The organism is Micromonospora sp. B9E7 (assembly GCF_039871815.1).
In the GTDB taxonomy this organism is placed as follows: domain Bacteria; phylum Actinomycetota; class Actinomycetes; order Mycobacteriales; family Micromonosporaceae; genus Micromonospora.
Window position 1 is genome coordinate 56,317 of record NZ_JBDPLX010000026.1, and the last position, 55,705, is coordinate 112,021.

Here is a 55,705-nt window from a genome sequence, read left to right on the forward strand (position 1 = left end):
CGCGTTGGTCGAGCCGGCCCGGTCCGCGCGGAACAGCGACGGCATCCGGCCGAACACCTCGCCCAGGACCTTGTCGCGCAGGTCACCGGACATCATCTGGGCGATCTTGTCATCCGGGGTGGACTTGACCAGCTGGGCGAACTCCTTGGGGCCGACGTTGGCGAAGGTGGCCGGGTCGAAGTCAGTCATCAGGTGCGCCTTCCGGAAGAATTGGCTACTGGCGCGTAACCCTACGCACGAGTAGGTATGCTCGCAAGGTGTCCACCCCTCCCGCCTTCAAGCGCCTGCCACGCGCCGTGCGCGAGCAACAGATGCTCGACGCGGCCGTGAAGGTCTTCTCCCGGCGCGGCTTCCACGCCGCCAGCATGGACGAGATCGCGGAGGACGCCGGCATCTCCAAGCCCATGGTGTACGCGTACCTCGGCACCAAGGAGGAGCTCTTCGTCGCCTGCCTGCACCGGGAGGGCACCCGGATGATGCAGGCTATCGCCGGGGCCGCAGCCCCCGACCTGCCCGCCGACGAGCGACTCTGGCGGGGGCTGAGGGCCTTCTTCGGCTTCGTCGGCGCACACCGGGACGGCTGGGCGGTGCTCTACCGGCAGGCCCGGGGCGAGCAGCCGTTCGCCGGTGAGTTGGCCACCATGCGCGCCCGGCTGGTCGAGGTGGTCGCCGGGATGCTCGACCACGCGCTCCGCGCCGAGGGCCGGGAGATCGCGCCCACCGACCTGGAGGTCGTCGCGTACGCCCTGGTCGGCGCGACGGAGTCACTGGCCGACTGGCTCGCGGACCACCCGGAGGCCGACCCGGAGAAGACGGCCACCCGGATGATGAACGTGGCGTGGCTCGGTGCCGCCCAGCTCCTGCACGGCGTCACCTGGTGTCCGCCGGCCGACTGACATCACCCCACAGGCGTCCGGTCCACCGGATCAGCCGTCGCCGTCGGCTGGGCTGACCGACGGCGGTTGCCGAGCCAGCGGGCCACCTCGACGACCACCGTCACCGTCAGGGCGAGGCCCAGACCGAGCAGGAGACCACGCAGGGGATCCTGCTCGAACGCCAGCCCGCCGACGTAGCCGACCAGCGCCGAGTAGAGCCCCCACGAGCCGGCGGCGAGCGCGTCGAAGGCCAGGAACCGCCGCCGGGGAAAATGCACCGCGCCCATGGTGAGGGTGACCGCAGTCCGGCCGCCCGGCACGTAGCGGGCCACAGTCAGGATCAGGCCACCGCGCGTCGCGATCCCTCGACGGGCCCAGTCGATGGCCCTGCGGCGCCGGCCGTCGGGCGGCAGCCGGTCGAGCAGTCGCGCTCCACCGCCCCGACCGATGGCGTACGAGATGTGATCGCCGACGAGTGCCCCGGCGGCGGCCACCAGGATGACCGCGGGCAGGTACGGCGCTCCCGAGGCGGCGAACACCCCGGCAGTGATCACTGCCGTCTCGCTCGGCACCACCGGAAAGAAGCCGTCGAGCACCGCGATGGCGAAGATCGCCAGGTACACCCAGGGCGAGGACATCGTGTCGTGCAGCAGGTCCAGCAGATCCATGGTCCCGATGCTGGTGCGCCCGGCGGCTTCCGCCATCGGCCAGTGGTCAGGTGGGCGGCACTACTTAGGTAGTGACCGGCCCGGACGACGGATAGGGGTCTTCCCCCACCACACCCCGGTCTGAGGGCGCGGGGCGACCGGGTTCGTCCGTGGAGCCCTACGCTCGCGGTGTGGTCTCCAGCAGCACCGCTCCTCGGCGGGTCGTCCAGCGCTACGGGCTGCTGCTGCTCGCCGTCGCGGTCGCCGCCGCCGTCTGGGCCAGCGCGACCGGTGACATCGGTGTCCGCTCGCCGCTGCCCGGGGCGGCCGTGCTGTTGCTCGCGGTGTTCTCGGGTTGGGCCGCCAGCACGATCCGGACCCGCCGCTGGCCCCTGTTCCTGGCTGCGGCGTTCGGCTGGCTGGTGCTCGCCGCCGCGGCGGCCGGGGTGATCGCCTCCTATCAGGCGGGTCTGCGGCTGCGCGGTCGGTGGCTCGCCACCTATCTCGCCGGTGCCGCCGCGGTGCTCGCCGGTGGGGTCCTGGTCGGGCTGCAGGTGGGCGGCGTACGCCGGATGACCACCGCCAGCACCGGCAACGTGCTGCTGCTCGCGGCCTGTCTGGTCGGACTCCCGTTGGTCTTCGGCCTCTGGGTGCGGGCGCGCCGGGACACCCTCGCCGCTCTGCGGGACCGGGCCGAACGGTTGGAACGCGAGCAGGAGGCCCGCGCCGACCGGGTCCGCGCCGAGGAGCGGACCAGGATCGCCCGGGAGATGCACGACGTGGTGGCGCACCGGGTCTCGTTGATGGTGGTGCACGCCGGTGCCCTGGAGGTGACCGCCGCGGACCCGGCAACCGTCGAGGCCGCCGCGCTGATCCGGACGACCGGCCGGCAGGCGCTCACCGACCTGCGTGAGGTGCTGGGTGTGCTGCGACAGGCCGAGGCGGCCGTGGTGCCGGAGCGAGGGCTCGACGCGCTCGACGAGCTGATCGGGGAGTCCCGTACCGCCGGTCTGCGGGTGTCCCGGCAGGACGAGGGTGTGCCGACCGCGCTGCCGACGACGCTGGGTCGCACCGCGTACCGGGTGGTCCGCGAGGCGTTGACAAACGTGCGCAAGCACGCGGCCGACGCCGAGACGGTCGTTGGTCTGCGCTACCTCCCCGACGGGCTGGAGGTGGTGGTGCGCAACGGTCCGTCGGTGGGCGGGCCGGAGCTGCCCGGTGCCGGGCAGGGGTTGCTCGGGCTGCGCGAGCGGGTGGAGCTGCTCGGCGGGCGGCTGGAGGCGACGCCCCTGGACGGCGGTTTCCTGGTCCGGGCACTGATCCCGCTGGCGGGCGTGGCGTGATCCGGGTGCTGGTGGTCGACGACGAGCAGCTCGTCCGTGCCGGGCTGCGGCTGATCCTGGAGGCGGCCGAGGACATCACAGTGGTCGGCGAGGCGGCGGACGGAGTCGACGCGCTGGAGCAGACCCACCGGTTACGCCCCGACGTGGTGCTGCTCGACGTGCGGATGCCGGGCGTCGACGGGCTGACCGTCGCGCCGGAGTTGGTCGCCGCCGGCCCGAAGGTGATCATGCTGACCACCTTCGACCTCGACGAGTACGTGCACCGGGCGCTGCGGGCCGGGGCGGTTGGCTTCCTGCTCAAGGACACCCCGCCCCGCGAGTTGGCCGCCGCCGTTCGGACGGTGGCGGCCGGGCACGCGATGCTCGCCCCGGCGGTGACCCGGCGGCTGATCAGCTCGTTCGCCGATCGTGGCCCCGCCCGACGGGACGCGGCTCGCCAGCGGCTCGTACCGCTCACCGCACGGGAGTTGGACATCGTGCGGGAGGTGGCGCGCGGGCACGGCAACGCGGAGATCGCCCGGCGGCTGACGATGAGCGAGGCCACCGTGAAGGCACATGTCAGCCGGGCGCTGGCGAAACTGCACGCGGGCAACCGGGTGCAACTGGCGATCCTGGTGCACGACGCCGACCTGCTGTGACGGGTGCGGCCGTCAGCGGCGGGAGGCGGCGTGTCGGTGGGCCCGGCGGCGCACCCAGCGGATCCCCTCCAGGCCGAAGGTGACGACCAGCGAGACCCCCACACCGACCAGAACGCCCTTTACGGGATCACGCTCGAAGGCCAGCCCGCCGAAGTAGCCGAGCAGCCCGCAGTACAGCGCCCAGGTGACCGCCGCGATGCTGTCGTACAGCAGAAATGACCGGCGGGGATAGCGCACCGCGCCCATGGTGAGGGTGACCGCGGTCCGGCCGCCCGGCACGTACCGGCTGGTCGTCAGGATGATGCCACCGCGCCGGTCCACGGCCCGGCGGGCCCATTCGGAGCCGGCCCGCCGCCGGCTGCCGTTGGGCAGACGGGCCAGTCGGTGTGCGCCGCCGCCCCGGCCGATGGCGTAGGAGATGTGGTCGCCGACCAGCGCGCCGATCGCGGCGCTGACGATCACCAGGGTCAGGCTGGGGTGACCGGCGCTGGCGGACAGCACCCCTGCGGTGATCACCGCCGCCTCGCCCGGCACCGCCGGGAAGAACGCGTCGATCGCGGTGAGCCCGAAGATCACCAGGTACACCCACGGCGATGTGACCGTCCCACGGAGGAGGTCGAGCAGGGCGTCCATGCCCCCATGCTCGCGGGGGACGAGCCGCCCGGTGGCCGAGTCGCCGGATCACCCGCCTTCGGCACCGGGGTCAGGCCGAGCGGGCCACGGCCGGTGCGCAGAGCAGAGCGCCGTGCGGGGTCTTGTCGTCGGCGGTGGGACCGTGCGAGGTCAGCACCACGGGCGTGCCCAGCTCCGCGCCGACCGCCTCCGCCCAGTCCGTCGGCGGGTCGTCGTAGAGCGGGCGGGAGCGCAGCAGACGGGCGGTGAGCGCGGCCTGTCTGTCCAGGTCACCGGGTGGGCCGGGGGTGAGGTGGTCGGTGGTGTCGTAGCGGCGGCAGATCCGCAGGTCGGGGCCGGCCAGGTCGAGGTGGGTCAACGCCAGGCCGTCGACCCCGCCGGCCGCGGTGAGGGCGTACCGGTGGGCGACCGCGTCGAAGTGGCCGAACCGGAACCGGCCCTGCCACGGGTTCGTCGGGTTGTGCGGATCGGCCAGTGGCAGGCTCGGGTCCTCGGTGACCAGCGGGCCGGCCCCGTGCCGGGTGGTCACCACCCGGAGCACGCCGATCCGGGTCGCGCCGCCGGGCAGACCCGCCTCGGCGAGCAGGCTGTCGGCGTTGGCGAACGTCGTGGTGCTCCACGTGGTGTACGGGTGGAAGCCGTGCCACTCGTCGAGCAGTACGCCCTGCGCGCCCTCGAAGACGCAGGTCCCGGAGCGCAGCGCCCCGGCGAGCCAGCTCCGGTCGACGATCGCGACCCGCCCGGCGAACCCGGTGTACGCGGGCAGGCAGTCCGCGACCGGCGGCGCGTCCAGCGGGCCGAGCTCGGCGGTCAACCGGTCCCGTAGGACGGTCAGCCGGTGGCGCAGCAGCGCTGGGCTGCGGCAGTCGGCGACCCGGGGCGCGTCGTCCGGGTGGGCGAGACCGTACGCGACGGCCTCGCCCACCCCGAGCCCGCAGGAGCCGTGCCGGTCGGCTCCCCGGGCGATCTCCCGGACCCGGTTGGCGGCCCGGTGGTACGGGGTGGCGAGCAGCGCCTCCCCGTCGACGGTCAGTCGGTCGAGCGCGTCGGTCACCCCCACCGTGGCGAGATGGTCGGCCTCGGCGGCCAGGGCCAGCGGGTCCACCACCACGTGCCGCGACAGGTGCGTACCGACACCGGGGTGGAACGTGCCGGCGCCGAACTGCGCGAACGTGTGGTGCCGCCCGTCGCGCAGCACGACGTTGTGTGCCGCCTGCGCGCCCCCGTTGAAGCGGACCACCGTGTGCACGGGACGGGTGGCGCAGAGCCAGTCCACCACCGTGCCCTTGCCGGCGTCGCCGTAGCCCAGGTCGACCACCGCCACGTGGTTCACAGCCGGGTCACCCCGCCAGCGGTGTCGCGGAACGTCGGGAGCGTCGACACCTCGGCCCGCCGCCCCTGGCCGAGGCGGGCCAGTGCCTTCGACACGGTGCCGGTGGCGTTGGAGCCGCTACGGTCCAGGTCCCGCAGGCCCTCGTCCAGGTCGATGGCCTGCTCACCGAGGCCGATGGTGAGTGCGATGGTCTCGCACACCGCGTCCAGGTCGTCGAGCACGACGGCGTTCTGCCCGAGCAGGTCCCGCCAGAAGTCGAGCACCGTGGCGTTGCCGGCGTAGTGGCTGCCGGCGGGGAGCAGGTAGTAGGTGTCCCAGCGGCGGGTCACCTCGTCCACGATCTGCCGCAGCGGCACGTCCTCGGCCAGGTCGTCGCCGATCAGCCGGGCCACCTCCCGGGCCTTCACCTGCTGGTACGCCAGCTCGTCGCCGATGATGAACAGGTAACCGCGCCGGCCGCGCTTGTCCCAGCTGTCGGTGCTGGTGTGCCGGGCCATGAAGTACATGGCCAGCTCGTACGACTCGGACATCTGCCCGCCGCCACCGCCCTCGAGGACGATCCGGCCGAGGTCGTCGTCCATCCGGTTGTCCGACTCGAACTGGCCGACCTGCAACGGCACCCCGTCGCAGGTGGCGTCGCCGATCGCGCCGAACATGATCTGCGGATCGCTGGCGTAGCCCTGCCGTTGCAGCAGTCCGAGCAGTTGCGGCAGCTTGGTCTGCAGGACGCGCGGCACCGTACGCATCGAGCCGGTCACGTCGAAGAGCACCGCGACGGGCGTCGACCGGGGGTGCTCGTCGGAGTCGCGGCTCTCGCGGGTCGCGTCGCGGGGGTCGAGCGCGGGGTGCACGGTGCGCGCCCCGCTGTCGCTGTAGGAGAAGGCGCTCTTGCCGGTGGACCGGCGGTAGCGGTCGGCGGCGTCGTACACGTCGGTGGACCAGATTCCACTGCCCATGACAGCTCCTTAGGGAGTGAGGGTGAAGGGTCGGAAGGTGCGGGGTCCGTAGAGCCGGTCCAGCACCTGGTCGAGTTCGCGCAACAGGCGCCAGGCGTCGTCGGGCCGCTTGGCCAGGGACCGTTGTCGGCAGCCCTGCGCGAAGGCGTGCAGCTCGCGGGGTGCGCGTGGCCCCATCAGCCAGCTCATACAGTGGCTGGCCATCGCGATGTCGGTGCCCGGCCCGCAGGGCTGCTTTCGGAGGACCTCCTCCGGGTCCCAGCCGTGGCTGGGCACGATCGCCGGGATGGTGCCTCCGACGGGAGCGGAGAAGCACCAGTCGACGAGCACCACGCCGTGGGCGTCCGGTTCGATCAGCACGTGTCGCGGCAGGACCGCGCCGTGCACCACGCCGGCCCGGTGGGCCAGGCCGAGCACCACCAGCAGCCGCCGCCACATCCAGGCCACGTCCCGGGCGTCCAACCCGTCCGGGTACCCGCGCCGCACCTCGTCGAGGTTGTGCAGCCCCGACGCGGTGGCGAGCACGTTGATCCGACGTTCCGCGCCGGTCGCGGTGTCGCGGTGCCGGAACTCGTCGACGAGCCGGGGCACGTACGGCAGGTAGCGTGGGTCGCCGCGCTCGGCGATGGTGCGCAGGGCGTGTGCCTCGCGGGCCATCAGGTCGTTGTCGGTGGGCTGCCGGGGGAGCTTGAGCAGCCGATCGTCACCGACGTCGTAGAGGTCGGCCAGGTCACCCGAGTAGGCCAGCTCGCCGAGTCGGTGGTCGCCGAGGACGGTGACCTGCCGGGCCCGCCAGCGGGTGGTGACGTGGATGAACGCCTCGGTGGCTTCGGCGCGTACCCCCGGGTCGGCCGGCAGGCGGTCGGGGTGCAGGGCCGCGACCAGCTCGCGGTAACGCCGGGCTGGTTGGTCCGCGCCGAACAGGTCGGCGTCGGTGCGGGCCGCCGCGACCAGGCCGATGGCCTCCGCCGTCCTCATCGCACCGTCTCCTCGCGGGCCGGGCGCAGCAGCGCCGGGTGCAGCAGGCGGGCGTCGCCGGCCCGGTAGAGCCGGGCGCGGGGGCCGCCCCGGCTGCCACCGCGCTCGGTGCTGGCGCCGGTGCTCTCCACGAAGCCCGGCACGGAGAGCACCTTGCGGTGGAAGTTGCCGGCGTGCAGCGGGTGACCCCAGACCGTCTCGTAGACGGCGCGCAGCTCGCTGATGGTGAACTCGGCGGGGAGGAAGCGCGTGGCGAGCGGGGTGTACTCCAGCTTGGACCGGGCCCGTTCCAGCGCGTCGTCGATGATCCGGCCGTGGTCGAAGGCGAGCTGCCTGCTGCTCAGCGCGGTCACCGGCAGCCAGATCGCCTCGTCGGCGTCGGTGCCGGCGGCCGGGTCCGGCAGGTCGGGGGCGAACGCGAGGTGGGCGATCGAGACGACGCGCATCCGCGGGTCGCGGTCGGGAGCGCCGTAACTGCCCAACTGCTCCAGGTGTACGCGGCGCAGCCCTTCGCCGCCGAGCCCGGTCTCCTCGGCCAGCTCGCGTCGGGCGCCGGCGGTCAGGTCCTCGTCGGGGTGGACGAAGCCGCCGGGCAGCGCCCAGTGCCCCTCGAAGGGTGCCTGACCGCGCCGGATCAGCAGCAGGTGCAGCGCGTCGTCGCGGATGGTCAGCGCGACCACGTCGACGGTCACCGCGACCGCGGGATAGGCCCGGGGGTCGTACGCGTCCAGGAAATCCTGCTCGTCCACGGCGTCTCTCTCACTGTGAGAACATCTCTATGTGAGAACAACTTAGCGCACGAGCGCGCCCCTGCCAAGCCCGAACTGCTCGGCGGGGGCGAGTCAGCGCACGAGACCTGCCAGGTGCGGTCGGCCGCGCGAGTCGTGCAGGGCGAACCCGCCGTCCGGCAGCAGCGCGAAGTTCACCGTGCTGGGAAGCGGCACCGGCAGCTTGAAGGCGACCTCGACGGCGTAGGAGTCCGGCAGGCGGTTCTCCACTGCAGCCAGGCAGCGCGCCTTGCTCCACATGCCGTGCGCGATCGGCCGCGGGAAGCCGAACAGCCGCGCACCGAGCCGGGAGGTGTGGATCGGGTTGTGGTCCCCGGACACCCGCGCGTACTCCGTGCCGACGCGAGGGTCCACCCGCCAGCGGGCCGTGCCGGTCGGCGCGTCGGGGCGCCCACTCCGGTCGCCTCCGCCAGGCTTGCGTTCCCGACCCAGGTACGTCGAGACACCCTCCCAGACCTTCTCGCCGTCGACCGATCCGACCAGCACCACGTCCACCTGTCGCCCCCGGTCGTGCGGACGCAGGTTCTCGGCGTACGCCGTGAAGTCGAGGGTCTCGTCGGCGGTGATCGGGCGGTGCACGATGATCCGGTTGCCGACGTGCACCAAGCCGGTGAGGGGGATCGGGAACGCCGGCAGGGTCATCAGCCGCAGGGCCAGCGGGAAGCCCATGACGTGCGGGAAGGTCCCCGGCAGTCGATCGCTGAGCCGGAACCCGCAGACCCGGTCGTAGTCGGCCAGGCGGGCCCGGTCGACGGTCACCCCGCTGACGGCCAGCTCGACCGTCGGCAGGCCCGGCCCGCGCCGCCCGCGACCGAGGCCCGGTAACGCGCCGAGCAACGCCCGCCGGTTCAGCGCCGCGACCGCTGGCATTCGAGGCAGGTCGATCCGGGTGCGGCTGCCCGGCACCGGTTCGAGAGCCGCGGCCAGGGTCTCCGCCGTCAGCGCCTCGGTTGGCCCGTCGATCAGCTCGTGCAGGGAAAGGTCGTCGTCCGGCTCCCGCTGTCCTCGCATCACGCCCCCAGCAGGCTCTGGCCGCAGACCCGGACCACGTTTCCGCTGACCGCGCCGCTGGCCGGCCAGGCCAACCAGCCGATCGTCTCGGCCACGTCCACCGGCAGCCCGCCCTGGGCCAGGCTGTTCATCCGTCGGCCCGCCTCACGGACCACCAGCGGGATGCGCGCGGTCAGCCGGGTCTCGATGAAGCCGGGGGCCACCGCGTTGACGCTGATGCCCCGCTCCCGCAGCGTCGGGGCGAGCGCGTCGACCAGCCCGATCACTCCGGCCTTGCTGGTGGCGTAGTTGGTCTGGCCCCGGTTGCCGGCGATCCCGGCGATCGAGGAGACCGACACGATCCGCCCGCCGGTCGGGATCAGCCCCCGATCCAGCAGCACGTCGTTGATCCGTTCCTGGCTGGACAGGTTGACGTCGAGCACCTGGTCCCACCGGTCGGCGTCCATCCGGCCGAGCGTCTTGTCCCGGGTGATGCCGGCGTTGTGCACCACCACGTCGACCCGGCCGTGCCGGCTGGCCAGGTGGTCGGCGAGCCGGGTCGGCGCGTCCGGCGCGGTCAGGTCGAGCTGGACGGCGGTGCCGCCGATGTCGTTCGCCACCGCCGCGAGCGCGTCCCCGGCGGCGGGGATGTCCAGGGCGACCACCCGTGCGCCGTCGCGGGCGAGCACCTTCGTCAGCGCCGCGCCGATTCCCCGAGCGGCGCCGGTGACAAGCACCACCTGCCCGTCCAGTGGGCGCTCCCAGTCGGCCGGGACGCTCGCCTCGCCGGCGCCGACCCGGATCACCTGACCCGAGACGTACGCGGACCGCCCGGAGAGAAGGAAGCGGAGGGTCGACTCAAGGCTGGTGCGGACGCCGTCCTCGGCCCGGGTCACGTAGACGAGCTGGGCGGTGGTGCCCCGACCGAACTCCTTGCCGATGCTGCGGACCAGCCCTTCCAGGGCGCGCTGGGCGGTCGCCTCGCGGGGCGTCGGGCACTCCTGCGGCGGGGTGCCCAGCACGATCACCCGGCCACTGGGGAGCACGGCCCGGGCGTGCGGGTGGAAGAAGTCGTAGAGCTGGCGGAGCTGGGTGGAGTCGGTGATGCCGCTGGCGTCGTACACCAGGGCTCCGAAGCGGTCCTCGGGCCCGGCGCTGGCGGCATCGCGCAGTTCGACCCCGGCGGCGGTCAGGATCGTGCCGACCGGCTCGGCGAGCCGGCCGCCGGTGGCCGCGCCGAGCAGGGCCGGCCCGGGCAGCAGCGGGTCGCCGAGGTGATGCCGGCGCAGTCGAGGCGGGTCGGGGAGCCCGAGGCGCTTGACCAGCGCGCGGCCGGCGGCCGATTGGACGAAGCTCGCGTACCTGTCGGTCATGGGCGTAGCCTACTGGCGAGTAGGGTTCGAGCAACACTTTGCGAGGAGGCGGATCGTGCAGAGCATCCGGAGGGTCGCGGTCATCGGGGGCAACCGCATCCCCTTCGCCCGGTCCAACTCCCGCTACGCGGACGCGTCCAACGCCGACCTGCTCGGCGCCGCGCTGGACGGCCTGATCGCCCGGTACGGGCTGGCCGGGCAGCGGGTCGGCGAGGTCGTGACCGGGGCGGTGCTCAAGCACTCCCGCGACTTCAACCTCACCCGCGAGGTCGTCCTCGGCTCCCAACTCGACCCGCACACCCCCGCGTACGACATCCAGCAGGCCTGCGGCACCGGCCTGGAAGCGGCGATCCTCGTCGCCAACAAGATCGCCCTTGGTCAACTCGACGTGGGCATCGCCGGGGGCGTCGACACCACCTCCGACGCGCCGCTCGCGGTCAACGAGGAGATGCGACGCACACTGCTCAAGCTCAACTCCGCCCGCACCCTCGGCGAGCGGTTGAAGATCGCCGCCCGGCTGCGCCCGCTCCAGCCGTTCAAGCCCGACATCCCGCGCAACGCCGAACCACGCACCGGCCTGTCGATGGGTGACCACGCCGCCCGCACCGCGCTGCGCTGGCAGGTCGACAGGCGATCCCAGGACGAGCTGGCGCTGCGCTCGCACCAACGGCTCGCCGCCGCCTACGACCGCGGCTTCTTCGACGACCTCATGACGCCCTACCTGGGGTTGACCCGCGATGCGAACCTGCGCCCGGACACCAGCCTGGAGAAGCTCGGCTCGCTCAGGCCGGTCTTCGGCACCCGTGGCCCGGACGCCGAGCAGGCCACCATGACCGCCGGCAACTCGTCACCGCTCACCGACGGGGCATCCACCGTGCTGCTGGCCAGCGAGGAGTGGGCGGCCGCGCACAACCTGCCGGTGCTGGCCTGGTTCAGCTGGTCGGAGACGGCGGCGGTGGACTTCGTGCACGGCGACGAGGGGCTGCTGATGGCCCCCGCGTACGCGGTGCCCCGGATGCTGGCCCGGGCCGGGCTCACCTTGCAGGATTTCGACTACTACGAGATCCACGAGGCGTTCGCCTCGCAGGTGCTGGCCACCCTCGCCGCCTGGGAGTCGCCGGAGTTCTGCACGGACCGGCTCGGCCTGGACGCACCACTCGGCACGATCGACCCCGACCGGCTCAACGTGAACGGCTCGTCGCTGGCCGCCGGGCACCCGTTCGCCGCCACCGGCGGGCGGATCGTGGCGACCCTGGCCAAGCTGCTGGCCGAGAAGGGCAGCGGACGCGGGTTGATCTCCATCTGCGCGGCTGGCGGTCAGGGCGTGACCGCGATCCTGGAGCGCTGAGCCCTCCGGCGCTCACGGCGTCTCTGTCTTGGGCACGGAGCTGCGGTAGCTGCCGCGACCTCCTTCGCGGGCCGCGCGTCCGGTAGGAGAGAATGAGGTACGTGACGACGATCCCCAACGTGCTGGCCAACCGGTACGCCTCGCCCGAACTGGTCGCCCTCTGGTCCCCGGAGGAGAAGGTCCGGATGGAGCGGCGGCTCTGGCTCGCCGTGCTCCGCGCTCAGCGCGACCTGGGCGTCGCGGTGCCGGACGGCGTGGTCGAGGCGTACGAGCGGGTGCTCGACCAGGTCGACCTCGCCTCGATCGCGGAGCGGGAGCGGGTCACCCGGCACGACGTGAAGGCCCGGATCGAGGAGTTCAGCGCGCTCGCCGGGCACGAGCACGTGCACAAGGGCATGACCTCGCGGGATCTCACCGAGAACGTCGAGCAGCTCCAGGTGCGGGCCTCGCTGGAGCTGATCCGGGACCGCGTGGTCGCCACCCTGGCCCGCCTCGCCTTCCTGGCGTACGAGCACTCCGAGCTGGTCATGACCGGCCGCTCGCACAACGTTGCGGCGCAGGCCACCACGCTGGGCAAGCGCTTCGCGTCGGCGGCCGAGGAGTTGCTGATCGCGTACGAGCGGCTGGAGGAGCTGATCGCCCGGTACCCGTTGCGGGGGATCAAGGGCCCGGTCGGCACGGCAGCCGACCAGCTCGACCTCTTCGACGGGGACGCCGACAAGGTGGCCGAGTTGGAGCGGCGGGTCGCCGAGCACCTGGGCTTCTCCCGGGTGCTGGACAGTGTCGGGCAGGTCTACCCGCGCTCGCTCGACTTCGACGTGCTGGCGGCGCTGGCCCAGACCGCCGCGGCACCGTCGTCGTTGGCCACCACGATCCGACTGATGGTCGGCCAGGAGTTGGCGACCGAGGGCTTCAAGCCGGGTCAGGTCGGTTCCAGCGCGATGCCGCACAAGATGAACACGCGCTCGTCGGAGCGGGTGAACGGCTTCGCGGTGATCATCCGGGGTTACCTGTCGATGGTCGGCGAGTTGGCCGGCGACCAGTGGAACGAGGGGGACGTGTCCTGCTCGGTGGTCCGCCGGGTCGCCCTGCCGGACGCGTTCTTCGCCGCCGACGGGTTGTTCCAGACGTTCCTCACCGTGCTCGACGAGTTCGGCGCGTACCCGGCGGTGATCAACCGGGAGTTGGAGCGGTTCCTGCCGTTCCTGGCCACCACCAAGATCCTGGTGGCGGCGGTACGGCGTGGCGTCGGCCGGGAGGTCGCCCACGAGGTGATCAAGGAGCACGCGGTCGCGGTGGCCCTGGCGATGCGCGAGAAGGGCTCCCCGGAGAACGACCTGTTCGACCGGTTGGCGGCGGACGGTCGGCTCGGCCTGTCCCGCGCCGACATCGACACCCTGGTCGCCGACCGCAGCGCCTTCGTCGGCGCCGCCCAGGCCCAGGTGGCGGCGGTGACGAAGCGGATCACCGCAGTGGCAACGGCCCACCCCGAGGCCGCCACCTACAGCCCACCCCCCATCCTCTAACGCACCCCACCCCACCCCACCCCGCCCCTTCGCGGTGATCAAGAGGTTTGCGTCATCTTCGATCTCCCTGGTGACCGAAACCTCTTGATCAACAGGGGGATCGCGGGGGTTACTCGCCGGTGGGGGTTTCGGCGGCGGTTCTGAGGTTGGGCGCGCTGGCTGGTTCGGCGATGCCGCCGAGGGACTCGGCGAAGGCCGGGTCGGTGGCGGTCTCCGCGGCGATCGCCGGCTGGTCGGCCGGCATGACCTCGGGCATGACGGGTACGGCGACCACGGCCGTTCCGTACGCGCAGATCTCCATCCACATCTCACCGCAGTCCCGGCTGTCGAACCGCATGCCGATCACGGCGTTCGCGCCGAGGCGCAGGGCCTCCTCGCCGAGCCGGGACACCGAGTCGGTGCGCCACCGGGTCAGGTTGTCCGGTGCCATCGGGTCGTACGCGCCACCGCGCAGGTTCTTGACCCCCTCGCGGTACGGGTTGCGCGTCCTGGCCATCGATGACACCACCTCACCGAGAATCTGGCGGATCTCGTAGCCGGGCAGTTGCTCCGTCGTCACGACCAGCACGTTTCCGATGCTGTCAGGAGCGGCCCGACCCGATCGGGCGCATTGTTCACCTGATCGGATGCTGCAAAACAGCGCGGCGCGGACGGCCGGCACGGGGCCGACCATCCGCGACGCTCCGGGTGGTAACCGTCAGACACCGGCCACCGAGGTGATCCAGGCCCGGTTGTACGCAACACTGCCGTAGTTCTGGATGCTCTGCCCGTCGGCCGTGGAGGCGACGCCGACCTGCTGGCCGTTGTAGAACTGGGGGCCGCCCGAGTCGCCCCGCCAGGCGTTGCCGCTGATCTCGGTGCTGCGGATCGCCTGCCCGCCGTACGCGTCGGTGACGCTGTTACTGGTCACCCGGACGGTGGCGGTCTTCAGCTGGGTCGACGCCGAGCAGCCGCTGTAGCAGGTCATGCCCCACCCGTAGATCGAGTTCGTCGAGTTGATCGGCGGGTTGCTGCTGGCCAGCGTCACCGTCGAGGTGCTGACGGCGCTGGAGAGCCGCATGAGGGCCAGGTCGCTGCGGGTGTAGGTGGCGCTGACCGTGCGGGTGACTCCGCCGGAGGTGCGATTCACGCTGCCGATCCGAACGGACATGGTGCCGTTGATGCAGTGCCGGGCGGTGAGCACCCACTGTGAGGCGATGACGCTGCCGGAACAGGTGAACGAGCCGTTGCTGAGCACCGCGGCGGCCCAGGGCGCCGACGAGACGGTGGTGCCACCGATGATGGGTTGCGGGCCGGGCGGGGCGGCGGACGCGCCGGACGCGGCGCCGAGGGCGCCGACCAACGCGATGCTGACGACGGCGAGCAGGGGGCGGATGCGCATCGGGTGGACTCCTTGGGCGGGGCGGACCCGGGGTCGCCGGGTGCGGATGGGCGGCGGCGGGAGGTCCCCGCCAGCGCCTCAATCGACTTACGTCGATGTACAGTAGGGCCCGAGCCGATCATTATCAAGGATTTGATCGAGCTTACTCAATGTAACGATTCGGCCTCCCGCTGCGCCGTATATGCCCTGCTGAAGCCACCTGCCCCGCCTGTCGGGCCGCCCTGAGCGTCGGCAATGTCGATCACTGCTTGAACTGCACCCGGCCGGTGCGTCCGCGGCCGTATCTGCCAGGTACGCTGGCTGCGCTCGCCCCATGTGGGTCGGCACCCAACTGCGTACACAGTCAGGAGTGCCCAGTGCCTCGCGTCGTCGTCGACGTCATGCTCAAGCCCGAGATCCTCGATCCGCAGGGCCAGGCCGTCGCAAACGCGCTGCCCCGGCTCGGCGTCGGTGACGTCGCCTCGGTCCGGATCGGCAGGCGGATCGAGATCGAGTTCACCGGTGAACCGGACCTGGACCGCGCTCGGGAGATTGCCGACAAATTGCTCGCCAACCCGGTCATCGAGGACTTCACCGTCCGCCTGGTCGAGGCCGACGAGACCGCGGACGCCCGCTCGTGACCGCCCGGGTCGGTGTGGTCACCTTCCCTGGCTCGCTCGACGACGGGGACGCGGCCCGGGCCGTCCGGATCGCCGGCGCCGAGCCGGTCCGGCTCTGGCACGGCGACGCGGACCTGCACGGGGTGGACGCTGTCGTGCTGCCCGGTGGCTTCTCCTACGGTGACTACCTGCGGTGCGGTGCCATCGCCCGGTTCGCACCGGTGATGGAGACGATCGTGGACGCCGCCCAGGGTGGTCTGCCCGTGCTCGGCATCTGCAACGGCTTCCAGATCCTGTGCGAGGCGCACCTGCTCCCCGGCGCGCTCACCCGCAACCAGCACCTGCACTTCCGCAACCGGGACCAGGTCCTGCGCATCGAGTCGGCCGGCACCGCGTGGACCAACGCGTTCCAGCCCGGCCAGGAGGTGCTCATCCCGGTCAAGAACGGCGAGGGCTGCTACGTCGCGGACACCGCGACCCTGGACCAGCTCGAAGCCGAGGGCCGGGTGGTCGCCCGCTACGTCGGCGGCAACCCGAACGGGTCGATGCGGGACATCGCCGCGATCACCAACGCCGCCGGCAACGTGGTCGGCATCATGCCGCACCCCGAGCACGCGGTGGAGGCGCTGACCGGCCCTTCGCTGGACGGCCTCGGCTTCTTCACGTCAGTCCTCAAGCACCTGGTCGGGGCGCCCGCGTGAGTGCGAGGAGCGCCGCGGTGACCGGCGTCACGATCATCGGTCTGCTCAACCGCCGGTCTGGCGGGCACGAGCGCAGCGAGGAGAGGTCATGACCACCCATCCGGACCCGGTACGGGACACCCCGGAGGCGTACTCCGCCCCGGCGCAGCCGACCGAGCCGAGCGCGGCGCAGCCCGTCGCTCCGGCGGCCGCTCCCGCCCAGCCGGCCGCCGCCGTCTGGGCCGAGGGCGTGGACACCGTGCCGCGTGCCGGTGGCACCCCGGGCGAACTCCAGCCGTTCACCGAGCTGGGTCTGCGTGACGACGAGTACGACCGGATCCGGCAGATCCTCGGCCGCCGGCCCACGCAGTCCGAGCTGGCGATGTATTCGATCATGTGGAGCGAGCACTGCTCCTACAAGTCGAGCAAGGTGCACCTGCGTCAGTTCGGTGAGAAGGCCCCGCACAGCGACCGGATGCTCGCCGGCATCGGCGAGAACGCCGGCGTCGTGCAGATCTCCGACGAGTTGGCGGTGACCTTCAAGGTCGAGTCGCACAACCACCCGAGCTTCGTCGAGCCGTACCAGGGCGCGGCGACCGGCGTCGGCGGCATCGTCCGGGACATCCTCGCCATGGGCGCCCGCCCGGTCGCGGTGATGGACCCGCTGCGCTTCGGTGCCGCGGACCACCCGGACACCGCCCGGGTGCTCACCGGCGTGGTCGCCGGCGTCGGCGGCTACGGCAACTGCCTGGGCCTGCCCAACATCGGTGGCGAGCTGGTCTTCGACCCCTCCTACCAGGGCAACCCGCTGCTCAACGCGCTCTGCCTGGGCGTGCTCCCGGTCAGCCGGCTGCAGAACAAGGCCGCCGCCGGGCCGGGCAACGTTGTCGTGCTGATGGGCGCCAAGACCGGCCGGGACGGCATCGGCGGCGTCTCGGTGCTCGCCAGCGCCACCTTCGACGAGGGCAGCGAGGCGCGCCGCCCCGCCGTGCAGGTGGGTGACCCGTTCACCGAGAAGCTGCTGATCGAGGCGTGCCTCGAGCTGTACGACGGCCAGCTGGTGGTCGGCATCCAGGACCTCGGCGGCGCCGGTCTGACCTGCGCGCTCACCGAGACCGCCGCCGCGGCCGGCACCGGTATGCGGGTCTGGCTGGAGCGGGTGCCACTGCGCGAGCCTTCGATGGACCCGCACGAGATCCTGGCCAGTGAGTCGCAGGAGCGGATGCTGCTGGTCGTCGCGCCGGACAAGCTCGACGCGGTGCTCAAGACCTGCGAGAAGTGGGGCGTCCTCGCCACCGCGATCGGTGAGGTCACCGCACCGGAGCCGGACGGCAGCCCGGGTCGACTGCTGATCACCTGGCAGGACCACCTGGTCGTCGACGTGCCGCCGGGTTCGCTTGTCGACGACGGTCCGGTCTACGCCCGGCCGATGCGTGAGCCGGCCGACCTGATCCTGCTCCAGGCCGACCGGGCCGAGACGCTGCCCCGCCCGGCCGACCCGGAGGCGCTGCGGGAGACCGTGCTGCGCATGATCGCGTCGCCGAACCTGGCCGACAAGTCCTGGGTCACCGAGCAGTACGACCGCTACGTGCTGGGCAACACCGTGCTCGCCCAGCCGGAGGACGGCGGCGTGATCCGGATCGACGAGCGGACCGGTCTCGGCGTGGCGCTGTCGGTGGACGGCAACGGCCGGTACACCAGGCTCGACCCGTACAACGGCGCCAAGCTGGCCCTGGCCGAGGCGTACCGGAACGTGGCGGTGACCGGCGCGAAGCCGATCGCCGTCACCGACTGCCTCAACTTCGGCTCCCCGGAGGACCCGGGCGTCATGTGGCAGTTCGCCGAGGCCGTCCGTGGCCTGGCGGACGGCTGCCTGGAGCTGGGCATCCCGGTGACCGGCGGCAACGTCAGCTTCTACAACCAGACCGGCGCGGCAGCCATCCACCCGACCCCGGTGGTCGGTGTGCTGGGTGTGCTGGACAACGTCGCCGACCGGGTGCCGATGGGCTTCGTGCCGCGCGCCGGTGGCGACCACGACCAGCTCTACCTGCTCGGCGAGACGAACGTGGAGCTGTCCGGCTCGGAGTGGGCCTGGGTGACGCACGAGCACCTCGGTGGTATTCCGCCGCAGGTCGACCTCGCCCGGGAGAAGGCGCTCGCCGAGCTGCTGGCCGAGGCGGCCCGCGTCGGTCACCTGGCCTCCGCGCACGACCTCTCCGACGGTGGCCTCGCCCAGAGCCTGGTGGAGTCCTGCCTGCGGCGCGGCGTCGGTGCGCGGGTCGCGGTGCCGGAGCAGTTCACCGAGGGCTCGATGCCGTTCGTGTACCTGTTCAGCGAGTCCGCCACCCGGGCGCTGGTCTCGGTGCCGCGCGGCCACGACAAGGCCTTCGCGGCGCTCTGCGCCGAGCGGGGTGTGCCGTTCGAGCTGATCGGTGTCACCGACCCGTCCGGCGGTGCGCTGGAGGTGCACGGTCAGTTCCGGATCGGCCTGGACGAGCTGCGCGCCGCGCACACCGAGACGTTGCCGCGCCTCTTCGGCGGCTCGGCCGCCGTCGAGGTGCCCGCGCCGGCCGCCGGTGTGGCAGGTGCGGTCGAGGCCGTACCGCTGCCGGTCGCCTCGGACGCGGTGGCCGCACCGGTGGACCCTGCCGTGGTGGTCTCCGAGCCCATCGCTTCTTCAGGCCCCTCCCCGGAGACCGGCGCTGTCGAACCGATCGGGTCGGAGTCGCCCGATGGGCCCATCGAGTCGGAGACCGGTGCCACCGAGTCGTCGCCTGACGAGCGCTGAGGCGTTGACGGCCGCCGTCTACGGCCAACCCGGTTCGGGGGCCCGGTTCGACTGGGGCCTGACCGGCGCGGCCGAGCTCGGTCGGGTCTGCGCGGCGCTGGTGGTGGTGGACGTCCTCTCGTTCACCACCTCCGTGGAGGTGGCGGTCGCCCGGGGCATGCGGGTGCACCCGTTCCCCTGGGGTGAGCAGGCCGCCGAGTACGCGCTACGCGTCGGCGCGGTCGCCGCAGTGGGTCGGCGGCAGGTGACCGCGGAACATCCGTGGTCGCTCTCGCCGGCCGCGCTGGGCACCGCGCCGGTGGTGGCGGACCTGGTCCTGCCCTCGCCGAACGGCTCCGCCATCAGCGCTGCCGCCAGCGCCACCGGCCTACCGGTGGTCGCGGCGTGCCTGCGCAACGCAGGCGCCGTCGGGCGTTGGCTGCGCCGCCAGGGGTACGGCACGGTGGACGCCCCGATCGGCGTGGTCGCTTCCGGGGAGCGGTGGCCGGACGGGTCGCTGCGCCCGTCGGTGGAGGACCAACTCGGTGCCGCCTCGGTGCTGGATGCCCTCTCCGGAGTGCCGGGCGGGCTGTCCGTGGAGGCGGCCATGGCGCTCGCCGCGCTGGCGAGCACTCCGGACGTGCCCGCCGCCGTGCGGGGCAGTGTCTCCGGGCGCGAGCTGGCCGAGGGGGGCTTCGCCGACGACGTGGACGTCGCCGTCCGGATCGGCGTGTCGGACGTCGTGCCGGTGCTCCGCCAGGGCGTCTTCTCCGCCGCCTGACCGACGGCCACCCGCGTCATGCGGGCCTGGCTCGGCCGCGCCCATGCCCTCCGTCGTACAGGCCCGCGCGGGTGACCAACCCGGGTTTCCTGACGTCGGGTGTCGAGGTCTGCGGGATGCCTCGACATGGCCAGTAAGTCCCCTGCCATGACGAAAACGGCCACCCGGACATCCGGGTGGCCGTTCGCGTGCTGTGGTCGGTCAGTCGTCCAGCCAGTCGAGGCGTCGACCGCCCCGCTCGGTCGGCGGCGGGGTGTCCGGCCGGGACCGGCCGGCCGGTTGGCCGTAGCCGCCCTGGTCGTAGCCTCGGTCGTCGTAGCCGCCGCGCTGCTGCGGGGGCTCCTGGCCGTAGCCGCCGCCCTGCGGCGAGGGCTCCTGGCCGTAGCCGCCGCCCTGCGGCGAGGGCTCCTGGCCGTAGCCGCCGCCCTGCTCGTAGCCGCCGGCCGGTTGGCCGTAGCCGCCCTGGTCGTAGCCTCGGTCGTCGTAGCCGCCGCGCTGCGGCGAGGGCTCCTGGCCGTAGCCGCCGCCCTGCTCGTAGCCGCCGGCCGGTTGGCCGTAGCCGCCCTGGTCGTAGCCACCGGCTGCCGGTCCGCCATACCCTGCGGTCGGCTCGGCGGCCCGTCCGCCGTACGGGGCCGCGTCCGGCTGGCCGTACCCCTGTCCCTGCTCGGGCTGGTAGACACCCGTCGCGTACGGGTCGGCCGGCGCCGGGTACTGGGTGCTGTCGCCGGTGTAACGGCCGGTCGGCTCGTCGTACCGCTCTCCGTAGGCCCCTGCGCCAGCGGGCGCTGGCGGGTAGCCGGCCGCCCCGGCCTGGGCGGTGTAGTCACGGCTGCCGTAGCCGCCACCGGAGGCGGGGTCGTTGCCGTAGCTCCCACCGGAGGTCGGCGCACCGCCGTAGCCGGCCCCGGAACCGGGCGCAACACCGTAGCCGTCGCCGGCCGCGCCCGCGCCGTAGCCGCCACCGGAGGCCGGGTCGTTGCCGTAGCCGCCGGCGCCGTAGCCGCCGGGCGCTGGCTCGTCGCCGTAACCGGTGCCGCCCCAGCCCTGCTGGCCCGCGCCGCCGTACGCCTGCGCCGGCGCACCGTACGGGTCCGGTGGGACGTCGTCGACGACCGGGCGGTGCATCATCGTCGGCGCCTCGCTCAGCGCCGCACCGCCGACCATGGTCGGGTCCGCGCCGCCGCCGGGTCGGCCACCGACCACCCGGGTCTGGTCGTCGGGGCCGCGGAAGCCGCCCCGCGCGGGCGGGACCGGACCGCCGCTGCCAGCCGGCACCGCGTCGTCGTCGTCACCGCCGTTCTCCTTGCGCTTCATCCAGAGCAGCACGATGGTGCCGACGCCAGCGGCCACCAGGAGACCGCCGAGCAGGATGATCAGGTACGAGCCCGCGCCGCCGCCGCTGTCCTCGTTGTTCGCGGCGTTCGCCGGGGCGCCGGGGCTGGCTTCCTCGCTGGCCTCGTCCTCGGTGCCCTCCTCGGTCGCTTCCTCGGTGGGAGTCGCCTCGGTGCTGGCCGACGGGGTGGGGCTGGGCGTCACCTCGGTCTTGATCGCGAGGCTGATCCGTTGCCCGGTGAGGGCCTGCCCGGCGGCGGCGGTGATGGTCTTGCGGGCCACCACGTTGTCGAAGCTGGCACCGAGGTCGAGTCGACCTGGTGTGATCGGGTTGCTCGTGGTGCCGGTGAAGCGGAAGTTGCCGCTGCCGTCGCTGGTGGTGTCGAAGCGCTTGCCGGTGCTGTCCAGCAGCATGACCACCGCGTTGGGCACGGCCTTGCTGTCGGCCTGGACGACGACCTTGCCGGAGACCGACTGCACGGTCTGTTTCTGCGGCGGAGCGGCCTTGCCCTTGACGGTCAGCGCCAGGGAAGCGGTGCTCGGGCCGGAGTCGGCTTCGACGGCCACGGTGACAGTGGCGTTCGCGTCGCCGGCGTTGTCGTTGGCCGCGATCCTGACCAGCACCGACTTTGCCGGGTTGCCCAGGCCGCTGGGGAAGTCGAAATCGCCGCAACCGCCAGCGCAGGTGACACCGGACGGCAGGCCAGAGAGACTGATCTTTCCTTTTGTGTCCCTGTCCTCGTTGCCGCCCGTGACGCGCACGGTGACTGTGGCGTCGCTGCCGGCGTTCACGGTGATCGAGTTCGGGGATACCTCGACGCTTGCGGCGAGGGCTGGTGTGGCGGGGACGGCGAGCAGAGCGCCGGCAACCAGCGCTACGACCACACCGGCCCGCTGCTTCCAGGCACGTCGGTGTGTTGACACGTCCACCGCCTTCCGGGCTGACTTCCCTCCGACCGGCGGGGCGCCGGGCCGGGGATCATCACGGTTCGAATACGCCGTCGGCAACTATGCCTTGTCCGACTGCATCGGCGCGACCCAGGGCCAGCGTCGGGTAGTTGGCCTGCGGGTCGTATCGTCCCGTCGTGTCCTCTCCGCACAGTAAGTCCGCTGCCGTAACGGCCGCATTGTCGGCGCTCGACGAGGGGTGTACGCCCGAACGGACAGTGTTCCGAGAGGCGGTCCGGTCGTTGTTGGCCGTCCTCGCGGAGCGCGCCCCCGGCCGATCGGTGGAGGTGCGCGTCCCACCATACGGGGCGATCCAGTGCGTACCCGGACCTCGACACACCAGGGGAAACCCGCCGAACGTGGTCGAGATGGCTCCCGACACCTGGCTGAGGTTGGCGACCGGGAGGATCGGTTGGGCGGAGGCGGTCGCGGAGGGTCGCGTCCAGATGAGCGGTGTTCGAGCGGACCTCTCGACGTATCTGCCCCTCGAATTGTCATGACGTCCCACTCAGGGTGACGCTCAGCGCGGAATTCGTGACGTTCTGTGTTGACGGCGATTCGCGTACACTGTCAGGCGACGACAGTGGTCCCGGCAGAGGAGTGAGGATCCGCCCGTGATCCCGCCCGGCCGGTCCAGACCAGCATGAGGGAGCGGTAGGTGCCCCGAGGCGACGGCCGGCTGAGCCACGACCTTGACCCCCAACGACCTGGCCCCCAGGATGCCTGTGGCGTCTTCGGCGTCTGGGCCCCCGGCGAAGAGGTTGCCAATCTGACCTACTTCGGCCTCTACGCCCTGCAGCACCGCGGCCAGGAGGCGGCGGGCATCGCGGTGAGCGATGGCTCCGGCGTGGTGGTCTACAAGGACCTCGGCCTGGTGGCCCAGGTCTTCGACGAGCCCACCCTGGCGAGCCTGCGCGGCCACCTGGCGATCGGGCACGCCCGCTACTCCACCACCGGCGCGTCGAACTGGGAGAACGCCCAGCCGACGATCCGTTCCACCACGGCGGGCACGACCATCGCGTTGGCCCACAACGGCAACCTGGTCAACACGGCCGAGCTGGAGAAGGAGGTCGCCGAGCGCGGCCTCGTCGCGGACGGCTCGACCAACGACACCTCCCTGGTGACGATGCTGCTGGCCGGTCGACCGGACCTGTCGGTCGAGGCGGCGGCACTTGAGGTGTTGCCACAGCTGCGCGGCGCGTTCAGCTTCGTCTTCATGGACGAGTCGACCCTCTACGCGGCCCGCGATCCGCACGGTGTCCGTCCGCTCGTGCTCGGCCGCCTGGAGCGTGGCTGGGTGGTGGCCAGCGAGACCGCAGCACTGGACATCGTCGGTGCCAGCGTCGTGCGCGAGGTCGAGCCGGGTGAGCTGATCGCGATCGACGAGAGCGGCCTGCGCTCCACCCGGTTCGCCGCGCCGGAGCCGAAGGGCTGCCTCTTCGAGTACGTCTACATCGCCCGCCCGGACGCCACGATCGCCGGGCGCAACGTCCACGCGGCACGGGTGCAGATCGGTCGGCAGTTGGCCAAGGAGCACCCGGTCGAGGCCGACCTGGTGATCCCGGTGCCCGAGTCGGGCACTCCGGCCGCGATCGGGTACGCGGAGGCGTCGGGCATCACCTACGGCGCCGGCCTGATGAAGAACCCGTACGTGGGTCGCACCTTCATCCAGCCGTCGCAGACCCTGCGGCAGTTGGGCATCCGGCTCAAGCTCAACCCACTGCGGGAGAACGTCCGGGGCAAGCGCCTGGTGGTCGTGGACGACTCGATCGTTCGCGGCAACACCCAACGCGCCATCGTGCGGATGCTGCGTGAGGCGGGGGCGCTGGAGGTGCACGTCCGGATCTCCTCTCCGCCGGTCAGCTGGCCGTGCTTCTACGGCATCGACTTCGCCACCCGGGCGGAACTGCTGGCCAACGGGTTGGACAACGACGGCATCCGGCGCTCCATCGGCGCCGACACGCTGGGTTACGTTTCGCTTCCCGGCCTGATCGCCGCGACCGAGCAGCCGAAGACCCGGTTGTGTCGGGCGTGTTTCGATGGGGAGTACCCGATCGAGCTGCCGGCCGGCAACCTGATCGGCAAGCACGTGCTCGAAGGTGTGGGCCGACGCGTCGCCAACTCGGCGCTGGAAGGCTCGCACGCCAACGGCTCGTCCGTCGCCACTCCGGGTGGCGTTACCGCAAACCGCCCGTAGCACCAACCGGCGCGGCCCGGCTACCGCCGGCGGCACCGAGAACCAAAGGGGAGAACCGTGACGCACGTGTCCGAGCGCAGCGGCGCAGGAAGCAGCCCGACCGGCGCCGGCGGCGACCGCCAGCCGTGGACGGGCGGTGCTGGCCGCCAGGCGCGCAAACGCTCGGTCTCGTACGCCGATGCCGGGGTCTCCATCGACGCGGGTGACCGCGCGGTGGAGTTGCTCAAGTCGAAGGTGCGCCAGACCCGCCGTCCTGAGGTGATGGGTGACCTCGGTGGCTTCGCCGGTCTGTTCCGGCTGGACACGAAGAAGTACAAGAGCCCGATCCTGGCGTCCTCCACCGACGGGGTGGGCACCAAGCTGGTGATCGCTCAGCAGATGGACATCCACGACACGGTCGGCATCGACCTGGTGGCGATGGTCGTGGACGACCTGGTGGCCTGCGGTGCCGAGCCGCTGTTCCTGCTCGACTACATCGCCACCGGCGAGGTCGTGCCGGACAAGGTCGCCGAGATCGGGGCGGGCATCGCCGACGGCTGCCGCTACGCGGGGTGCGCGTTGCTGGGCGGGGAGACCGCCGAGCACCCGGGCGTGCTCCGTCCGGACGAGTACGACATCTCCGCGACCGGTGTCGGCGTGGTCGAGGAAGCCGACATCCTCAGCCCGGAGCGGGTCGAGGTGGGCGACGTCGTGATCGCCATGCGTTCGTCCGGCCTGCACTCCAACGGTTACTCGCTGGTCCGGCACGTGCTCCTCGGCGCGGCTCGGATGCGTCTGGACATCGTGATCGACGACTTCGGTCGGCAGCGGACCCTGGGCGAGGAACTCCTCACCCCCACCAAGATCTACGCCAAGGACTGCCTCAAGCTGATCGCCGAGGCCGAGGTGCGGGCGCTGTCCCACATCACCGGTGGCGGCATCCCCGGCAACCTGGTCCGGGTGCTGCCCGAGCACGTCGACGCGGTGGTCAACCGGTCCACCTGGAAGCCGCAGCCGATCTTCGACCTGATCCAGACCAAGGGTCGGATCGACGACCAGGACATGGAGTCGACCTTCAACATGGGCGTCGGCATGTTCGCGATCGTGTCGGCCGAGGATGCCGACCGGGCGCTGGCCACGCTGACCGGCCGTGGGGTCGAGGCGTGGCAGGCCGGTGAGATCATCGAGGGCACCGGCAACGTGCAGATGGTCGGTCAGCACACCCGGGGATGATCACCCTCTGGTGATCGTACGGGCACCTGATCAGGGCTTCACCCGAGTGGCCAATGCCGCCTAGCCTGAAGGGCACCCTTCAGAGTCGGCGGAGGAGGGCGATGGCTGCTCGGGGACAGTCGTTCAACGGGATGCGCGGTCTTGCCGCCGTCCCGTCGTACGTCGTCATGCAGCCCACGACCCTCTGCAACCTCGACTGCGCGTACTGCTATCTGCCATTTCGGGCCACCGACCAGCGCATGCCGGTGGAGGTGGCCGAGGCGGTGGCAGCGGCGGTCAACCCCTGGGCGGCGGCCGGTCGGTTCTCCGTGGTGTGGCACGGCGGCGAACCGTTGGCCGCCGGCCCGGAGCACCTGGCCAACCTGATCGCGCCGTTCGGGCCCGAGGTCGAGCACCACGTGCAGACCAACGCCACCCTGATCGACGACGAGTGGTGCGACTTCTTCGCCCGGCACGAGATGCGGGTGAGTGTGAGCGTCGACGGGCCCCGGGCGCGCAACGGTGACCGGGTCAACCGGGGAGGCCAGCCGGCGTACGACCGGATCGTGCGTGGCATCGCGGTGCTGCGTCGGCGCGAACTGCCGTTCTCCGCCCTGGCCGTGGTGTCCCGGCCGGAGCGGGGGCTGGCCACCGAGTTGTACGACTACTTCCTCGACCTGGGTTGCGACGTGTTGGGCATCAACATCGAGGAGACCGAGGGAGTCAACACCCGGGACAACCGCCACGACTCGCGGGCGGTGACCGCGTTCTGGGCGGAGTTGGTCGCGGCCTGGCGCCGTGCGCCCCGGATCCACCTTCGCGAGGTCGAGTGGTCGTTGCGCTACGCCGCGGCGGTGCTCGACGGCTCGGCTGACGGTGTGCTGCCACGCCAGCTGGACCCGATCCCGACGATCGGTCACGACGGCTCGGTGACCGTGCTGTCCCCGGAGTTGGCTGGCTTCACCGACCCCCGCTACGGCGACTTCAGCAGCGGCAACGTCTTGAGTACCCCGCTGGCGGAGATCCTCGGCGTCGCATCGGCGACGCCGTGGGTCGGGGAGTTCCTGACCGGCGTGGAGGCGTGTCGAGTGTCCTGCCCCTACTTCGGCTTCTGCGGCGGTGGCCATGCCGCCAACCGTTACTTCGAGCTGGGGCGTTTTGACGGTACGGAGACCGAGCACTGCCGCAACAGCAAGATCCGCCTATTGGAGGGAGTGTTGGAGCATGCCCGAGAGCACCAGTGACCGGCGGCCCGAGCGCGCAGCGGATGACGGAGTCAACGAGCGCGTGCGGGAGGCTGCTCCTGCCCTCGTCGCGCTGTTGCGGGAGGCCGAGACCGCGCGACGCCTGCGTTCGGAGGTGTCGGGCGGGGACGGCGCCAGCGCGGTCTGCGCCTGGAACCACTTCGAGAACATCCCGACGTTCTACAACTGGAACAATCGCCCGCGCTGAGGGGGCCGTGAACAGGGGCCTGTCGAGCGGCCGGAGTGGTTCCGGTCGGGCCAGGCCCCTGTTCGTCGGCGACTGCACCTGCACGGGACGTGCGTGAGCACGCGGGGATCACCGCGTGCTCAGCTGCGTCGAGAGGTCAGCGGGTCGGACGGACCCAGGGATCCGGATCGTCGTCCGCGTGATCCTCATCATCGTCGTCGACGAACTCTTTAGAGTCGTCGTCGAAGTGGTGCTCAGACTTACCAGCACCCGCCAGTTCGCGCTGCAAGGCGGTGAGGTCGGTGTTCGGGGAGTGGTACTTCAACTCCCGCGCCACCTTAGTCTGCTTGGCCTTAGCACGGCCGCGCCCCATGGCTCGACCCCCTCGCACAGAATGCGGGGCAGCCCGAAGGCGGGCCCCGATGACGTCAGGCATCTCTCGTGGCTCTTACGGTACATGGGGATGCCACCGTTCGGCACCTCGGGTTACCGTCAGCCGGCTCTGCGCGTCGCGTCGATCCGGCCGTCACCCAGTGTACCGGGTAAGGAGCGGAACGGTTAGCGCCCGTGACACCGGACAAACCGCACCAAAATTCGATCCGGCCTCAGCTTACCCAGCCGTGTCGGTACGGGAGGCCCGGAGGCGGATCCCGTCGACCCGCCTCCGGAACGCTCAGCGCAGGTGGATCCCGCGCAGTCGGCCGATCTCCGCCATCCGACGCTCGGCCAGCCGGTCCGCGGCCACCGCGGGCGGCACGCCCTCGGCGTCCGCCAGGCGGAGGATCTCGCGGGTGGTGTCGTAGATCCGGGTCGCCCGGAGCTTCGCCCGGTCGAAGTTGAAGCCCTCGATCTCGTCGGCGACCTGGATCACGCCACCGGCGTTGACCACGTAGTCCGGCGTGTAGAGGATGCCCCGGTCGGCCAGCAGCTTCTCGATGCCCGGGTGGGCGAGCTGGTTGTTCGCCGCGCCGGCCACCACCTTGGCACGCAGCGCCGGCACGGTGTCGTCGTTCAGGGCGCCGCCCAGCGCGCACGGCGCGTACACGTCGATGTCCGCGGCGACCAGGGCGCTGGCGTCGTCCACCAGGGTGACCTGCGGGTGGTTGCTGCGCACCCACTCCAGCGCCTTCGGGTTGACGTCGGTGGCGACCACCTCGGCGCCGTCCTCCAGCAGATGCCCGGTCAGGTACTTGCCGACCTTGCCCAGGCCGGCCACGCCGACCCGGCGGCCCCGCAGGCTCGGGGTGCCCCAGACGTGCTCGGCGGCGGCCCGCATGCCCTGGAAGACACCCCAGGCGGTGAGGATCGACGAATCGCCGGCGCCGCCGTGCTCGACGCTACGACCGGTCACGTACCGGGTCTCCCGAGCCACGACGTCCATGTCCGCCACGTACGTGCCGACGTCGCAGGCGGTGTAGTAGCGGCCGCCCAGGGACTCCACGAAGCGCCCGTACGCGCGCAGCAGTGCCTCGCTCTTGATCTGCTCCGGGTCGCCCCAGATGACGGCCTTGCCGCCGCCCAGGTCCAAGCCGGCGAGCGCGTTCTTGTACGCCATCCCACGGGACAGATCCAGCACGTCGGCGAGGGCGTCCTCCTCGCTGGCGTACGGGTAGAAGCGGGTGCCGCCGAGCGCCGGCCCCAGCGCGGTGGAGTAGATCCCGATGATCGCCTTCAGGCCGCTCTGCTTGTCCTGGCAGAACACGACCTGTTCGTGACCGGTCGATACCGGGTCGTCGGTGCTCGCGAATACGCCCATGGTTGGCTCCTGGAGTGGTGTGCGCCCTTGTGGGACGCGGACCTGGTGGACCCCGGCGGGGATGCTGCCGGTGTGATCGAGCCTAGTATCGGCCGCCGTGAGGGTGCTCGACGCGCCGCCGCCGTCCCACGTTGCGGCGCGCGTGGTCCGGCCGCTGACCGCGTACGGCTGCGGTTCGTGGGAGGATCGCGCCGTGCCGTCGCTCTTCGCTTCTTACCTGCGCGTGTACGAACCGTTGGCCGCCTTCGACCGGGACCGGCAGAGCTACTGGCGCCGTTACGTCTCGGAGGGGCGGGCGATCGCCCCCGTCGAGGGGCCCGGCCGGCAGCGGACGGCGGTGATCGAGGCGCTGGGCGCTGGCTGGACCCGGCTGCCCGACCTGCCGGAGGAGGCGTACGTCCTGGAGACGGACGACAGCCTGCTGGTCTGCCCGTGGAACCTGCGGATCCGGGTCGCTGAGGCGGCGCTCAGCGCTCGGGACGGCGTGCCCTCGGTGCTCGCCGACGCCTTCGTGCCGCCGGTGCTCGCCGGGCAGGCCAGGGCGGTCGTCGACGACTGGCGCAGCGGCGCGCGGGTGTTGGAGCACGGCGTGCCCCGGGTGCACGAGCAGATCGCCACCTGGGGGGTGCCACTGCGGTGGTTCGTGCTCTTCGAGCCGGCCGAGCGGGACCTGGTCACCCAGCCGGGGCGACGGGCGTTGCGCTACCGCACCGAGATCTCCAAGGCCCGCCGCCGGTCATCGCGGGCGCTGTCGGTGTTGCGCAAGTCGGTGGGCGACGCGCCGATCACCGAGGCGGTGGAGGAGGCGGCCCGCTGGTTGGAGGAGTTCCATCCCCGGTCGGTGGTCGAGTTGGACTACGGCGGTCTGGTGGACCTGCTGTCCGACGAGACTCTCGAGGCCGACGACTCTCCGGAACTTGTCGCGGGCGGCCTCGCGGGGCTGTCGCGGGGTGAGGCCGACGAGGCGTCGGCCGCGTACGACAAGTTGGTGGCCCGATGGCGCGCGGTGCAGTTGCTCGAGCGGTGCAACTAGGGGCAAATCGGCCTAGAAGCGCTCCCAAGGTGAGGTGTGCTCGTAGTTGACGCATCACGAACCGTGATCATGAGTCCGAATAAGGTACTTTCTGCCGTGTAAAAGTCGTAAAAATCGGGCATGGTTCATCCGTCCGTCTAGGGACCTTCATCCGTTCGGCCCATGTCGGACATCGGGGACTAGCCGGACCATGGGAGACGCGTCGGCCGGCGGGACCCCGGCCGATGTCTATACATGTGGAGGAGTGACCGATGGCATCGCGAACGCACGAACCAGAGCCGCTACTTACACCGGCCGAGGTGGCGTCGATGTTCCGTGTCGACCCGAAGACGGTGACCCGGTGGGCCAAGGCTGGCAAGCTCAGTGCCATCCGCACCCTGGGTGGCCACCGTCGCTACCGCGAGTCGGAGGTCAGGGCGCTGTTGCAGGGTCAGATCCCGCAGCAGCGGCAGGGCGACTGAGCCGGCACCAGCTTTTCTTTTCGGTCAGGGGCGGTGGATCTCGATCCTCCGCCCCTTTCCACGCCCCGCGACGTCTCCGCACCGACTCAGCGCCGCGCCTCGGCCAGAGTCACCCGGATGCCGACCGTGCCGCCCTCGCCCCGGCGAAGCCGGCTGCCCAGCAGGCTGAGTCGACCGATCAGGCGGTACTTGTGCTTGAGCAGGTCACGGACCCGACCGGTGTCACCACTTCCGTAGATCGTCGCGTGGGCCGACACCTCCGCCCCGTGTGGCCGGCCGCGCACGTCGCACGGGGCCACGGTCACGTCGCCGTTGCGCCGGATCCGCTTGACCTTGCCCGAGTCGGCCCGGGTCCAGACCGCCAACGCCTCGCCGTCGCGTACCGCCCAGACCGGGGTCGGCACCGCCCGACCGTCCTTGCGGAAGGTCGTGAGCAGGATGTACTTCTCGGCCGACAGCCGGTCCAACGTGGTCACGCCGCCAGGATACGGCCGCTACGGGGCACTGAGTGGCCGGATAGCGTGAACGTCGTGACGGGGGAACCTCTAATCGGTGACGTGGTCGGCGAACTGCTGCGGGACACGCTCGCGGTGGCCAGCGGGGTCGGACCCCGACCACTGGTGGGTGGGCGACTGCCCCGGCCGGTCATCGAGATCATCGAACGGGACGACGGGCTGATCAACGGCGCGCCGGCCGCGCACTACCTCGACGGGCCGCAGGACTGGCAGCCGTACGACCACCGCGCGGTGGACCGGGTCCGCGGCGAGACGCTGGACGTCGGCACCGGCGCCGGCCGGATCGCCCTGCTGCTCCAGGAGCGCGGCGTACCGGTCACCGGCCTGGACACCTCCGCCGGCGCGCTCGCGGTGAGCCGACGTCGCGGTGTCCGGCGGCTGGTACACGGCACCGTCGACACGCACGTGGCCGATGGTCAGCGGTACGACACGTTCCTGCTGCTCGGCAACAACCTCGGGCTGTTCGAGGGCCGGAAGCGTGCCCCCGAGTTCCTGACCGCGCTCGCCGCGCTGGCCCGACCGGGGGCGCAGATCATCGCGCACGGCACCGACCCGTACGGCACACGCGACCCGGTGCACACCGGTTACCACGAACGCAACCGTCGCCGGGGTCGGCTCGGCGGTCAGCTCCGGCTCCGGCTGCGTTACCGGGAACTGGGCACCGAGTGGTTCGACTACCTGGTCTGTTCGGCGGACGAGTTCGCCTCGCTGGTGCACGGCACCGCCTGGCGGCTCACCGATGTGGACGATCGCGACGCGCCCTACTACCTCGCGACCCTGCGCCTGGCCGACTGAGCGACGGCCCCCGCGCTTCACCAGCGCAGAGGCCGTCGTACAGCTCAGACCTGGACGGTCGGGGGAAGCTGCTCGGGCGGCAGACCGCCGTCGCCGTCGACCACCTCGTCCGGGGTGCCGTCCTCGTCGATGTCGACCATGGTGATGTCCACCTTGCCGTCACCGTCGGTGTCGAACTGGAACAGGTCGGCCTTGCCGTCGCCGTCGGTGTCCACCACCCACACGTCGGTCTTGCCGTCGTTGTTCGTGTCGGCGCGCAGCAGCTCGACCCGCTCTTCGCCCCGAGTCTCCACGATCTCCCCGTCAGTGACGCTCTCCGGTGCCTGGCTCATGTCGATGCGGTCCTTCCCTCGGTTGACGGGCCGTCATTACCCGATCTCACGCTCCCCCACGCATGGGCCGGGTCGACGTGCTGAATAGGGTCGCACCATGAGCGAGCGGAACGGGCGGGACACCCGGGTCGGCGTGGCGGAGACCCCGCGCGCCGGCGGGGCGGACAGGGAGGCGTGATGAGCGATCGTTTCGTGGTCGTCGGTGCCGGCACGATGGGCCTCGGCATCGCGTACGTGGCGGCCGGGGCCGGGCACACCGTGGAGTTGGTCGAGGTGGACCCTGAGCGGGGAGCCTCCGCGTTGAACCGGCTCGCCGACCTGTGGGAGCGCGCGGTGCAGCGCGGGAAGCTGAGCGCCGACGAGGCCGCCGCGAACCGGCAACGGGTCACGCTGCGCCCGACGCTCGCCGAGGTCGCTCCCGCCCCCGAGGTGATCGTGGAGGCGGTGCCGGAGCGGCTCGACCTGAAGCGGGCGGTGCTGCGGGACGCCGCCGCGCTGCACCCGGCTCTGCTGGGCAGCAACACCTCCAGCATCGCAATCGGCGAACTGGCCGCCGGACTGGACGCGCCCGAGCGCTTCCTCGGTCTGCACTTCTTCAACCCGGTCTGGGCGATGGCGCTGCTGGAGATCGTGGTCGGCCCGGCCACCGCCGAGGAGACCACCACGGCGGCCGTCGCGCTCGCCGGCCGGTTGGGCAAGGACCCCGTCGTCGTACGCGACATGCCCGGCTTCGCCACGTCGCGACTCGGGGTCACCCTCGGGCTGGAGGCGATCCGGATGGTGGCCGACGGGGTGGCCAGCCCAGCCGACATCGACAAGGCCATGGTGTTGGGCTACCGGCACCCGATCGGCCCGCTGGAACTCACCGACCTGGTCGGTCTGGACGTGCGGCTGGACATCGCCCGCACCCTCCAGGCCGCGTACGGGGACCGTTTCGCACCGCCGCCCCTGCTCGTGGAGATGGTGGCCGAGGGGCGGCTGGGGAAGAAGTCGGGGCAGGGTTTCTACCGGTGGAACGCCGGGGTGAAACAGTGAGCGCGAGGAGTGAGCTTGCGAGCCCCGCAGTCGTGAACGGAGGGCGGGCACAGTGAGCGGCCTGCGGATCGAGGAGCGGCCGGACCGGCTGGTGGTCACTCTGGACCGGCCGGAGAAGCGCAACGCCATCGACGCCGACCTGATTGCCGAGTTGCACCAGGTCTGCGCCGAGTTGGAGGCGCATCCCCGGCTCCTGCTGTTGACCGGCGGCGCCGCGGGCATCTTCGCCGGAGGCGCCGACATCGGCCAACTCCGCGAGCGGGACCGCACGGATGCTCTCGCCGCGATCAATTCCGCCGCGTTCGCCCGGATCCGGGCGCTACCGATGCCGACCGTGGCCGCCGTCGACGGCCCGGCGCTGGGCGGTGGCGCGGAGCTGGCGTACGCCTGCGATCTGCGGGTGTGCACGGCTCGGGCGGTCTTCGGCCAGCCGGAGGTGCGGTTGGGCATCCTGGCCGGCGCTGGCGCGACCCACCGGCTGCCCGCGCTGGTCGGTGAGGGCCGGGCCAAGGAACTGCTCTTCACCGGACGGCGGGTGGACGCCGCCGAGGCGCTGCGGATCGGTCTGGTGAACCGGGTGGTGGACGAGCCGGGTGAGCTGTTGACGGTGGCGCACGCCCTGTTGGACGAGATCGCCCTGGGCTCGCCGCTGGCACTGCGGCTGACCAAGCTGGCGGTGGACGCGCCCGCCGCCGCGCACCCGCATCTTGACCTGGTCAGCCAGGCGGTGCTCTTCGAGGACGAGGAGAAGCACCGGCGGATGACCGAGTTCCTGGAGCGCCGCCGGCCGCGATGATTCCCCGACACGAAACGGCCGCACCGGCGAGAACGCCCGGTGCGGCCGTTTCGTCGGCCCGTGGTCGTCGTGCTACTGCCGGATCTGCACCCCGGCGTCGGCCAGGCCGCGGATCACCTGGGCGGACTCACCGAAACCGATGATCAGTACGGCGTCCGCGCCGAAGGCCTTGATCTCCTTCGCGCCGCCGCTGAAGTCGACCGGCGGCGCCTTCGCGTCGGCCGGCGGTTCGTACGTCAGCAGCTTGAGCCGATCGTTCGCGATGCCGGCCTTCTCCAGTTCGTCGCGGACGGTGGCCTGGAGGCCCTCACCGTAGGAGTCCTTGCGGGCAACGATGACGATCTTCTGCGACCCGTCGCGGAGGATCACGTCGGCCAGCGCCCGGCCCTGGAGGCTGTCCGGAGGGGCGGTGCGGAAGTAGAGGCCCTTGTCCTCCACGTCGGTCAGCCCGCTGTCGGTGTTGGAGGGGGAGAAGAGGATCTTCCCGGCCTGCACCACGTCCGGCAGCACCTCCCGGGAGATGCCCGAACCACCCGCGCCGATGATCACGCTGACGCCGTCCGTCACGTGCTTGGCCACCGTCGCCTTGGCCACCGTCGGGCTGGTGCCGTCGTCGCCGTCCATCCACGTCACCGGCTTGCCCAGCGCGCCACCAGCGGCGTTGATCTCCTTGATCGCCAGCGCGGCGCCGGCGGCCATCGGCGGGTAGGCGATCGCGAGGTCACCGGTCTTCGGCAGCAGACCGCCCAGGATCAGCGGTTCCTGGTCGGGGTCGCCGCCCGGGCGCTGCTTCTTCGGCTTCGGCGGCGTCTTGGTGCTCGCCGCCGACTCGGTGCCGGCCCCGACGAACTCGGTCTTGCCGTCGTTGATCTGCTGCCCGTCGAAGGTCAGCGTGGCGTAGCTCGCGGTGGCCGGCTCACCCTTGTCGGTGAAGCCTGCCCGGGTCAGCGACACGCTGCGGTACTCGATGTCCTGCCCGTTGCGGGCCAGGGCGAGGCAGCTGGTGGGGTCCTCGCAGCGCTGCCCGTCGTTGGTCACGCCGACGATCTGCTTCGCGATGTCGGCGGGGTTGGTGCTGCCGGCCAACTGGGCGGCGAGCACGGCGATCACCACCGCGTCGTACGTCTCGGCGGCGTACAGGTAGTCCGTCAGCGCCGGATTGACGGCCCGTAGCCGGCTCTTGAAGTCCTCGGGCAACGGGGTGAGCGGCGTGGTCCCCTTCATCCCGTCGACGAGACTCGCGCGTTCCTTCAACTCCGCAGGATAGGAGTTGAGCATGTTGCCGTCCGTGCCGTAGAGGCGCACCTGTTGGGCGCTGGCCTCCTCGGGCTTGTCATCCCCGCAGGCGCTTGTGGCGAGCAGGATCGTCGCGCAGGCAGCCAGTGTGGCCACCCGCGATCGGCGTGATACGAGCATGGTCGTCCTTCCTCCGGCGAAGGTCCGCTGCGCACATTAGCGTGCCGAGGCCGGCGGTGGGACCGTGGAGGTGGCGTAAAGCGCAGGTAGCTCGCGTTGAACACGGACAGTGACGATCGGTGGGGTGCTTGACCGCCCGTCCTACTGTGCGCTGGGTGACGGACCTACCACAGCAGACGTTCGACGACGCAGCCGCCGTGCTCCGCTCGGCGCTGACCGGGGATGGAGACGCGGTGGTGGGAGCGTTCGACGCGGTCGTCGACCGGGCTGGCCTGAGTGGCGCGTACGGGGTCGCCTGGTGTCTCGCCGCGACGATGCTCGGTGACACCCCGGCGGCCAGCGGGGCGGCGCTGGACTTCCCGGGAATCGACCAGGCGGAGTACGACACCCGCTGGGTGGCGCGCTTCGTCAGCGCGTACGCCAATCGGGACGACTCGACCGGAGAGGCGCTGTTCGGGGCTGCGGCAGCCGATGGTCTGCTGCCCGACTGCCTGCTCACCCTCGCCGGCTCGACGATCGCCACCCTGCGCAGCCGCGCCGGGTGACAACCGGGTCGCGGCGTCCGTCGGGGGGCGGACGCCGCGACCGGGCGCATCGGTCAGAACGCGTGGTACGCGATGAGCGGCTCGTACTCGTACCGCAGGTTTTGATACATATCGATTGATGCTGTCGTGGCCCGTTGATGTCCGCCCCGTGTGGTAGCTCTGTAGGCATGTCGGAGGCCATGCTCAGCAAGGTGCGCAAGCTGCTGGCCCAGGCCGAGGATCCGGCCTGCACGCCCGCCGAAGCCGCCGCGTTCACCGCCAAGGCGACCGAGCTGATCGCCCGCTACGGCGTGGACCGGGCGCTGCTGGCCGTCCATGACCCGACCACCGATCCCGTCGGCGACCGGGTGCTGGACATCGTCGCCCCGTACGCCCGCGACAAGGTAGGTCTGCTCGCCGCCGTCGCCGAGCCGTTGCGCTGCCGCTGCGTGCGCCGTCGGCAGGGCAACGGCTTCGCGCTGCACCTCTTCGGCTTCGCCAGTGACCTGGAGCGGGTCGACCTGCTCTTCACCTCACTGCTCGTGCAGGCGGCGCACGGCCTGGCCGCCACCCCGGTGCCGGAGGACGACCATCCCGCCGCCTTTCGCCGCTCCTGGCTGGCCGGTTTCGCGGAGGTGATCGGGGGCCGTCTCTGGGCGGCGGAGACGGCGGCGGCCAGCGAGTCGGGCACACCGTCGGTGGCGCTGGTGCTGGCCGATCGGTCCGACCGGGTGCAACGACGGCTCAGCGAGGAATACCCACGGCTGCGCACCGCCCCGCCGCGCCGACTGGGCGGCACCGGGTTCGGCTCGGGCGCGGAGGCTGGACAACGAGCGAACCTGGGTGGCCGGGACCTCGCCGGCCAATCCGCTGTTGATCGGCGGCTCGGCCGGTGAGCCGGTCAGGCGGAGGTGCCGGGGTGGCGCGACACCGTGTCGACGTAGCGGGTGAGCAGCTCGTGCCAGCCGGCGGTGAGTGCCTTGCGGTATCCCTCGGCCGCCTCGCCGTGCCGGTCGAAGTGCCGGTGCTCCAGCTCGACCCGGGTGCGCTCCGGCCCTTCCGGTAGGAACAGCACCTCGACCTCACTGGCCCGGGCCGGATCCGGCACCGGCGCCCGGTCCGGGCCGATCTGCCAGACGAAGACCAGCCGCCGCGGCGGATCCCAGGTGAGCACCCGCCCCCAGTCGGCGCGAAAGCCGTACGGGCCGATCTCGTAGAGCATGCCGCCGGCCCGGGGCTCCATGCCCAGCTCGTCGAGTGCGTCCGGGCCGGACCAGGTGTATTCGACGACCCACCAGTCAGTCAGCTTGGCGGTGAAGACCGCGAACGCGTGCTCGGCCGAGCCCGGGACGAGGAGACTGCACCGCAGGGAGAACCGGTCGGCGTCCTGCCGGATGTCGGCCGGATCAGTCATTTCCTGTCCCATAGGCCCGGACCATACCGGCTGATGCCCGGGTGTGCAGCTTCACGCGGTGCCCGGTTCCAGACAGAGGGTCGCCGGGCCGTCACGCACGGGATGCCCGACCGGAAACCGGGTAACCCCGCGAACGACCGGAACTCTGTGCAGGCGGGGCGGGAGATCATGAGCGAGAACGCGCAGCAACGAGGGCCGGACCGGAACGTCGACAGCGCAGAACCGGACGTCCTGCTCGACATTCCGAAGGTGTCCGTCGACTCGATCCGGCTGGCGGTCGACGGCCTGGACGCCGACCTGTCGCTGCGGGCCCGGGTGGCCAACCTGCTACAGGTCGACGCCGGCGTACGGGTGCACCTGAGCGGCGTGGAGCTGGACATCAACGGGGTGCACGCCGAGGCGCAGCTACGGGTCCGGTTGGAGCAGTTGACCGGGATCCTGGGGCGGGCGCTCGACACCCTCGACGCCAACCCGCAGATCATCGAAGCGCTCGCCCGGACGGCCACCGCCGTCGACGACGTGAACCGCAGCGCGCAGCAGTTGGTCGCCGGGGCGGCGGAGGTCCGGGCGTCGGCGCGGCGCTCCGGCGGCGTACTCGACGAACTGGGTCAGCAGGTGGGCGCGGTCGGTGCGGTCGCCGACCGTGACCGACCCGGTCCTGCCCGGCCGGGTCCGGGTCGGCCTGGACCAGGTCCGGTCAGCTCGGAGCCGAGGGCCGGGGGCCCGGGGCCCCGAGCTGGCGGTCCTGGCCCAGTCGACCAGTCACGACCGGAGGGTCAGCATCCGGAGGCTCGTGAGCCGGCGGGTCAGCATCCGGCGGGCCCGAGGCCCGGAGCCCGTGAGTCGGCGGGCCGGGGACCGGAAGGGGCGGCTGGACGATCTGGTGACCGGCCCGATCAGGCGGCTGCGCCCGGCCCGTCCGGAGACGGTGACGGCGGTCTGTCGGCCGCGGCGCAGGCTGCCGCCCAGAACGCGGCCCAGCTCGCCGAGCAGGCGGGGGAGACGCTGCGACAGGCCGGACGCAGCGTGTGGGAGGCGATCCAGGGCAGCGTGGTGCAGCACCGCCCGCAGGGTCGCCGCGACCACTGACGCCGAGCCACCGCACCATGATCGACTCGGTTTCCTTGATACCGCGGTGTCGCGAGCGCTGGGACACCCCGACATCAGGAAAGGCGAGTTGATCACGCCGTTCGGTGGTGCTGCTGGTCGGCGGGAGGCCAGGTCAGAAGTCTGCGCCGCGCCAGCGGGATCCCAACACCGCTGCCTCGATGCGGAGCAGCAGGCCCGCGATCACCAGCAGAGCGCCGGACACGAGGAACTCGCCGCTGGAATTGACGCCGCTCAGGCCCATGACGAAGAGGGCGCCGCCGACAACGGCGCCGAGTGTTCCGATGGTCTCCACGATCCCGCCAGGCCTTCTGTCCACAGGCGGGAGCGTAGGTGCGGACGATGAACGCGGGGCGACCGGAAGTGGTCGACCCGGGGTGCCAGCGAAAGCACCGGAAACAGCAAGATCCCCACCTGCGAATCCGCTGGTGGGGACCTCTGTAGCCCGGCGAAAGGCTATGTGGCCAGGGGCGGGGTCGAACCGCCGACCTTCCGATTTTCAGTCGGACGCTCGTACCAACTGAGCTACCTGGCCGTGTCGCTCGGCTCATGCTACCCGGCTACCGGACGAACCGGTGGCAGGGTGACCTGCTCCGATACGCAGAACGCCGCGCGAGGCGCGGCGTCAGCGCTGCGGTCCTGACGGGACTTGAACCCGCGACCTCCGCCTTGACAGGGCGGCGAGCACTCCAACTGCTCCACAGGACCTAGCTTGTGTTGCTCCGGCTTGCGCCGGTCGTGCCCCCAACGGGATTCGAACCCGTGCTACCGCCTTGAAAGGGCGGCGTCCTGGGCCGCTAGACGATGAGGGCGGCCCCGCCATCATTGCACACTCGCAACTTCAAGCGGACTTGCTCCCATCCGGCCCCGCCGGAGGCTCCGAAAGCATACGTGATGCCTGGTCGGTCGACAAAATCGGTATCGGCAAGGGCTGGAAATGGGGGATAACCGCAGGTCAAGCGCGGTCTAGCGGAGTTTGGCGATGCCGAAGCGCTTCTTCAGGTCGGCGATCAGGTGAGGGCAGGCGGCGAGCGTCGCGGCCCGGTTGCCACCCCCGTCGTGCAGCAGCACGATGGCACCGGGGCGGGCGGCGGCGTGGATCCGTTTGCCGATCGTGGCGGCGGTCGGCTTGTCCCAGTCCTGCGGGTCGACCGACCAGTGCAGTGGGCGCATACCGAGCCCCTTCGCGACGTCCAGCACCTCCGACGTCCACCGGCCGCCCGGTTGCCGATAGAACGGCACCTTCGCGCCGGGAGCCGCCGTCTGGATGGCCTTGTTGGTGCGGGCCAGGTCGGCCTGGATCTCGTCGACGGGCCGCCGGGCCAGGTCGAGGTCGTGTCGCCAGCTGTGGTTGCAGAGCTGGTGCCCCTCGCGGACGATCCGCCGGACCAGCTCCGGGTGGCGCTGCACCTCACGGCCGACGACGCAGAAGGTGGCGGTCACCTTGGCGGCCCGCAGTTGGTCGAGCACCTTGGGTGTCCAGGCCGGGCTGGGCCCGTCGTCGAAGGTGAGGACCACCGGGCGTTCGCCGGTGTTGCGGCGCAGGCCGGCCGGGAGCTTCGCCGGCAACGGACGCAGCGGAGGCTTGGGCGGCTTGGTGAGCGCCGGGTGTGGCGAAGGGGTCGGCGAGGCGGTCGACTCCGTCGGGTGCGGGGCGCCGACGGGCGCGATGGTGCGTTCCGGCCGCGCACAGCCGGACAGGACCAGCACCACGGCGAGGACGGACGCCAGGAAGGCGCGCGCTTGCATCTGCTGGCTCCCGGAGGGGTCGGGGTAGGCGGACCCGCCCGACGGTAGTTCACCCGGTCAGCGGGCGACAGTGCGATCAGTCACGCGTCGACTGGTCCAGGGAGTCACGGACCGCGGCGGCCAGCGAGACCGCCTCGGCCAGGTCCACCGGCCGGACCACCCCGGCGGGCAACGCGTCTGCTCGCCAGCCAGGGCCGGCCGCGAGCGCCAGCAACGGGCGGCGGGGCGCGGCGAGCAACGCGCTGAGCTGGGCCGGGTCGGCGGTGACCCGGGTGTGCGACCAGAGCACCACGGCAGCCGGTCCGGTCCGGTTGACCGCCTCGACCAGGGCGGCCACCGGCACCCGGGCACCGAGCATCCGGTAGCTGACCCCGGCCTCCGCGAGAGCCGCGGCCAACGCCTCCAGTGGCAGGGTGTGCTGCTCCTCGTCGGCGCAGGAGAGCAGGATGCGAGCCGGCCCGGTGGGCACCCTGGCCCGACTGGCCGCCGCGAGCGCCTCCGAGACGCAGCGGGACACCAGGTGTTCCACCTCGATCAGGCCGGCGGTGGCGGCGTGGCGTTCGCCGATGCCGGCGAGCACCGGACGCAGCAGACCCTCCCAGGTGGCGACGACCCCGCTGGTGGCCAGGGCGTGCGCAATCGTCTCGCTGATCGCCGCCGCGTCCAGGCGCATTGCGGCTCGGGCCAACCCACGGGCTGCCGGCCCGGCCCGGCCCACCGGGATGCTTCCACCGCCGTCGCGACCGGGCGGGTGGATGCGGCTGGGGGCGACCGTGCCGTTGGGTGACGAGTCCGGTGCCTGGCGGGCCCAGCGGGCCGCCTCGGCAGGGCTCACCCCCTCGGCGGTGAGGCGGCGCATGATTTCGAGACGGGCCAGATCGGCCGGCGTGTAGCGGCGGTGGTGACCCGGGACGTGTTCACTGGGTCCGAGCCCGTAGCGCTGGTGCCAGGTGCGAAGGGTCGTCACCGCGACCCCCAGCCGGCGTGCAACCGCACCCGCGCTCAGCGCCTCATCGACCACCCGACCGCTCCGCCGTGTCGTCCGCCGGTCCGGGCGGGATCACGGCCGGACCGGATGTGCCGGACGTGGACCCCGAGGGGCGCAGCAGCCGGTTCACCACCCCGCCCAGCCAGGGCGCGTACGACCGGGGGTCGCGGTCCAGCTCGGCCTCCAGCGCGGTCGGGTCGGCCCACCGCAGCTCGGTCACCTCGCCCGGGTCCGGCAGCAGCGGAGCAGAGGGCAGGAAGTCACCCCGCAGCACGTGGTCGTACTCGAATTCGACCCGACCGGTCGCCGGATCCTCGGCGTAGTAGACGTAGACGCCGACCTCGGTCAGCTCGACCGGGCCCGCGCCCAGCTCCTCGCGTAGCCGCCGGTTGGCGGCCTCGGCGAGCGACTCTCCAGGCCGGGGGTGACCGCAGCAGGAGTTGGCCCAGCGCAGTGGGAACCGGGTCTTGACGGCGGCTCGGCGCTGGAGCAGCACCTGGCCGTCCGGGTCCACCAACAGCACCGAGAAGGCCCGGTGGAGTTGCCCTGGCGGCTGGTGCGCGGCGGCGACGGTCGTCTCGCCGTTGGCCTTGCCGGTCTCGTCGACCAGCTCGACAAGGTGCCCCTCGCGACTGCTCATCGGCCTTCCCCGGTGATCCGGCCGGCGGCGAGCTTGCCGGAGATGAGCACCATCGGTACGCCGACCCCGGGCTGTGTCCCGGAGCCGACGAAGACCACGTTCGACAGCTTGCGGTGCAGGTTCGACGGGCGGAACGGGCCGGTCTGGAAGAGGGTGTGGGCGGCGGCGAACGGCGTGCCGGCGGCCATCCCCTGCTCCTCCCACTCGGCCGGGGTGATCGCCCGCAGCACCTCGACGCCGGCGCCGAAGCCGACGTAGCCACGCTCCTCCAGGGTGCCGATCAATTGGTCGCTGTAGCGTCGGGTCAGGTCACCGCGCCACTCGAACGGAGCCCGGTGCAGGTTGGGCACGGGGGCGAGCACGTAGTAGGTGTGCCGGTCCGCAGGGGCCACCGACGGGTCGGTCCGGCTCGGGTTGGTCACCAGTAGCGACGGATCGGTCATCAGCTCACCCCGCCGGATGACCTCATCGAAGGTGCCCTTCCACGCGCGTCCGAAGTGGATGTTGTGATGCGCGATCTTGTCATATGCCTGTCGGGAACCGACGTGCAGAACGACGCAGGACGGCGAGTAGGTGAGCCGTCGTGCCGGAGCGGCCGGGAGCAGGTCCCGATACGCGACCGGCAGGTCGGGGTTGAGCACCACCACGTCCGCCCGGACCAGTTCGCCGTCGGCGGTGAGCACACCGGTGGCCCGGCCGTTCGCGGTCTCCACCTGGGTCACCGTGGTGTCGTACCGGATCTGCACGCCGTGCTTCTCGGCCGCGCCGGCCATCGCCCTGGAGACCGCGTGGATGCCGCCGCGCGGGAAGTAGACCCCGGCCACCGAGTCGAGGTACGCGATGACCGTGTAGATGGCCAGCGCGTCGTGCGGCGCGAGGCCGGCGTACATCGCCTGGAAGGAGAAGATCCGCTGGGTACGCGGGTCCCGGAAGAATTGGTTGATCTTCGTCTGGAGGCGACGGAAGGCCCCGCCGGTGAGCAACTTGAGCAGGTTGCCGGTGAGCAGGTCGGTCGGCGCGTCCAGGTTGCGCTCGATGAAGTCGGCCCGCTCCAGCCGCCACAACTCCCGCGCGTAGTCGACGAAGCGCAGGTAACCGTCGGCCTCACGCGGCCCGCAGACCCGGGAGATCTCGGCGGCCATCCGGGTGGTGTCGGTGAGCACGTCGAGGGTCGAGCCGTCCGGGTAGTACGCCCGGTAGGCAGGGTCGAGCGGGGTCAGGTCGAGCCAGTCGCGCAACTCCTCACCGACCGCACCGAGCGCCTCGGCGATCAGGTCGGGCATGGTGAGCACGGTCGGACCGGTGTCGAACTCGTAGCCGTCCACGGCCAGTCGACCGGCGCGCCCGCCGGGCACCGGCTCGCGTTCCAGCACGGTCACCTGCCGGCCACTGCCGGCGAGGTGCAGCGCGCAGGCGAGCCCACCCAGCCCGGCCCCGACGACCACCACCCGGTCCGTCCGTCCTGTCACCGTCCGCACGTGACCACCTCCTCGCTCAAGTCGCTCATCAGGCCCGCCGGTTGGCAGCGGCGGTGGCCAGCCCGGTCAGCGCGGTCCGCGCCGTCTGGTCCACGGGTGCGGCGTCGAGCGCCGCCAGCGCGTCACCCACCCGCTCGGCGATCATCCGCTCCACCCGGGTCACCGCACCGGTCTCCACGACCAGCTCGGCGAGCCGGTCGACCGGTCCGCCGGCGGCCCGCTCCAACGCCCGGAGCTGCGCCGGCGTGGCCAGCTCCCGAGCCAGCATGAGCAGCGTGGTCGGCTTGCCGGTGCGGAGGTCGTCACCGGCCGGCTTGCCGGTGGCGGCCGGATCGCCGTAGACGCCGAGGAGGTCGTCGCGGAGCTGGAACGCCTCGCCGACCGCCAGGCCGTAACGGGTGTACCCGGAGACCAGCGGATCGTCGAGGGGGACGCCGGCCAGGCAGGCACCGAAGAGCAGTGGTCGCTGGACGGTGTAGCTCGCGGTCTTGTAGCGGGCCACCCGCAGCGCCCGGTCGACCGACCAGTTGGCCGGGTCGTTCTCGCCGAGCACGTCGAGGTACTGCCCGGCGACCGTCTCCACCCGCATCTGGTCGTAGCAGCGGCGAACCTCGAACAGTCGGGCCGTCGGCACCGTGGCCTGGGCCAGCAGCCGATCGGCCCAGACCATGCAGAGGTCACCGATGAGCACGGCGACCGCCTCGCCGAAGCGGCCGGGATCGCCGCGGTGGCCGGCGGCGATGTGCTGTTCGGCGAGCGCGACGTGCGCGGTGGGGCGGCCGCGGCGGGTGGTGGACGCGTCCATCACGTCGTCGTGGACCAGGGCGAAGGTGTGCAGCAGCTCGAGCGCGGCCAGCGCGGGTAGGACGGGGGGCAGTGCCTCGGCGGCGCCGACCGCACCGCGCCACCCCCAGTAGGCGAACGTGGACCGGATCCGTTTGCCGCCGACGAGGACGGCGTCCCGCGCGGCTGCGGCGAATCGGCCCATGGATGTGTCGATCTCGGTGAGGGTGTCGACCTCGGCGGTGAGGAACGTGCTCAGGGTCTCGTGGACCGCCGCGATCAGGTCCTGGGTGTACGCGGCCAGGACGGCGCGGACCGGATCGTCCCCGTCCCCTGGCCCCGCTGGCGCCACGCGGGTCGCGTTACCCGCAACTGCGTCGTTGGCCATGCGGCTGAGCGTACCCTAGGCTACGAGTTGCGTCGATTGGTGCGTCGATAAATGAGGAGGGCCGGTGGAAACTGATCTCACCGCTGCCTATGACCGGTGCCGTGAGCTGCACAAACGTCACGGCCGCACCTACTATCTCGCCACTCGACTGCTCCCCGCTTGGAAACGACGACATGTGCACGCCCTCTATGGGTTCACCAGGTACGCGGACGAGATCGTGGACCGCACCGAGGACCTTCCCCAGGTCGAGCGGGCCGCCCTCCTGGACGACTGGGCCAGCCGATTCGTGTCCGGCCTGCACGGAGCTCCCGTCGACGACCCGTTGCTGCCGGCGGTCCTGCACACGATCGCCGTCTTCGATCTCGACCGGGACGACTTTGCGTCGTTTCTGAAGAGCATGGCGATGGACCTGACCGTCACCTCCTACCCGACGTACGACCACCTGCTCGACTACATGGAGGGCTCGGCGGCGGTGATCGGCACGATGATGCTGCCGATCCTGGGCAGCTCCGACCCGGCGGCGGCCCGGGAGCCGGCACGGCAGCTCGGCTTCGCCTTCCAGCTCACCAACTTCATCCGGGACGTCGCCGAGGACCTCGACCGGGGTCGCACCTACCTACCGGACGAGGACCTGGCGAAGTTCGGTGTGACCCGCGACGAGCTGGCCGAGGCCAACGCCCGGGGCCGCGGTACGCACCGGACCCGCGAGCTGATCGAGTACGAGGTGACCCGCGCCCAGGCGCACTACGCCGCCGCCGCTCCGGGCATCACCATGCTGGCGCCCGCCTCGCAGGCCTGCATGCGCACCGCGTACGCGCTCTACGGCGGCATCCTCGACGAGGTGGCCGCGCAGGGTTACGACGTCTTCGCCCGCCGGGCCCTGGTGCCGCAGCGGCGGCGGATGGCGGTGGCCGCCCGTGCCCTGCTCACCTCGACCGGTACGCCGGTCACCATCCCCGGGCCGACGGTCCGCCCGGAGACCCGGTGACCGCGAGCACGGCGATCGTGCTCCTCACCCGCGACCTGCGGGTGCACGACCATCCGGCGCTGGCCACCACCTGCGCCGCGTTCGACCGGGTGGTGCCCCTGTACGTGCTCGACCCGGCGCTGGCCGGCCTGTCGGCCAACCGCACCCGGTTTCTGCACCAGGCGCTCGCCGAGCTGCGCGCCCAGCTCCGTGATCGTGGTGGCGACCTGGTGGTGCGGCACGGTGACCCGGTGGCCGAGACGATCCGGTTGGCCGGCGAGGTCGGTGCCACCGCCGTCGCCCTGTCCGCCGACGTCAGCCACCACGCCCACCGTCGGGAGCGGCGGTTGCGTGCCGAGTGCGAGCAGCATCGGCTGCACCTGCGACTGTTTCCCGGGCTGACCGTGGTCGAGCCGGGTGCGCTCCAACCCGGTGGCGGCGGCGACCACTACCGGGTGTTCAGCCCGTACCACCGGTCCTGGGCCGCCCGCCGGTGGCGCGAGGAGCTGGCCGCGCCGGACCGGGTGGCGCTGCCCAGCGGCGTGCGAGTGGGCAGTCTGCCGAAGCCGCCGGCGGGAGACTCGCCGGACGCGGCGGTCGGCGGCGAGCGGATTGCCCGGCAGCGGCTCACCGACTGGCTGCCCGACCTGCACCGGTACGACGACCAGCACGACGACATGGCCGGTGACGACACCTCCCGGCTCAGCCCGTACCTGCGCTTCGGGTGCGTGTCCCCACTGGCGGTGGCCAACCGCGCCGGGGACCGGTCCGGGCCGTTCGTCCGGCAGCTCTGCTGGCGGGACTTCTACTACCAGGTCACCGCCGCCTTTCCGGAGATCTCGACCGTGGCGTACCGGCGGGGCGCCACCGAGCAGTGGCGCTACGACGACGATGCCCTGGCGGCCTGGACCGAGGGACGCACCGGAATGCCGATCGTCGACGCCGGGATGCGGCAGCTGCGAGCCCAGGGCTGGATGCACAACCGGGCCCGCCTGATCACGGCCGGCTACCTGACCAAGCACCTCGGGCAGGACTGGCGGTCCGGGGTGGCGGTCTTCTTCCGTTGGCTGCTCGACGGGGACGTGGCCAACAATTCCGGCAACTGGCAGTGGGTCGCCGGCACCGGCAACGACACCAAGCCGTACCGGGGGTTCAACCCGGTTCGGCAGGCCGAACGGTACGACCCGCAGGGCGACTACGTGCGCCGGTGGGTGCCGGAGCTGTCGGGGGTGCGGGGCAGGGCCGTGCACCAACCGTGGCGGCTGCCCGAGACGCTCCGCCGGACGCTCGACTATCCGCCGCCGCTCTCGGTGCCCGGCGCCGATCCCGTCTGGCTGCGCTGAGACAAGCGGTCAGAGGCAGGAGTGCAGCACCTCGACGAGTTCGTCCACCCGGTCGTGCTCGGCCAGGTGCGCCGTGGCGTACGCGAAGGCGTAACCGCGCTCCGGGTCGGCCCACGCGCTGCTGCCGCCGAGGCCGCCCATGCCCCAACTGCCGTCCGGCTCCCACTGCATGCCCAGCGTCCAGTGGGCGGGGCGGTCCAGCACCAGGTCCTGCCCGTCGTACTGGACCCGGGTCGCCTCCGCCACCAGCTCCGGGCTGACCAGCCGGACCCCGTCCAGGACACCACCGGCGAGCAGGCCGGCGTAGAGCCGGGCCAGGCTGGCCGCGGTGGCGTGCAGGTTGACCGCGGGCACCTCGGCGCCGCGCCAGAGTGGGCTGTTCAGCACGGCCAGGTCCAGCCCTCCGGCCGGGTTGCCCATCGCGCGCGCCCGCAGCGAGCCTGGCTCACCGAGCGCCCGGATCGGCCAGCCGGGGTCGCCGTAGCGTAGGTCGGCGCAGCGTCGCTGGTCCGCCTCGGTCAGCCCGAAGCCGAGGTCGAGCTGCCACCGGTCGGCGATCTCCTCGGCCAGGAACCGGCCCACCGACCGCCCGTCGACCCGGCGGACCAACTCGCCGACCAGGTGCCCGTACGTCCAGGCGTGCTCCCCGGCCACCGAGCCCGGCGACCACTCGGGGTCGGCGGCGGCCAGGTCGCCGGTGAGCAGCGCCCAGTCGGCGACCGCGGTGGCCGGTCGGGGCACCGGGAAGGCCGGCAGCCCGGCGGTGTGCGACAACACCTGACGCACGGTGGCCGGCGTGCGGAACTCCGGCCAGTACCGGTCGACCGGCGCGTCGAGGTCGACCCGGCCCCGGTCGACGAGCATCAGCAGGCAGAGTGCGGCCACCGGCTTGCCGACCGAGTAGACGTTGGCGAGCGTGTCCGGCCGCCACGGTTCGGCGCCGGCCCGGTGACCCCCGACCAGGTCGACGACGGGCTGCCCGTCGTACCAGACGGCCAGGTTGGCGCCGGTCTCCCGGCCCGAGGTGAGCAGGTCGTGGAAGCAGTCCCGGACCGGGGCGAAGCGTGCGTGCATGCCGTCACGGTAGGCGGCCCGGACCGGTGAGCGCGCCGACTTTTCTCCGGCCCCGGTGGTTCGGGTGGTGTCGCTGGGGGATGCTGTTCCGGTGGCAGATCCGGAGCTGGTGGATGTGGTCGTTGTCGGGCTCGGGGTTGGCGGCGAGGAGGTGGCCGAGCGGCTCGCCGAGGCCGGCCTGAGCGTCGTCGGCGTCGAACGGGACCTGGTCGGCGGGGAGTGCCCCTACTGGGGCTGCATCCCGAGCAAGATGATGATCAGGGCGGCCAACGCCCTCGCCGAGGCCCGCCGGGTCGACGGGCTCGCCGGGACGGCACAGGTCCAGCCGGACTGGGCGCCGGTGGCGAAGCGGATCCGCGAGGAGGCCACCGACACCTGGGACGACACGGTCGCGGCCGAGCGGTTCGTCGGCAAGGGCGGCCGGCTCGTGCGGGGCAGTGGCCGTCTCGACGGTCCGCGTCGGGTCCGGGTCGGTGACCAGGTGTTCGAGGCCCGGTACGGGGTCGTGCTGGGCACCGGGACCCGTCCGTCGGTGCCACCGATCGACGGCCTGGCCGACACGCCGTACTGGACCAACCATCAGGCGATCGAGGTCGAGAAGCTGCCGGAGTCGCTGCTGGTGCTCGGCGGCGGCGCGATCGGTCTGGAGTTGGCACAGGTCTTCGCCCGCTTCGGCGTCCGGGTGACGGTCGTGGAGGCGCTCGACCGGGTGCTGGCCGTCGAGGAACCGGAGGCGTCCGAGGTCGCCGCCGCCGCGCTGCGCGCCGACGGCGTGGAAATCCACACCGGGGTACGCGCCGAACGGGTCGAGCACGACGGCAACCGGTTCACCCTGCGTGGCAGCGGCGGTGCGGCATACACCGCCGACCAACTGCTGGTGGTGACCGGGCGCAAGGCCCACCTCGCCGAGCTGGGGCTGGACACGATCGGCCTGGACGGCAGCCAGCGTTTCCTGCCGGTCGACGACCGGTTGCACGTCACCGAGCACGTCTGGGCGGTCGGCGACCTGACCGGTGAGGGCGCCTTCACCCACATCGCCATGTACCAGGCGGGAATCGTGATCGCCGACATCCTGGCCCAGGCCCGGCAGGCGAAGGCGGGGGCGGACGCCAGCGGCACCTCCAGCGTGGTCGGCGGAGCGATGGGCGCGTCCAGTTCGCTGGCCGCCAGCGGGTCGAGCGGCTCGGCCGGCACCGTCCCGCGAGCCGACTACCGTGCGCTGCCCCGGGTGACCTTCACCGATCCCGAGGTCGGCGCGGTCGGGCTCACCGAGCGGCAGGCCCGCGATCGGGGCATCAACGTGCAGGTCGGTTTCACCAAGCTGAGCAGTTCGACCCGGGGCTGGATCCACCAGGTCGGCGACGAGGGCTTCATCAAGCTCGTCGCGGACGCCGACCAGGGCGTGCTGATCGGCGCGACCTCGGTCGGTCCGGCCGGCGGCGAGGTGCTGTCCGCGTTGGTGGTGGCGGTGCACGCGGCGGTGCCACTGAGCCAGCTCCGGCACATGATCTACGCGTACCCGACCTTCCACCGGGCCATCGAGACCGCGTTGCGCGACCTGTCCTGATCCGCGCCCCGCGCCCCGCTCCCCGCGCGTGGCGATGCCGCGCGCGGGCTGGGCATGATCCACTCGCGTTTCCGAAAGTCGCGGTATCCGGGCACTAGAACACCGCAATGTCCCTGAAAACCGAGTCGATCATGGCCGCCTCGGATCTGGTCGGCGATGGGAAAAATGCGGCAGCCGGCCAGCAAGCGGCAGCCATTTTGCTGTTCATTTCTTTCATTGCGGTGACGTACGATTGCGACTGTGACCAAGCGGTTGACTGAAGTTGCCAAGAAGGCGGGCGTCAGCGAGGCCACCGTCAGCCGGGTGCTCAACGGCCGTGACGGGGTGTCGGAGGCGACCCGGACCGCGGTGCTGACCGCGCTGGACGTGCTCGGTTACGAGCGGCCGACCAAGCTGCGTGGCGAACGTGCCCGGCTGGTCGGGCTGGTGCTGCCCGAGTTGCAGAACCCGATCTTCCCGGCGTTGGCCGAGGTCGTCACGGGGACCCTCGCCCAGCGCGGTTACACGCCGGCTCTCTGCGCCCGGACCATCGGCGGCGTCTCCGAAATGGACTACGTGGAGATGCTCCTCGACCACCAGGTCTCCGGGGTGATCTTCGCCGGTGGTTCGTACGCGCTCGCCGACGCGCGACACGACCACTACCGTCGGCTGACCGATCGGGGTCTTCCGGTCGTGCTGGTGAACGCGGGTGTGGACGAGCTGGGTTTCCCCCGGGTCTCGACGGACGACGCGGTGGCTGTGGAGCAGGCGTACGGGCACCTGCGCTCGCTCGGGCACGAACGCATCGGGATGGTGCTCGGTCCGGAGGGGCACGTGCCGTCGCGCCGCAAACTGGACGCGATGATCCGGGCCGCAGGCTGGGGCGAGGGCGACGCCGAGTGCGTCGAGCGGTCCAGTTTCTCGATGGAGGGGGCGCGGGTCGCCGCGACGAAACTGGTCGAGCGTGGCGTCACCGGCATCATCTGCGCCAGTGACGTACTGGCGTTGGGCACCATCCGTGCGGCCCGGCGGCTGGGTCGCTCGGTGCCGGCCGACGTGTCGGTGGTGGGCTTCGACGACTCCGCGTTCATGACCTGCACCGATCCGCCGCTGACCACGGTCCGGCAGCCGATCGAGACGATGGGGCAGGCCGCCGTGGACCTGCTGGTCACCCAGATCGAAGGTGCCGGGGTGCTGCAGGACGAGCTGCTGTTCGAGCCCGAGTTGGTGGTGCGGGGTTCCACCGCGCCCGCCCCCGGCCGCTAGGCACGGCCCCCGCGCCGCCCCCTGGGGCCGCCCGGCACCACCACCGAACGACGCTTCGGCCGTCGACCGCTTCACGCGGTCGGCGGCCGTTTTCGTCGTTGCTCGCAGTGAGCTTCATCGAACCGATCGAATGACCCGCCATAAGGGAGCAAAGCGCGACATTCCCGGCTACTTTCAAAGGCTTGCCAACATCTGCCGTCATCATGTCGTGTCCTTTCGCTACAGGGTCGACACCTTGCTGAAATGAGTCGGCCTCGCTACAGTGACTCCACTCACACCTGGCTCCGACGCAGCTACTGGGCGTCAGGTCGCATCACCGCAGATCAGCGAAGGTCATTGGAGACACCCGTTCCCGAAGGGATGGACAGATGTCCGTACCGCAATACCGAAAGGCTGCGGCGGTCGCGCTCGTGGCCGGCCTGGGGCTCAGCCTCACGGCGTGCTCCACGAAGAGTGACGACAAGGGCGCGACCGCTGGCGGCAAGGTCACCATCACGGTCGACTGCCAGCCCGTCGGTGCCCAGAAAGAGCTGCTGAAGAACTGGAACGACGATGTCGCCGAGTTCCAGAAGCAGAACCCGGACATCACCATCAAGAGCGTCAGCGTCGGCGAGCAGTGCAACAACCCGCCGGACTTCACCGCCCGTCTCGCCGGCGGCACCGTGACCGACGTGTTCTACGGGTACATGACCGATCTCCAGCAGGTGCTCGACTCCGGTCAGGCGATGGACATCAGCCAGTACGCCAACAAGGACACGATCCCGACCTGGGAGAGCGTCGACCCGGCGCTCAAGGGGGTCTTCACCGACGGCGGCAAGCTCTACGCCGTTCCGGTGAAGAACTACTCGATGGGCCTGGTCTACAACAAGGTCCTGTTCCAGCAGGCTGGGCTCGACGCGAACAACCCTCCGAAGACCTGGGCTGACGTCCGGGCCGCCGCGAAGAAGATCTCCGCGCTCGGCAACGGCATCGCCGGCTACTCGGAGTACAGCGCCGGCAACACCGGCGGCTGGCACTTCACCTCCCTGCTCTACTCGCAGGGCGGCCAGGTGCTCACGGCCGACGGCAAGAAGGCCGACTTCAACAACGCCATGGGCAAGCAGGTCCTGCAGAACCTCAAGGACATGCGGTACGGCGACAACAGCATGGGTGCCCGCCAGCTGCTCCAGTGGGGCGACCTGCTGACCAACGCCGGCGCGGGCAAGGTCGGCATGTTCATCGGCGCGCCGGACGCCACCCAGGCGATCGTCAGCCAGTTCCAGGGCAAGTTCCAGGACTGGGCGATGAGCCCGCTGCCCGGCCAGGACGGCGCGGCGAAGGGGACGCTCGGTGGTGGCGAGGGCTACTTCTTCAAGAAGGACCTCACGCCCGAGCAGGTCAAGGCCGGTCTGAAGTGGATCGCGTACCAGAAGCTCACCCCGGGCAAGGGTCAGTTCGACTACGTCCGGGCCAAGCCGCAGAACTACCCGGTGGGCCTGCCCCAGCCGCTGCTCTTCGCCAACGGCAGTGAGGCGCAGAAGCAGGAGCTGGAGCTGCGCAAGGCGAACGCGAACGTCGACACCGCGAACTTCGCGCTCTTCGAGGCGACCCCGGTTGCGATCAAGGGTGAGCCGCGCAACGCGCAGGCGATCTACGCGGTGCTCGATGCCGCTATGTCAGGTGTGCTGACCAACCCGAACTCGAACATCGACGCACTGCTCAAGACCGCCGAGGAGAAGGTCAACCAGCTCCTCGCCGCGGAGAGCTGACCGAGCGTGTGGGGGCCGGGACGCCGACCCGGCCCCCACACACCACCCGCACCGCATCTCGACGTCACTAACTCACCCAGGAGTTGCCTTGGCGATCACCGTCGTCCCGGAGACCCCCAGGAAACCGGGCCGCCCGCCGTCGCCGTACGCGGCCGGGGCGCAGCGCACGAGCTTCGGCCGCAAGGTACGGGACAACCTCACCGGGCACGCGTTCCTGATCGGCGCGGTGCTCTGCTTCGTCGTCTTCTCCTGGTACCCGATGATCCGCGGCATCGTCATGAGCTTCCAGCGGACCCGGCGCGGCGAGACCACCTGGGTGGGCTGGGACAACTACTCCCGCATCCTCGCCGACCCGAGCTTCTGGCCGGCCTGGCAGAACACGCTCTACTTCACGCTGCTCGCGCTCGTCCTCGGGTACGCGGTGCCGTTCTTCGTGGCGGTTCTGCTCAACGAGTTCCGCCACGCCAAGGGGTACCTGCGGATCCTGGTCTACCTGCCGGTCATGCTGCCGCCGGCCTCGGCGCTGTACCTCTTCAAGTTCTACGCGTACGACCCCAGCGAGGCGGGTCTGTTCAACGCGATCCTGAAGGCGCTGCACCTGCCCACCTCGCAGTGGATGCAGTCGCCCGAGATGACGATGCCGGCGATGGTGCTCGCGTCGACCTGGATGAACATGGGCGGGGCGGTGCTGATCTACCTGGCCTCGTTGCAGAACATCCCCGGCGAGTTGTACGAGGCCGCTGAGCTCGACGGTGCCGGCATCTGGAAGCGCATCCGCCACGTGACGATCCCGCAGACCCGGTTGATCCTCGCGCTGCTGGCGATGATCCAGATCGTCGCCACGATGCAGCTCTTCATCGAGCCACTGATCCTCGCCAACGGCGCGGGCGCGGAGGACTCCGCCACGTCGGTGGCGTACCTCATCTACCAGCACGGCTTCTTCCAGAACGACCTCAACGGCGCTGCGGCGCTCGGTGTGATCATGCTCGTGGTGCTGGCCGGCTTCTCCGCCGCCTACCTGCGGCTGAGCGCGAAACAGGACTAGGACGGGCGAGACATGGCACAGGACTCCGGCACCCGGACCCTCATCTCCTCCGCGCAGCTTCGCCGTGGGCGCGGCAGGTTCATCTACTGGTCTCTGCTCACCGTCGTCGTCGTGGGGTTCACCCTCGTCTTCCTCGGGCCGCTCTACTGGATGGTCACCGGCGCACTGAAGTCCGGTCAGGAGATCGCGCAGACCCCGCCCTCGCTGTTCCCGAAGGACCCCCAGCCGCAGAACTACATCGACGCGTGGAACAACCTGGACCTCGCCAAACTGTTGTTCAACACGTTCTACTACGCCACCGGCGCGGTGCTGTTCCAACTCGTCTTCGACACCGCCGCCGCGTACTCGATGTCGAAGCTTCGGCCGATCTTCGGCAACGTGATCCTCGCCCTCATGCTGGGAACGCTGATGATCCCGGCGATGGTGCTCATCGTTCCGCAGTACGTGACGGTGATCGACCTGCCGATCCTGCACATCAACCTGCTCGACTCGCCGTTCGCCATCTGGCTGCCCCTGGTCGCGAACGCGTTCAACATCTTCCTGTTGAAGCGGTTCTTCGACTCGATCCCGGAGGAGTTGATGGCGGCCGCCCTGATGGACGGGGCGACGTCGCTGCGCACGCTGTGGTCGATCATCCTGCCGCTGTCGCGCCCCATCCTCGGCGTGGTCTCGATCTTCGCGGTGACGGCGGTCTGGAAGGACTTCCTCTGGCCGAAGCTGGTCATGCCGTCGCCGGAGACCCGGACGGTCAGCGTCGGCATCTACGCCTTCGCCGGTGGCACGCCGATGAACGTGGTGATCGCCGCCTCGGTCATCGCCGCGATCCCGACCGTCATCATCTTCCTGATCTTCCAACGGAACATCATGTCCGGGCTGACCACGGGCAGCATCAAGGGATAGCCACGACCGCAACACCCCGCGGCGAACAACCGTCGTTCGCCCCGACACACATACAGGTCCGGCGAACCCGCCGACGTACTGACCCAGAAAGCAGGTGCTCGTGTCCACAGCAGACAGCAGTCCGTGGTGGCGTGGAGCGGTGATCTACCAGGTGTATCCCCGGAGCTTCGCCGACGGCAACGGCGACGGCATCGGCGACATCGCCGGCATCCGGTCCCGGCTGGATCACCTGTCCGCGCTCGGCGTCGACGCGATCTGGTTCAGCCCCTGGTATCCCTCGCCGATGGCGGACGCCGGCTACGACGTGTCCGACTACCGTGACATCGACCCGGTCTTCGGCACCCTCGCCGAGGTCGAGGCGTTGATCGCCGAGGCGCACGCGCTGGGCATCCGGACCATCGTCGACGTGGTGCCGAACCACTGCTCCGACGCGCACCCCTGGTTCCAGGCGGCGCTCGCCGGTGGGCCCGGCGCTCCCGAGCGGGACCTGTTCTGGTTCCGCCCCGGCCGGGGCCCCAACGGCGACGAACGACCCACCGACTGGGTCGGCGAGTTCGGCGGTGAGACCTGGACCCGTACCACCAACCCGGACGGCACCCCCGGCGACTGGTACCTGCACCTCTTCGCCCCGCAGCAGCCGGACTTCAACTGGGACCACCCCCGGGTGCGGGCGGAGTTCGAGGACATCCTGCGGTTCTGGTTCGACCGGGGCGTGGACGGCATCCGCATCGACTCGGCCGGGCTGCTGGTCAAGGACGGGACGCTGCCCGAGGTCCAGCCCGACCAGCCGCACCCGTTCCACGACCTCGACGGGGTGCACGACATCTACCGGGGCTGGCGGCGGGTCGCCGACGAGTACGCCGACCGCGCGTTGATCGGTGAGGTGTGGCTGCCGGACCGGCAGCGGTTCGCCAACTACCTGCGCCCGGACGAGTTGCACGCCGCGTTCAACTTCGACTTCCTCGGCTGCGCCTGGGACGCTTCCGCGTTGCGCGAGAGCATCGACGGGACGTTGAGCGCGCACGCGCCCGTCAACGCGCCGGCCACCTGGGTCCTCTCCAACCACGACGTCACCCGGCACGTCACCCGCTACGGTCGGGCCGACACCAGGTTCAGCTTCGCCGCCAAGCGCGAGGGCACCCCCACCGACCTGGAGCTGGGCACCCGTCGCGCCCGGGCCGCCGCGCTGCTCTCGCTGTCGCTGCCCGGAGCCGCCTACGTCTACCAGGGCGAGGAGCTGGGCCTCTACGAGGTCGAGGACATCCCGTACGCGTTGCGTCAGGACCCGATGTGGGAACGGTCCGGCCGGATCGACCCGGGCCGGGACGGCTGCCGCGTACCCCTGCCGTGGGCTGGTGACGAGCCGCCGTTCGAGTTCAGTCCGGCCGGTGCCGCAGCGCCCTGGCTGCCCCAGCCGGCCGACTGGAAGGACCGGACGGCCCGCGCGCAGACCGGAGACTCGGCCTCGATGCTGGAGCTGTACCGGGCGGCGATCCAGGCGCGGCGGGCCGACCCGGCGCTCGGCGACGGGGAGCTGACCTGGCTGCCCGCCCCGGACGGGGTGCTCGCCTTCAGTCGTGGCGGCGGTTTCGCCTGCGTCGTCAACCTCTCCGACTCGCCGGTTCCGATGCCGGCGGAGGGGGAGTTGCTGCTGGCCAGTGGGCCACTCGACGACGGGTTGCTGCCGGCCGACACCGCGGTCTGGCTGCGTACCGCCAAGGCGGCCGACCTGACCTGACCCTGCTCGCCGTGGTGGGGGGGGGGGGCGCCGACGCGATCGCCGCGACCGGCTCGGCTCGGCAGCGGGTGCTGTCCTGGGCCACCACGTACGCCTCGGCGCGCGGCGGGCTGGCCGCGGCGCGCGACGG

The 55,705-nt window shown here is 71.4% G+C and carries 56 protein-coding genes and 3 tRNA genes (1 of these 59 cut by a window edge); 31 read left to right on the forward strand and 28 right to left on the reverse strand.

Going from position 1 to position 55,705, the window contains the following annotated elements:
• Nucleotides 1-189, reverse strand: the 5' portion of a protein-coding gene (locus ABGB10_RS29345; RefSeq protein ID WP_347664232.1) for an SCP2 sterol-binding domain-containing protein. 264 nt of this gene lie to the left of the window's left edge; only the first 189 of its 453 coding nucleotides appear in the window; its start codon is at nucleotides 187-189; its stop codon lies off the left edge, out of view.
• Between the two features lie 68 nt (nucleotides 190-257).
• Here ABGB10_RS29345 and ABGB10_RS29350 point away from each other — a divergent pair, with 68 nt between their 5' ends.
• Nucleotides 258-896 (forward strand): TetR/AcrR family transcriptional regulator, encoded by a 639-nt coding sequence (locus ABGB10_RS29350; protein WP_347664233.1) that lies wholly within the window; start codon nucleotides 258-260, stop codon nucleotides 894-896.
• A gap of 2 nt (nucleotides 897-898) precedes the next feature.
• Here the strand turns inward: ABGB10_RS29350 and ABGB10_RS29355 are convergent, their stop codons facing one another.
• Nucleotides 899-1,543, reverse strand: a complete 645-nt coding sequence (locus ABGB10_RS29355; protein WP_347664234.1) for a DedA family protein — start codon at nucleotides 1,541-1,543, stop codon at nucleotides 899-901.
• Nucleotides 1,544-1,713: 170 nt separating this feature from the next.
• Between ABGB10_RS29355 and ABGB10_RS29360 the strand changes: the two genes are divergently transcribed.
• Nucleotides 1,714-2,865, forward strand: a complete 1,152-nt coding sequence (locus ABGB10_RS29360; RefSeq protein WP_347664235.1) for a histidine kinase — start codon at nucleotides 1,714-1,716, stop codon at nucleotides 2,863-2,865.
• A complete protein-coding gene (locus ABGB10_RS29365) occupies nucleotides 2,862-3,503 on the forward strand; it encodes a response regulator transcription factor (RefSeq protein ID WP_347664236.1) in 642 nt (213 codons plus the stop codon). The genes ABGB10_RS29360 and ABGB10_RS29365 overlap by 4 nt, the downstream gene beginning before the upstream one ends.
• Before the next feature lie 12 nt (nucleotides 3,504-3,515).
• Here the strand turns inward: ABGB10_RS29365 and ABGB10_RS29370 are convergent, their stop codons facing one another.
• From ABGB10_RS29370 to ABGB10_RS29400, 7 genes are all read right to left on the reverse strand, one after another.
• Nucleotides 3,516-4,136: a DedA family protein gene (locus ABGB10_RS29370; RefSeq protein ID WP_347664237.1), complete on the reverse strand. Its 621-nt coding sequence runs from the start codon at nucleotides 4,134-4,136 to the stop codon at nucleotides 3,516-3,518.
• Nucleotides 4,137-4,206: 70 nt separating this feature from the next.
• Nucleotides 4,207-5,469 carry an adenylosuccinate synthetase gene (locus ABGB10_RS29375; RefSeq protein WP_347664238.1) on the reverse strand — a complete coding sequence of 421 codons (1,263 nt, stop codon included), beginning with the start codon at nucleotides 5,467-5,469 and terminating at the stop codon, nucleotides 4,207-4,209.
• Complete coding sequence (locus ABGB10_RS29380; protein WP_347664239.1) at nucleotides 5,466-6,425, reverse strand: hypothetical protein; 960 nt, start codon at nucleotides 6,423-6,425, stop codon at nucleotides 5,466-5,468. The genes ABGB10_RS29375 and ABGB10_RS29380 overlap by 4 nt, the downstream gene beginning before the upstream one ends.
• A 9-nt stretch (nucleotides 6,426-6,434) precedes the next feature.
• Nucleotides 6,435-7,403 carry a serine/threonine protein kinase gene (locus tag ABGB10_RS29385; protein WP_347664240.1) on the reverse strand — a complete coding sequence of 323 codons (969 nt, stop codon included), beginning with the start codon at nucleotides 7,401-7,403 and terminating at the stop codon, nucleotides 6,435-6,437.
• A complete protein-coding gene (locus tag ABGB10_RS29390) occupies nucleotides 7,400-8,152 on the reverse strand; it encodes an NUDIX domain-containing protein (RefSeq protein ID WP_347664241.1) in 753 nt (250 codons plus the stop codon). Before ABGB10_RS29390 ends, ABGB10_RS29385 begins: the two co-directional genes overlap by 4 nt.
• A gap of 93 nt (nucleotides 8,153-8,245) precedes the next feature.
• The gene (locus ABGB10_RS29395) at nucleotides 8,246-9,061 is read right to left on the reverse strand and encodes a MaoC/PaaZ C-terminal domain-containing protein (RefSeq protein ID WP_347664282.1); all 816 of its coding nucleotides are present in this window, start codon (nucleotides 9,059-9,061) and stop codon (nucleotides 8,246-8,248) included.
• A gap of 140 nt (nucleotides 9,062-9,201) precedes the next feature.
• Nucleotides 9,202-10,554 carry a 3-oxoacyl-ACP reductase gene (locus ABGB10_RS29400; RefSeq protein WP_347664242.1) on the reverse strand — a complete coding sequence of 451 codons (1,353 nt, stop codon included), beginning with the start codon at nucleotides 10,552-10,554 and terminating at the stop codon, nucleotides 9,202-9,204.
• Nucleotides 10,555-10,609: 55 nt separating this feature from the next.
• On the opposite strand from ABGB10_RS29400, the gene ABGB10_RS29405 reads away from it, so the two are divergent.
• The gene (locus ABGB10_RS29405) at nucleotides 10,610-11,902 is read left to right on the forward strand and encodes an acetyl-CoA C-acetyltransferase (protein ID WP_347664243.1); all 1,293 of its coding nucleotides are present in this window, start codon (nucleotides 10,610-10,612) and stop codon (nucleotides 11,900-11,902) included.
• A 101-nt stretch (nucleotides 11,903-12,003) separates the two neighbouring features.
• Nucleotides 12,004-13,428, forward strand: a complete 1,425-nt coding sequence (gene purB, locus ABGB10_RS29410) for an adenylosuccinate lyase (protein WP_347664244.1) — start codon at nucleotides 12,004-12,006, stop codon at nucleotides 13,426-13,428.
• A 109-nt stretch (nucleotides 13,429-13,537) separates the two neighbouring features.
• Here purB and ABGB10_RS29415 read toward each other — a convergent pair whose 3' ends face one another.
• Entirely contained in the window at nucleotides 13,538-14,101 is a 564-nt protein-coding gene (locus tag ABGB10_RS29415) for a YbjQ family protein (protein ID WP_347664245.1), read from the reverse strand.
• Between the two features lie 24 nt (nucleotides 14,102-14,125).
• Nucleotides 14,126-14,809, reverse strand: coding sequence for a trypsin-like serine protease (locus ABGB10_RS29420; protein WP_347664246.1), 684 nt, complete (start codon nucleotides 14,807-14,809; stop codon nucleotides 14,126-14,128).
• A gap of 356 nt (nucleotides 14,810-15,165) precedes the next feature.
• Here ABGB10_RS29420 and purS point away from each other — a divergent pair, with 356 nt between their 5' ends.
• The 4 genes from purS to ABGB10_RS29440 all read left to right on the forward strand — a co-directional run bounded on the left by purS (nucleotide 15,166) and on the right by ABGB10_RS29440 (nucleotide 19,636).
• The gene (gene purS, locus ABGB10_RS29425) at nucleotides 15,166-15,429 is read left to right on the forward strand and encodes a phosphoribosylformylglycinamidine synthase subunit PurS (RefSeq protein WP_030491392.1); all 264 of its coding nucleotides are present in this window, start codon (nucleotides 15,166-15,168) and stop codon (nucleotides 15,427-15,429) included.
• Nucleotides 15,426-16,109, forward strand: coding sequence for a phosphoribosylformylglycinamidine synthase subunit PurQ (purQ, locus tag ABGB10_RS29430; protein WP_347664247.1), 684 nt, complete (start codon nucleotides 15,426-15,428; stop codon nucleotides 16,107-16,109). The genes purS and purQ overlap by 4 nt, the downstream gene beginning before the upstream one ends.
• A gap of 88 nt (nucleotides 16,110-16,197) precedes the next feature.
• Nucleotides 16,198-18,876: a phosphoribosylformylglycinamidine synthase subunit PurL gene (gene purL, locus ABGB10_RS29435; RefSeq protein WP_347664248.1), complete on the forward strand. Its 2,679-nt coding sequence runs from the start codon at nucleotides 16,198-16,200 to the stop codon at nucleotides 18,874-18,876.
• A gap of 4 nt (nucleotides 18,877-18,880) precedes the next feature.
• Complete coding sequence (locus tag ABGB10_RS29440; protein WP_347664249.1) at nucleotides 18,881-19,636, forward strand: 2-phosphosulfolactate phosphatase; 756 nt, start codon at nucleotides 18,881-18,883, stop codon at nucleotides 19,634-19,636.
• A 201-nt stretch (nucleotides 19,637-19,837) separates the two neighbouring features.
• Here the strand turns inward: ABGB10_RS29440 and ABGB10_RS29445 are convergent, their stop codons facing one another.
• The gene (locus ABGB10_RS29445; RefSeq protein WP_347664250.1) at nucleotides 19,838-21,895 is read right to left on the reverse strand and encodes a hypothetical protein; all 2,058 of its coding nucleotides are present in this window, start codon (nucleotides 21,893-21,895) and stop codon (nucleotides 19,838-19,840) included.
• 161 nt (nucleotides 21,896-22,056) lie between these two features.
• On the opposite strand from ABGB10_RS29445, the gene ABGB10_RS29450 reads away from it, so the two are divergent.
• The 5 genes from ABGB10_RS29450 to amcA all read left to right on the forward strand — a co-directional run bounded on the left by ABGB10_RS29450 (nucleotide 22,057) and on the right by amcA (nucleotide 26,759).
• Nucleotides 22,057-22,419 carry a sterol carrier family protein gene (locus ABGB10_RS29450; protein ID WP_347664251.1) on the forward strand — a complete coding sequence of 121 codons (363 nt, stop codon included), beginning with the start codon at nucleotides 22,057-22,059 and terminating at the stop codon, nucleotides 22,417-22,419.
• A gap of 158 nt (nucleotides 22,420-22,577) precedes the next feature.
• Nucleotides 22,578-24,116 carry an amidophosphoribosyltransferase gene (gene purF / locus ABGB10_RS29455; RefSeq protein ID WP_347664252.1) on the forward strand — a complete coding sequence of 513 codons (1,539 nt, stop codon included), beginning with the start codon at nucleotides 22,578-22,580 and terminating at the stop codon, nucleotides 24,114-24,116.
• 57 nt (nucleotides 24,117-24,173) lie between these two features.
• On the forward strand, nucleotides 24,174-25,328 hold the full coding sequence (gene purM, locus ABGB10_RS29460; protein ID WP_347664253.1) for a phosphoribosylformylglycinamidine cyclo-ligase: 1,155 nt from the start codon (nucleotides 24,174-24,176) through the stop codon (nucleotides 25,326-25,328).
• 131 nt (nucleotides 25,329-25,459) lie between these two features.
• A complete protein-coding gene (amcB, locus tag ABGB10_RS29465; RefSeq protein WP_347664283.1) occupies nucleotides 25,460-26,551 on the forward strand; it encodes a cyclophane-forming radical SAM peptide maturase AmcB in 1,092 nt (363 codons plus the stop codon).
• Nucleotides 26,532-26,759, forward strand: coding sequence for a multiple cyclophane-containing RiPP AmcA (amcA, locus tag ABGB10_RS29470; RefSeq protein WP_347664254.1), 228 nt, complete (start codon nucleotides 26,532-26,534; stop codon nucleotides 26,757-26,759). The genes amcB and amcA overlap by 20 nt, the downstream gene beginning before the upstream one ends.
• 136 nt (nucleotides 26,760-26,895) lie before the next feature.
• Here amcA and ABGB10_RS29475 read toward each other — a convergent pair whose 3' ends face one another.
• Both ABGB10_RS29475 and ABGB10_RS29480 read right to left on the reverse strand, forming a co-directional pair.
• Complete coding sequence (locus ABGB10_RS29475; protein WP_030332207.1) at nucleotides 26,896-27,111, reverse strand: DUF3073 domain-containing protein; 216 nt, start codon at nucleotides 27,109-27,111, stop codon at nucleotides 26,896-26,898.
• Between the two features lie 300 nt (nucleotides 27,112-27,411).
• Nucleotides 27,412-28,494: a Glu/Leu/Phe/Val dehydrogenase gene (locus tag ABGB10_RS29480; protein ID WP_347664255.1), complete on the reverse strand. Its 1,083-nt coding sequence runs from the start codon at nucleotides 28,492-28,494 to the stop codon at nucleotides 27,412-27,414.
• 193 nt (nucleotides 28,495-28,687) lie between these two features.
• Here ABGB10_RS29480 and ABGB10_RS29485 point away from each other — a divergent pair, with 193 nt between their 5' ends.
• Both ABGB10_RS29485 and ABGB10_RS29490 read left to right on the forward strand, forming a co-directional pair.
• On the forward strand, nucleotides 28,688-29,527 hold the full coding sequence (locus ABGB10_RS29485; RefSeq protein WP_347664284.1) for a hypothetical protein: 840 nt from the start codon (nucleotides 28,688-28,690) through the stop codon (nucleotides 29,525-29,527).
• A gap of 251 nt (nucleotides 29,528-29,778) precedes the next feature.
• Nucleotides 29,779-29,988, forward strand: coding sequence for a BldC family transcriptional regulator (locus ABGB10_RS29490; protein ID WP_007073996.1), 210 nt, complete (start codon nucleotides 29,779-29,781; stop codon nucleotides 29,986-29,988).
• An 86-nt stretch (nucleotides 29,989-30,074) separates the two neighbouring features.
• On the opposite strand, the gene ABGB10_RS29495 is transcribed toward ABGB10_RS29490, so the two are convergent.
• Nucleotides 30,075-30,464 (reverse strand): PPOX class F420-dependent oxidoreductase, encoded by a 390-nt coding sequence (locus tag ABGB10_RS29495; protein ID WP_347664256.1) that lies wholly within the window; start codon nucleotides 30,462-30,464, stop codon nucleotides 30,075-30,077.
• 54 nt (nucleotides 30,465-30,518) lie between these two features.
• On the opposite strand from ABGB10_RS29495, the gene ABGB10_RS29500 reads away from it, so the two are divergent.
• Entirely contained in the window at nucleotides 30,519-31,298 is a 780-nt protein-coding gene (locus ABGB10_RS29500; RefSeq protein ID WP_347664257.1) for a class I SAM-dependent methyltransferase, read from the forward strand.
• 44 nt (nucleotides 31,299-31,342) lie between these two features.
• Here ABGB10_RS29500 and ABGB10_RS29505 read toward each other — a convergent pair whose 3' ends face one another.
• Nucleotides 31,343-31,630, reverse strand: a complete 288-nt coding sequence (locus tag ABGB10_RS29505; RefSeq protein ID WP_282263284.1) for a hypothetical protein — start codon at nucleotides 31,628-31,630, stop codon at nucleotides 31,343-31,345.
• A gap of 177 nt (nucleotides 31,631-31,807) precedes the next feature.
• Here ABGB10_RS29505 and ABGB10_RS29510 point away from each other — a divergent pair, with 177 nt between their 5' ends.
• Nucleotides 31,808-32,665, forward strand: a complete 858-nt coding sequence (locus ABGB10_RS29510) for a 3-hydroxyacyl-CoA dehydrogenase family protein (protein ID WP_347664258.1) — start codon at nucleotides 31,808-31,810, stop codon at nucleotides 32,663-32,665.
• Nucleotides 32,666-32,717: 52 nt separating this feature from the next.
• Nucleotides 32,718-33,461: an enoyl-CoA hydratase/isomerase family protein gene (locus ABGB10_RS29515; RefSeq protein ID WP_347664259.1), complete on the forward strand. Its 744-nt coding sequence runs from the start codon at nucleotides 32,718-32,720 to the stop codon at nucleotides 33,459-33,461.
• A 72-nt stretch (nucleotides 33,462-33,533) separates the two neighbouring features.
• Here the strand turns inward: ABGB10_RS29515 and ABGB10_RS29520 are convergent, their stop codons facing one another.
• A complete protein-coding gene (locus ABGB10_RS29520) occupies nucleotides 33,534-34,877 on the reverse strand; it encodes an ABC transporter substrate-binding protein (RefSeq protein WP_347664260.1) in 1,344 nt (447 codons plus the stop codon).
• Nucleotides 34,878-35,032: 155 nt separating this feature from the next.
• Between ABGB10_RS29520 and ABGB10_RS29525 the strand changes: the two genes are divergently transcribed.
• Together ABGB10_RS29525 and ABGB10_RS29530 are read left to right on the forward strand one after the other, a co-directional pair.
• Nucleotides 35,033-35,422: a hypothetical protein gene (locus ABGB10_RS29525; RefSeq protein ID WP_347664261.1), complete on the forward strand. Its 390-nt coding sequence runs from the start codon at nucleotides 35,033-35,035 to the stop codon at nucleotides 35,420-35,422.
• A 167-nt stretch (nucleotides 35,423-35,589) separates the two neighbouring features.
• Entirely contained in the window at nucleotides 35,590-36,297 is a 708-nt protein-coding gene (locus ABGB10_RS29530) for a DUF2786 domain-containing protein (protein WP_347664262.1), read from the forward strand.
• 5 nt (nucleotides 36,298-36,302) lie between these two features.
• On the opposite strand, the gene ABGB10_RS29535 is transcribed toward ABGB10_RS29530, so the two are convergent.
• The gene (locus ABGB10_RS29535) at nucleotides 36,303-36,827 is read right to left on the reverse strand and encodes an SRPBCC family protein (protein WP_347664263.1); all 525 of its coding nucleotides are present in this window, start codon (nucleotides 36,825-36,827) and stop codon (nucleotides 36,303-36,305) included.
• A 156-nt stretch (nucleotides 36,828-36,983) separates the two neighbouring features.
• On the opposite strand from ABGB10_RS29535, the gene ABGB10_RS29540 reads away from it, so the two are divergent.
• Nucleotides 36,984-37,904, forward strand: a complete 921-nt coding sequence (locus ABGB10_RS29540; RefSeq protein ID WP_347664264.1) for a hypothetical protein — start codon at nucleotides 36,984-36,986, stop codon at nucleotides 37,902-37,904.
• Between the two features lie 133 nt (nucleotides 37,905-38,037).
• On the opposite strand, the gene ABGB10_RS29545 is transcribed toward ABGB10_RS29540, so the two are convergent.
• The 9 genes from ABGB10_RS29545 to ABGB10_RS29585 all read right to left on the reverse strand — a co-directional run bounded on the left by ABGB10_RS29545 (nucleotide 38,038) and on the right by ABGB10_RS29585 (nucleotide 43,948).
• A complete protein-coding gene (locus ABGB10_RS29545; protein WP_347664265.1) occupies nucleotides 38,038-38,241 on the reverse strand; it encodes a hypothetical protein in 204 nt (67 codons plus the stop codon).
• Between the two features lie 142 nt (nucleotides 38,242-38,383).
• Nucleotides 38,384-38,457: transfer RNA gene (locus ABGB10_RS29550), tRNA-Phe, on the reverse strand.
• Nucleotides 38,458-38,556: 99 nt separating this feature from the next.
• Nucleotides 38,557-38,630, reverse strand: a tRNA-Asp gene (locus ABGB10_RS29555).
• Nucleotides 38,631-38,661: 31 nt separating this feature from the next.
• A tRNA-Glu gene (locus tag ABGB10_RS29560) sits at nucleotides 38,662-38,734 on the reverse strand.
• A gap of 154 nt (nucleotides 38,735-38,888) precedes the next feature.
• On the reverse strand, nucleotides 38,889-39,671 hold the full coding sequence (locus tag ABGB10_RS29565; protein ID WP_347664266.1) for a polysaccharide deacetylase family protein: 783 nt from the start codon (nucleotides 39,669-39,671) through the stop codon (nucleotides 38,889-38,891).
• Between the two features lie 76 nt (nucleotides 39,672-39,747).
• Complete coding sequence (locus tag ABGB10_RS29570; RefSeq protein ID WP_347664267.1) at nucleotides 39,748-40,692, reverse strand: MerR family transcriptional regulator; 945 nt, start codon at nucleotides 40,690-40,692, stop codon at nucleotides 39,748-39,750.
• A complete protein-coding gene (idi, locus tag ABGB10_RS29575) occupies nucleotides 40,682-41,299 on the reverse strand; it encodes an isopentenyl-diphosphate Delta-isomerase (RefSeq protein WP_347664268.1) in 618 nt (205 codons plus the stop codon). Before idi ends, ABGB10_RS29570 begins: the two co-directional genes overlap by 11 nt.
• Nucleotides 41,296-42,777, reverse strand: coding sequence for a phytoene desaturase family protein (crtI, locus tag ABGB10_RS29580; protein ID WP_347664269.1), 1,482 nt, complete (start codon nucleotides 42,775-42,777; stop codon nucleotides 41,296-41,298). The genes idi and crtI overlap by 4 nt, the downstream gene beginning before the upstream one ends.
• Nucleotides 42,778-42,805: 28 nt before the next feature.
• Complete coding sequence (locus ABGB10_RS29585) at nucleotides 42,806-43,948, reverse strand: polyprenyl synthetase family protein (RefSeq protein WP_347664270.1); 1,143 nt, start codon at nucleotides 43,946-43,948, stop codon at nucleotides 42,806-42,808.
• A gap of 64 nt (nucleotides 43,949-44,012) precedes the next feature.
• Here ABGB10_RS29585 and ABGB10_RS29590 point away from each other — a divergent pair, with 64 nt between their 5' ends.
• Nucleotides 44,013-44,936, forward strand: a complete 924-nt coding sequence (locus ABGB10_RS29590; RefSeq protein ID WP_347664271.1) for a phytoene/squalene synthase family protein — start codon at nucleotides 44,013-44,015, stop codon at nucleotides 44,934-44,936.
• The gene (locus ABGB10_RS29595; protein WP_347664272.1) at nucleotides 44,933-46,258 is read left to right on the forward strand and encodes a deoxyribodipyrimidine photo-lyase; all 1,326 of its coding nucleotides are present in this window, start codon (nucleotides 44,933-44,935) and stop codon (nucleotides 46,256-46,258) included. Before ABGB10_RS29590 ends, ABGB10_RS29595 begins: the two co-directional genes overlap by 4 nt.
• Nucleotides 46,259-46,267: 9 nt before the next feature.
• On the opposite strand, the gene ABGB10_RS29600 is transcribed toward ABGB10_RS29595, so the two are convergent.
• A complete protein-coding gene (locus ABGB10_RS29600) occupies nucleotides 46,268-47,332 on the reverse strand; it encodes a serine hydrolase domain-containing protein (RefSeq protein ID WP_347664273.1) in 1,065 nt (354 codons plus the stop codon).
• Nucleotides 47,333-47,423: 91 nt separating this feature from the next.
• Between ABGB10_RS29600 and ABGB10_RS29605 the strand changes: the two genes are divergently transcribed.
• The 7 genes from ABGB10_RS29605 (at nucleotide 47,424) to ABGB10_RS29635 (ending at nucleotide 55,575) form a co-directional block, all read left to right on the forward strand.
• Nucleotides 47,424-48,899, forward strand: a complete 1,476-nt coding sequence (locus tag ABGB10_RS29605) for an FAD-dependent oxidoreductase (RefSeq protein WP_347664274.1) — start codon at nucleotides 47,424-47,426, stop codon at nucleotides 48,897-48,899.
• A 107-nt stretch (nucleotides 48,900-49,006) separates the two neighbouring features.
• A complete protein-coding gene (locus tag ABGB10_RS29610; RefSeq protein ID WP_347664275.1) occupies nucleotides 49,007-49,159 on the forward strand; it encodes a hypothetical protein in 153 nt (50 codons plus the stop codon).
• On the forward strand, nucleotides 49,140-50,144 hold the full coding sequence (locus ABGB10_RS29615; RefSeq protein WP_347664276.1) for a LacI family DNA-binding transcriptional regulator: 1,005 nt from the start codon (nucleotides 49,140-49,142) through the stop codon (nucleotides 50,142-50,144). Before ABGB10_RS29610 ends, ABGB10_RS29615 begins: the two co-directional genes overlap by 20 nt.
• A 368-nt stretch (nucleotides 50,145-50,512) precedes the next feature.
• Entirely contained in the window at nucleotides 50,513-51,892 is a 1,380-nt protein-coding gene (locus ABGB10_RS29620) for an extracellular solute-binding protein (RefSeq protein ID WP_347664277.1), read from the forward strand.
• A gap of 88 nt (nucleotides 51,893-51,980) precedes the next feature.
• Nucleotides 51,981-52,937, forward strand: a complete 957-nt coding sequence (locus tag ABGB10_RS29625; protein ID WP_347664278.1) for a sugar ABC transporter permease — start codon at nucleotides 51,981-51,983, stop codon at nucleotides 52,935-52,937.
• A gap of 12 nt (nucleotides 52,938-52,949) precedes the next feature.
• Nucleotides 52,950-53,837, forward strand: coding sequence for a carbohydrate ABC transporter permease (locus tag ABGB10_RS29630; protein WP_347664279.1), 888 nt, complete (start codon nucleotides 52,950-52,952; stop codon nucleotides 53,835-53,837).
• A 100-nt stretch (nucleotides 53,838-53,937) separates the two neighbouring features.
• Complete coding sequence (locus ABGB10_RS29635) at nucleotides 53,938-55,575, forward strand: glycoside hydrolase family 13 protein (RefSeq protein ID WP_347664280.1); 1,638 nt, start codon at nucleotides 53,938-53,940, stop codon at nucleotides 55,573-55,575.
• The last annotated feature ends 130 nt before the right edge of the window (nucleotides 55,576-55,705 follow it).

Bases quoted from the DNA above. Each gene is read 5' to 3' on its own strand.
- ABGB10_RS29355 (WP_347664234.1), bottom strand. From the start codon at position 1,543: ATGGATCTGCTGGACCTGCTGCACGACACGATGTCCTCGCCCTGGGTG.
- ABGB10_RS29370 (WP_347664237.1), bottom strand. From the start codon at position 4,136: ATGGACGCCCTGCTCGACCTCCTCCGTGGGACGGTCACATCGCCGTGG.
- ABGB10_RS29380 (WP_347664239.1), bottom strand. From the start codon at position 6,425: ATGGGCAGTGGAATCTGGTCCACCGACGTGTACGACGCCGCCGACCGC.
- ABGB10_RS29385 (WP_347664240.1), bottom strand. From the start codon at position 7,403: ATGAGGACGGCGGAGGCCATCGGCCTGGTCGCGGCGGCCCGCACCGAC.
- ABGB10_RS29395 (WP_347664282.1), bottom strand. From the start codon at position 9,061: ATGCCAGCGGTCGCGGCGCTGAACCGGCGGGCGTTGCTCGGCGCGTTA.
- ABGB10_RS29400 (WP_347664242.1), bottom strand. From the start codon at position 10,554: ATGACCGACAGGTACGCGAGCTTCGTCCAATCGGCCGCCGGCCGCGCG.
- ABGB10_RS29415 (WP_347664245.1), bottom strand. From the start codon at position 14,101: ATGGTCGGCCCCGTGCCGGCCGTCCGCGCCGCGCTGTTTTGCAGCATC.
- ABGB10_RS29420 (WP_347664246.1), bottom strand. From the start codon at position 14,809: ATGCGCATCCGCCCCCTGCTCGCCGTCGTCAGCATCGCGTTGGTCGGC.
- purL (WP_347664248.1), top strand. From the start codon at position 16,198: ATGACCACCCATCCGGACCCGGTACGGGACACCCCGGAGGCGTACTCC.
- amcB (WP_347664283.1), top strand. From the start codon at position 25,460: ATGCGCGGTCTTGCCGCCGTCCCGTCGTACGTCGTCATGCAGCCCACG.
- amcA (WP_347664254.1), top strand. From the start codon at position 26,532: ATGCCCGAGAGCACCAGTGACCGGCGGCCCGAGCGCGCAGCGGATGAC.
- ABGB10_RS29475 (WP_030332207.1), bottom strand. From the start codon at position 27,111: ATGGGGCGCGGCCGTGCTAAGGCCAAGCAGACTAAGGTGGCGCGGGAG.
- ABGB10_RS29480 (WP_347664255.1), bottom strand. From the start codon at position 28,494: ATGGGCGTATTCGCGAGCACCGACGACCCGGTATCGACCGGTCACGAA.
- ABGB10_RS29490 (WP_007073996.1), top strand. From the start codon at position 29,779: ATGGCATCGCGAACGCACGAACCAGAGCCGCTACTTACACCGGCCGAG.
- ABGB10_RS29505 (WP_282263284.1), bottom strand. From the start codon at position 31,630: ATGAGCCAGGCACCGGAGAGCGTCACTGACGGGGAGATCGTGGAGACT.
- ABGB10_RS29510 (WP_347664258.1), top strand. From the start codon at position 31,808: ATGAGCGATCGTTTCGTGGTCGTCGGTGCCGGCACGATGGGCCTCGGC.
- ABGB10_RS29520 (WP_347664260.1), bottom strand. From the start codon at position 34,877: ATGCTCGTATCACGCCGATCGCGGGTGGCCACACTGGCTGCCTGCGCG.
- ABGB10_RS29530 (WP_347664262.1), top strand. From the start codon at position 35,590: ATGTCGGAGGCCATGCTCAGCAAGGTGCGCAAGCTGCTGGCCCAGGCC.
- ABGB10_RS29535 (WP_347664263.1), bottom strand. From the start codon at position 36,827: ATGGGACAGGAAATGACTGATCCGGCCGACATCCGGCAGGACGCCGAC.
- ABGB10_RS29540 (WP_347664264.1), top strand. From the start codon at position 36,984: ATGAGCGAGAACGCGCAGCAACGAGGGCCGGACCGGAACGTCGACAGC.
- ABGB10_RS29565 (WP_347664266.1), bottom strand. From the start codon at position 39,671: ATGCAAGCGCGCGCCTTCCTGGCGTCCGTCCTCGCCGTGGTGCTGGTC.
- idi (WP_347664268.1), bottom strand. From the start codon at position 41,299: ATGAGCAGTCGCGAGGGGCACCTTGTCGAGCTGGTCGACGAGACCGGC.
- ABGB10_RS29585 (WP_347664270.1), bottom strand. From the start codon at position 43,948: ATGGCCAACGACGCAGTTGCGGGTAACGCGACCCGCGTGGCGCCAGCG.
- ABGB10_RS29600 (WP_347664273.1), bottom strand. From the start codon at position 47,332: ATGCACGCACGCTTCGCCCCGGTCCGGGACTGCTTCCACGACCTGCTC.
- ABGB10_RS29610 (WP_347664275.1), top strand. From the start codon at position 49,007: ATGTCCCTGAAAACCGAGTCGATCATGGCCGCCTCGGATCTGGTCGGC.
- ABGB10_RS29620 (WP_347664277.1), top strand. From the start codon at position 50,513: ATGTCCGTACCGCAATACCGAAAGGCTGCGGCGGTCGCGCTCGTGGCC.
- ABGB10_RS29630 (WP_347664279.1), top strand. From the start codon at position 52,950: ATGGCACAGGACTCCGGCACCCGGACCCTCATCTCCTCCGCGCAGCTT.